A 57671-nucleotide genomic window follows, 5' to 3' on the forward strand; every position below is an offset into this window, starting at 1 on the left:
CGAAGGCGACCATGCAGGTCGCGCAGAAGCTGTACGAGAACGGCTACATCACGTACATGCGTACGGACTCCACGACGCTGAGCGACACCGCGATCGCCGCGGCCCGCGCCCAGGTCACGCAGCTGTACGGCGCCGACTACCTGCCGCCGCAGCCGCGCACGTACGCCGCCAAGGTCAAGAACGCCCAGGAGGCCCACGAGGCGATCCGCCCCTCGGGTGATCGTTTCCGCACTCCCGCCGAGACCGGTCTGACCGGCGACCAGTTCAAGCTGTACGAGCTGATCTGGAAGCGGACCGTCGCCTCCCAGATGAAGGACGCGACCGGTAACTCCGTGACCGTGAAGATCGGTGGCACCGCCGCCGACGGCCGGGACGTCGAGTTCAGCGCCTCCGGCAAGACGATCACCTTCCACGGCTTCCTGAAGGCCTATGTCGAGGGTGCCGACGACCCGAACGCCGAGTTGGACGACCGCGAGCGCCGGCTGCCGCAGGTCGGTGAGGGCGACGCGCTGTCCGCCGAGGAGATCACGGTCGACGGCCACGCCACCAAGCCCCCGGCCCGCTACACCGAGGCCTCGCTGGTCAAGGAGCTGGAAGAGCGCGAGATCGGCCGCCCGTCGACGTACGCGTCGATCATCGGCACGATCCTCGACCGCGGCTACGTCTTCAAGAAGGGCACGGCACTCGTCCCGTCCTTCCTGTCCTTCGCCGTCGTCAACCTCCTGGAGAAGCACTTCGGGCGGCTCGTCGACTACGACTTCACCGCCAAGATGGAGGACGACCTCGACCGCATCGCGGCCGGTGAGGCGCAGGCTGTGCCGTGGCTGAAGCGCTTCTACTTCGGTGAGGGCACTGCCACGGGCGGCGCGGCCGACGCCGGCAACGGCGACGGGGACCACCTCGGCGGCCTCAAGGAGCTGGTGACCGACCTGGGCGCGATCGACGCGCGCGAGGTGTCGTCGTTCCCGGTGGGCAACGACATCGTGCTCCGCGTCGGCCGCTACGGCCCCTACATCGAGCGCGGCGAGAAGGACACCGAGCAGCACCAGCGCGCCGACATCCCGGACGACCTGGCGCCGGACGAGCTGAGCGTCGAGCTGGCCGAGGAACTGCTGGCCAAGCCCAGCGGCGACGTCGAGCTGGGTACCGACCCGACCACCGGCCACGCGATCGTCGCCAAGGCCGGCCGCTACGGCCCGTACGTCACCGAGGTCCTCCCCGAGGGCACTCCGAAGACCGGCAAGAACGCGGTCAAGCCCCGCACGGCCTCGCTGTTCAAGTCGATGTCGCTCGACACGGTGACGCTCGACGACGCCCTGAAGCTGATGTCGCTGCCGCGGATCGTCGGCACCGACGCCGACGGCCAGGAGATCACCGCGCAGAACGGCCGCTACGGCCCGTATCTGAAGAAGGGCACGGACTCGCGCTCGCTGCAGTCCGAGGACCAGCTCTTCACGATCACGCTGGAGGAGGCCCAGGCGATCTACGCCCAGCCGAAGCAGCGCGGTCGGGCCGCCGCCAAGCCGCCGCTGAAGGAGCTGGGCGAGGACCCGGTCTCCGGCAAGCCGGTCGTGGTCAAGGACGGCCGCTTCGGCCCGTACGTCACCGACGGCGAGACCAACGCGACCCTGCGTTCCGGCGACAGCGTCGAGGCGATCACCCCGGAGCGCGGCTTCGAGCTGCTCGCCGAGAAGCGCGCGAAGGGGCCCGCGAAGAAGGCCCCGGCCAAGAAGGCGGCCCCGGCGAAGAAGACCGCCGCCAAGAAGACGGCGGCGAAGAAGACGACCGCGGCCGCGAAGAAGACCACGGCGAAGAAGACGACGACCAAGAAGGCGACCGCTTCCAAGGCCACGGCGTCCGGCACGGAGGACTGACACCTCCGACGGTGCCGGCGGGCCTCCGGGGTTTCCGGTACGGGGGGCGGCTTCCAGTACGGGGCGGTGGCTTCCGGCTCGGGGGCCGCCCTTCCGGTTCCTGGCGACCGCTCTCTGGCGCTGAGGACTGACGGCTCGGCGGGTCACAGACGGCTTCCGGGATGGGCTTGGCGGTTTCCCGCTCCGGGCCCACGGCTTCCGTTTCCCGCTCTGGGCCCACGGCTTCCGGGGTGTGGAGGATCGGCGGCTTCCCACCGGGCCCCCACGGCTTCCCGCCCGGTGGGACGGCAGCCTCCTCGCCCGATGGGCCGGCGCCTCGTGCCGGCGGCCTGCCGTTTCCGGCTTCCGGCCCGGAGCCGTCCCGCCGTCGCACGGAGCGCCGACCCGCCCCCCGGGGCGGGCGAGGAGACTCGCCTCCGGTGCCTTCCGGCTTCGCAGAGCGAACGGGCCGGCATCACTTTGGTGTCGGGGCGTGCTCATGCCAGGAGCGGCGGGGTGTGGTGTCGGTGCCTCCGGATAGGCTGAACGCATGACGCGAGCCGAGCAGCCAACGGCCCCCACCACAGCCCCGGACGACGAGCTGGTCGCGGACTCCCGCGAGCGCGCCGTCCGTTCCCTGCTGCGCCGACCGGAGCTGCGGCGCCTGTGGAGCGCGCAGCTCGTGAGCGGTGTCGGCGACACCCTCGCCCTCCTGGTCCTGGTGGTCCTCGCCCTCCAGGCGTCGATCGCCCAGGGCGCGTTCGGCGGTGGATACCGGGGTGTGGCGTTCGCAGTGGCGACGGTCTTCGCCGCGCGCGTCCTCGCCGCGCTGCTGTTCGGCGCGGTCCTCCTCGGTCCGTTGACCTCGCTCACCGCCCAGGAGGGCCCCCTCGACCGCCGCTGGACCATGGTCGGCGCCGACGGCGTGCGCGCCGCGCTGCTGATCGTCGCACCCCTGTGGATCGACTGGATCCCGGACAACGCGCTGGCCCTCCTGCTGGTCACCGTCTTCGTCACCGGCGTGGCCGAGCGCCTGTGGACGGTGTGCCGGGAGAGCGCGGCCCCGGCCCTGCTGCCCGGCCCGCCCCCGGAGGGCGCCACCGTACGGCCGCTGCCGGACCACATGGACGCCCTGCGCCGTCTCTCGCTGCGCACCGGCTTCCTGGCCCTCCCGCTGGCGGCCGCCGCGCTGGTCGTCGCCGCCCTGCTCAACAACCTGCTGGGCACCGGCGTGGCCTGGTTCGACCAGCACCAAGCGGCCCTCGGCGCGTATGTTGCGGCCGGCCTGTTCGCCGCCTCCCTGTCCGTGCTGACCTTCCTGGAGCTGCCCGACGTACGCACCCCGCGCGCGCGGTCCCCGCTGGAGGGCCTGCGCCGCCCGCGCACCGGCACCGGTGTCGACAAGGGCCGTACGGGCGCGATCCCGCTGCTCGTCCCGGCCTGCGCCGCGGTCGCCGGAGCCATCGCGGCGGCCGTCTCGGTGTGCGTGCTGCACGCCACCGACCTGGGCGGCGGCCCGGTCCTGTACGGCCTGCTGGTGCTGGGCCTGACCGGTGGTGTCGCCGTCGGCATCCGTACGGCCCGCGCGTTGCTGCCCTCGCTCTCGCGCCGCCGGCTGCTCGCCCTCGCGATCGCCTTCACCGGCATCGCCCTGCTGGCCGCCGGGCTGGTCCCGGACGTCACCACGGTCCTGCTGATCGTCACGCTGGCCGGCGTCACCGCGGGCGTGGCCGCGAACACCGGACACGCCCTGCTCGACCAGGAGACCGAGGACTACCGCCGGGCGCGCGTCACCGAGCACCTGCACGCGGTCGTCCGGGTCTTCATTGCGCTCGGCGCCCTGATCGCGCCCGTGGTCGCCGGGCTCATCGGCCGGCACCGGCTGGAGAACGGCAAGTTCGTCTTCACGCACGGCGGCGCCTCCTTCACGCTGATGCTGGTCGGCGCGCTTCTGCTGCCGTTGGCCGTCCTGGTGCTCGCCAAGGTCGACGACCGCTCCGGCATCCCGCTGCGCCAGGACCTCAAGGACGCGCTGCTCGGCGGCGACGACCCGGTCGAGGCGCCGGCGGCCAGCGGTTTCTTCATCGTCCTGGAGGGCGGCGACGGCGCCGGCAAGTCCACCCAGGCCGAGGCCCTCGCCGAGTGGATCCGGGCCAAGGGCCACGAGGTCGTGCTCACCCGCGAGCCGGGGGCCACGCCCGTCGGCAAGCGGCTGCGCTCGATCCTGCTGGACGTGTCCTCGGCGGGCCTGTCCCACCGCGCGGAGGCGCTGCTCTACGCCGCCGACCGGGCCGAGCACGTCGACACCGTCGTACGCCCCGCCCTGGAGCGTGGCGCGGTGGTCATCTCCGACCGCTACATCGACTCGTCCGTCGCCTACCAGGGCGCCGGCCGCGACTTGTCCCCGACCGAGATCGCGCGCATCAACCGCTGGGCGACCAACGGACTCGTCCCGCACCTGACCGTCCTGCTGGACGTCTCCCCGGAGACCGCCCGCGAGCGGTTCACCGAGGCACCGGACCGGCTGGAGTCGGAGCCGGCGGAGTTCCACGCGCGCGTGCGCTCCGGTTTCCTCACGCTGGCCGCCGCCGACCCCGGCCGCTACCTGGTCGTTGACGCCGGCCAGGAGCCCGAGGCCGTCACCACCGTGATCCGGCACCGGCTCGACACCGTGCTGCCCCTGTCCGAGGCCGAGATCAAGGCCCAGGAGGAGGCCCGGAAGAAGGCCGAGGAGGAGGCCCGCCGCAAGGCCGAGGAAGAGGCCGCGCGCAAGGCCGAGGAGGAGCGCCTGGAGCGCGAGCGCCAGGAGGAGCTGGCCCGGCTGCGCGCCGAGGAGGAGGAACGCAAGCGCCGCGAGCTGGAGGAGGCGCAGCGACGCGAGGCCGAACGGCAGGCGGAGGAGGCCCGGCAGCGGGCGGCCGAAGCGGCCCGGCGCGCCGAGGAGGAGCGGCAGCGGCTGCTCGCCGAGGAGGAGGCCCGCGCCGAGGAGGAGGCCCGCCGCAGGGCCGAGGAGGAGCGGCGCCGCAGGCAGGCCGAGGAGGAGGCCCGGCTGCGCGCCGAGGAAGAGGCTCGGCAGGCCCGGCTGCGCGCGGAAGAGGAAGCGCGCCGCCTGGAGAAGCAGCGCAAGGCCGAGGAGGCGCTGCTGCGCGCCGAGGAGGCCCGCCGGCAGGCGGCCGAGGCAGCGGCGGCGGCCGACACGGCGGCCCGCCGGTCCGGCACGTCCCTGCCGGCCGCGCCGGGCCCGACCCCGGACGCGGCGACGGTTCCCACCCCGGTGGTGCAGCCGGACGCACGCGGCACCGAGGAGACGGTCCCGACGCCGGTGGTCTCGCCGGGACAGAGTGAGCCGGACGCGTCCGCCTCGCGGTCGGCCGAGCCCGGCACCGACGCCGAGGTGACGACCGAGCTGCCGCAGGTGCCGGTCGCGGGTGCGGGCGACGAGACGGCGGTGCTGCCGCCGGTTCCCGGTGCGGGCGACGAGACGGCGGTGCTGCCGCCGGTGGTTCCGGGTGCGGCCGATGAGACGGCCGTACTGCCGCCCGTACGGGGTGACGACCCGGCGGACCGGGTGCCGCCCGGCTTCTTCCGGGACGAGCGGTCCGCCGTCGGCCCCGACGGCTCCGAGGACCGTACGCGCGAGATGCCGCAGCTCGACGCCGACGGCAACCCCCGCCGCCGACCGCGTCCCGACTGGGCCGAGGAGACCCCGCTGGACGACCTGCCGTCGCTGGCGGACGAGCTGCTGGGGTCGTACGACGAGCGGGAGTACGGCGACCACGACGAGGAGCAGGGCCGCAGGGGCCGCGGCCGACGAAGCTGAGCGACCGGGTCCCTTGCGGGCACCGGACGTACGGGCTCAGAGCGGCGCAGGTCGGAGCAGCGACCGGCGCCGTCCTCGCCTTTCCCCACCGGCGTCGAAAGGTCCGGCCGTCACCGGAACGTGGGCCGGACCGTTGTCAGTGCCCGCCCGCACAATGGAGGGCAGGAACGCGGAGTGTGACGGAAGGGCGGCGTGACCCATGACCGTATGGGACGACCTCGTCGGGCAGGAGAAGGTGAGCGCGGTGCTCGACGCGGCCGCGCGGGACGCCGACGCCCTCGTCACGGCCGCCGCGGCCGGCGAGCCGCTGCCCGAGGCGTCGAAGATGACGCACGCCTGGCTGTTCACGGGCCCGCCCGGAGCCGGCAGGAACCAGGCGGCCAGGGCCTTCGCCGCCGCCCTGCAGTGCGTGAGTCCCGACCGCGCCCTCGGCGGAGCCCCCGGCTGCGGCTTCTGCGACGGCTGCCACACCGCGCTGCTCGGCACCCACGCGGACGTCTCCTCGGTGGCCGCCGTGGGCTCCGAGATCCTGGTGAGGGACATGCGGGACACGGTCCGCAAGTCGTTCACCGCGCCGGCGAACGGCCGCTGGCAGATCATCCTGGTCGAGGACGCCGAGCGGCTGAACGAGAAGTCGGCCAACGCCGTCCTCAAGGCGGTGGAGGAGCCCGCCCCACGCACGGTCTGGCTGCTGTGCGCCCCCTCCGTCGAGGACGTCCTGCCGACGATCCGCTCCCGCTGCCGCCACCTGAACCTGTGTACGCCGTCCGTGGACGCGGTCGCCGACATGCTCGTACGACGCGACGGCATCGAACCCGAGGTCGCGGCGGCCGCCGCCCGCGCCACCCAGGGGCATGTCGACCGCGCCCGGCGCCTGGCCACCGACCCGGAGGCCCGTGAGCGCCGCGCGGCCGTCCTCAAGCTGCCGCTCCGCCTCGACGAGGTCGGCGCCTGCCTCAGGGCCGCCCAGGAACTGGTCGACGCGGCAGCCGAGGACGCGAAGCAGCTCGCCGAGGAGATGGACGGCAGGGAGGCCGAGGAGCTGAAGGCGGCGCTGGGCGCGGTCCAGGGCGGTCGGCTGCCGCGCGGCACGGCCGGTGTGATGAGGGACCTGGAGGACATGCAGAAGCGCCGTAGAACCCGCACGCAGCGCGACAGCCTCGACATCGCCCTCGGTGACCTCACCGCCTTCTACCGCGACGTCCTCGCCCTCCAGCTCGGCTCCCGCGTGGCGATCGCCAACGGAGACGCCGAGGACGCCCTGGAGCGGCTGGCACGCGGCAGCAGCCCGGAATCCACCCTCCGCCGGATCGAGGCGATCGCCGCGTGCCGCGAGGCCCTGGACCGCAACGTGGCCCCGCTGCTGGCGGTGGAGGCGATGACGATGGCGCTGCGGGCGGGCTGACGCCCTGGCGGGCGGGGTGGACCTCTTGCGGGCGGGCTGAACACCGGGACCGGGAGGCCGACCGACGATGTCACTCCCAAGAAACCGCCGCTGTTTTCCCTCGTACGAGGCACAATCCCCACGCAGCGCGTCCAGGGCATCGCACAGCGTTACGCTCGCCTGATGCACACCAGGCCATCCCTCCGCCGGACCCGGGGCGCCCGCACCCGTACGACGACTCGCCTCACGGCCGCCCTGTTCGCGGCCGCCGCCCTGCTCGTGTCCGCCTGCTCCTCCGGGAGCTCGACCTCGGCCGGCGGTGCGGCGGACGCGGTGCTGGCCGCCCTGCCGCCCGCGACGCCGTCGGCTCTGTCGTCGTACTACTCCCAGCGGCTGCAGTGGCACAGCTGCGGTACCTCTGGATTCGAGTGCGCGACGATGAAGGCCCCGCTGGACTATGCCAACCCCGGTGCGGGCGATGTCCGGCTGGCCGTCTCCCGCAAGTTGGCCACCGGCAAGGGCAGGCCGCTCGGTTCGCTGCTGATCAACCCGGGCGGCCCCGGCGGCTCGGCGGTGGGCTACCTCCAGAGTTACGCGGGCATCGGCTACCCGGCCGACGTCCGTGCCCGCTACAACATGGTCGCGGTGGACCCGCGTGGCGTGGCCCGCAGCGAGCCCGTGGAGTGCCTCGACGGCCGCCAGATGGACACGTACACGCAGACGGACCTGACCCCCGACGACCAGCGGGAGCAGAACGCGCTGGCCACGGCGGACAAGAAGTTCGCGGAGAGCTGCGGGGCGCACTCGGCGCGGGTGCTGCGGCACGTCTCCACCGTCGAGGCCGCGCGCGACATGGACATCCTGCGGGCGGTGCTGGGTGATCCGAAACTGAACTACGTGGGGGCGTCGTACGGCACCTTCATCGGGGCGACGTACGCGGGCCTGTTCCCGGACCGGGTCGGCCGGATGGTCCTGGACGGCGCGCTGGACCCGTCCCTGGACGCCCGGCAGATGAACCTGGACCAGACGGCCGGCTTCGAGACGGCGTTCCAGGCGTTCGCGAAGGACTGCGTACGGCACTCCGACTGCCCGCTCGGCGGCAGGGGCACCACGCCGGCGCAGGTCGGCGACCACCTCAGGGCTTTCTTCCGGAAGATGGACGCGCACCCCATCCCGGCGGGCGACGCGGACGGCCGCAAGCTGGGCGAGTCGCTGGCCATGACCGGCGTGATCGCGGCCATGTACGACCAGGGCACCTGGGAGCAGCTGCGCGAGGCGCTGACCTCGGCGATGAAGGAGAACGACGGGGCGGGCCTGCTCGCGCTCTCCGACACCTACTACGAACGTGACGCCAGCGGCCACTACAGCAACCTGATGATGGCCAACGCGGCCGTGAACTGCCTGGACCTGCCGCCGGCCTTCACCGGCCCCGAGCAGGTCGACAAGTCCCTGCCCGCCTTCGAGAAGGCGTCCCCGGTCTTCGGCGACGGCCTGGCCTGGGCCTCGCTGAACTGTGCGTACTGGCCGGTGAAGGCCACGGGTGAGCCGCACCGCATCGAGGCGAAGGGTGCGGCGCCGATCGTGGTGGTCGGCACCACCCGCGACCCCGCGACCCCGTACCACTGGGCGCAGTCCCTGGCCCACCAGCTCTCCTCGGGCCGCCTCCTGACGTACGTCGGCGACGGCCACACCGCCTACGGCCGCGGCAGTACCTGCATCGACACGGCGATCAACACCTACCTGCTCGACGGCACCCCGCCCGCCGCAGGAAAACGCTGCTCATAGCCCCTGCCGCGCCCCTGCCACCCGCCCCGGAGCCCGCCCTTCCGGGGCGTGGTCGGAGCACCTCCAGAAACTGTGTAGACTTACCGACGTTGCCGATCGCACCATGGTGCGGACGGCGCGCCGCCTTAGCTCAGATGGCCAGAGCAACGCACTCGTAATGCGTAGGTCTCGGGTTCGAATCCCGAAGGCGGCTCCACTGAAGCCCAGCTCAGACAGTGTCCGAGCTGGGCTTTCTCGTTTCAGCGGATGTGACGGTGGTGTCGAGAAACAAGCTTTTTGTAGGAAAAAGGTCCGCTTTGGGGTGTTGACGTCATGTCTGTGGCATATGACGATGAGCGGAATCACGAGCGCCGAACCGTCGCCCTGTGAACCCCGCGGCGCTCCCGTCTCGGCCCTAAGGAGGGCGGCAATGAAGACGTTCCGGAGGCGCATCCCGGGCAAGAAATCGGCGGTAGCGGCAATGATCCTAGGGGCGATCCTCTTCGTCGCTCCGGCCGCGACCGCCGCTACCGAGAGCCCGAAGTCCCAGAGCCCCAACGCCGACCACTGCATCCACAGCCTCGGTCCGGCCGGGCGCTTTTATTACCCGGGCTACGCCAACGTCCCCTGTATTTGAGTGACCGGCCTGCCGGTATCTGACAAAACTGGAGCAAAGGGACTGCAAAGTGAATCGTGATCGGGTGAACCCGCGGATCTGAGGCAACATCTTGGTGAACGGTGGGCGCCGCGCGGTCAGGGCGCGGCGCCGCCGTCGGCTGGATGGGGTGAGGGACGTGGTGGAGCCGAGGATCGCCGTAGCCGTGGTGACCATGGGCAACCGGCCCGCCGAGGTCGACGCACTGCTGGAGTCCGTGGCCAAGCAGGACCTCGCCCCCGCCCGCATCGTGATCGTCGGCAACGGCTGCCGGCTGCCCGAGTTCGCCCGCCGGCTCTCCCTGCCCGGCGAGGTCACCACCATCGACGTGGAGGAGAACCTCGGCTGCCCGGGCGGCCGGAACGTCGCCCTCGCCCGCCTGCGGGAGTACGGCGACGTCGACGTCGTCGTGGAACTGGACGACGACGGGCTGCTCCTCGACGCCGATGTGCTGCGGCGCGTACGGGACCTGTACGCCGCCGACCCGCGCCTCGGCATCGTCGGCTTCCGCATCGCCGACGAGCACGGCGAGACCCAGCAGCGGCACGTGCCCCGCGTAGGCAAGTCCGATCCGCTGCGCGGGGGTTACGTCACCGGCTTCCTCGGCGGCGGGCACGCCCTGCGCATGGCGATGCTGGCCGAGACCGGGGTCTGGCCCGCCGAGTTCTTCTTCGCGCACGAGGAGACCGACCTCGCCTGGCGCGCCGCCGACGCCGGCTGGAAGATCCTCTACGCCCCCGAACTGCTCCTCCAGCACCCCAAGACCTCGCCTGCCCGGCACGCCATCTACTACCGGGTCAACGCCCGCAACCGCGTCTGGCTCGTCCGGCGCCGGCTGCCGTTGCCGCTCGTCCCCGTGCACCTCGGGGTGTGGACGCTGCTCACCCTCGCCCGCACGCGCTCCCCGGCGGGGCTGAAGGCGTGGTTCGGCGGGTTCGTGGAAGGGCTGCGGGAGCCGGCCGGCGAGCGTCGGCCCATGCGCTGGCGGACGGTGTGGCGACTCGCCCGGCTGGGACGTCCACCGGTGATCTGAGGCGCGGGAGATCTGGCGGTGGGCTGAGGTGCCCGGGCCTCGGTGGGCCGGGCACGGCGCCCTCGCCGGTGATGCCGATCCGAATCCGGGGCGTGGGTGCCTGCGGCGATCGCCTCGCCGGCGCGAGCGGGGCGTGGAGAAGGGAACGGGACGGGGCCCCGGGCGTTCACCTCCGCCGACCGGGGCCCCTTGCGTCCCCGGACCCGGCCTACGGCGACACTCCCCCGAGTTACGCGACATACGCGCGCGCCGTCGGGCCAGATCCGATGGAAATGATCACATCAGGATTCACCAACGGATCGCTAACATATGGCCAACGGTTCGTCGGTAACTGGCGAACCTGTTGGCCGGAACTCGCCGACGGTATCCGAAACAGGCCATCGGACAGGCCGATCCGGGGCTGGTCCGGACGGCAGAAGGTGGCGGGAAACCGTTGTGGACAGGGCGGAATTCCGCCAGGGAACAGCGGGCACAGGCTCGCAGGGAACGGCGGGCACAGGCTCGTCGCGGTGCGCGGTCGGCCCCGACCGCGCGGGAAGGCAGTGGAGCGGTGTGATGCGGCGGTGCGAGCTGCGGTTCGGACTGCTGGGGCCGCCGGTCCTGTACGACCGACAGCCGTTCGGGATCTCGTACGACACCCCCGACGCCCCTCCGGGCAACTCTCCCTGCGACGGCACCGATACCGACAACGCCGTCCGTGCCATCGGCAGCCCCAAGGTGCGCGCGCTGCTGGCCGCTCTGCTGCTGGAGCCGGGCCGGGTGGTGTCGGTGGAGTCACTGAAGGACGCCCTGTGGGGCGGGGCGCCGCCCGTCTCCGCGCAGGCCTCCCTGCACAACCACGTCACCCGGCTGCGCCGGCTCCTGGATGACCCCGACCGGCTCAGGGCCGTACCGCCGGGATACGTACTGCGCGTCGACCAGGGCGAGTTGGACGTGCACGTCTTCGACGCCCGGGTCGCCGAGGCACGTGCGGCGCATGCCCGGCGGGACTGGCCGGGTGTCGTACGGTCCTGCACGGCCGCACTCGCGCTCTGGCGCGGCACCCCGCTCAGCGGGCTCCCCGCCGACCTCGGTGGTTATGCCCTGGTGCAGCGCCTGGAGGAGGCGCGGCTGCTGCTGCTGGAGTGGCGTTACGACGCAGAACTCGCCTTGGATGGCACGCGGTTGGCCGGGATCGTCCCGGAGCTCGCGGCGTTGGTCGCCGAGTATCCGCTGCGCGAGGCGTACCACCGCCAGCTCATGCTCGCCCTGCACCGCACGGGCCGTCAGGCCGAGGCCCTCGCCGTCCACCGTGATCTGCGCGCCCGCCTGATCGAGGAACTCGGCATCGAACCCGGCCCGGCGGTCCGCGAGGCCCACGTCGAGGTGCTGCGGGGGAGTGACGAGGAACGGCAGGGGGCCGAGGGGGAGCGCGGCGGCCGTCGGTGGGGCGCGGAGGGGCACCGCCAGCCCGTGGGTGCCGGTCACTTGGACGGCGCCGCCGAGGAGGCCGAAACGCCGGCCCCGCACGAGGGCGGTGCCGCACCGGATGCCCGGCGGACCCCGCGGCCCGCGCAACTCCCGCCGCCGCCCGCTCATTTCACCGGCCGCGTCGATGTCCGCCGCGAGCTGCGGCGCGCGCTCACCGAGCCGCCCGCCCCGGCTCCGGCCATCGCCGTGATCAGCGGCATGGCGGGCGTCGGCAAGAGCGCGCTCGCCCTGGCCGTGGCACATGAGCTGCGGGAACGTTTCGCCGATGGGCAGCTGTACGTCAACCTGCACGGCGCCACCCCCGGCATGACCCCGCTCAGCTCCGTCCAGGCGCTCGCCGCGCTGCTCCGGGACCTGGGCGCCGAGCCCCGCAACATCCCCGAACACCCGGACGCGGCCACCGCGTTGCTCCGCTCGCTGCTCGCCCCGGCCCGCGTCCTGCTGGTGCTGGACGACGCGGCGAACGCGGCCCAGGTACGGCCCCTGCTGCCGGCCGGACCCGGCTGCGCGGTGATCGTCACCAGCCGCTCGCCGCTGACCGCCCTCGACGGCGCCCGGCGCTTCCCGCTCGCCCCGCTGACCGGCGAGGACAGCGCGGCACTGCTGCGCGCGGTGAGCGGACGCGAGGGCCTGGACGCCGGTCACCCGCTGGTCGAGCTGACCGGCCGGCTCCCGCTGGCGCTGCGCGTCGTGGCCGCCCGGCTCGCCGCCCGCCGCGCCCTCACCCCGGATGTGCTGGCGGGCCAACTCGCCGAGACCGGTGGCCGGTTGCGTCATCTCGAGTACGACGACCTGAGCGTCCGGCGTTCCCTGGCCGTCGCCCACGACGCGCTCGCCGCCGCCGAGCGCGAGGCGGACCGGGACGCGGCCCTCGCGCTGCGCCGTATCGGCGCGCTGGACCTGCCGACCTACGGCGCCCCGCTGATCGCCCGCCTCACCGGCACCGACGCGCGGCGCGCCGAGGCGGCCCTGGACCGCCTGGTCGACGTCGCCCTCCTGGAGGAGACCACCTACGGCCGTTACGCCCCGCACGACCTCGTCCGCGACTTCGCCCGCGAACTGGCGGACACGGGGAAGGACGCCGGCACGGGGGCGCCGGGCGACCTTCCGGACACGGACACCGAGCGGAGCCCGGGGACGCCGGGGGAGGCCGACCGCCGGACCGACTTCGCCGCCGCGCCCACCCCCGACCTGGTCGCCCTGCGCTGGTACGCCGCCGTGGCCGAACGGGTGCTGGAGGTGATCGTGGAGCCCGGGATCGACCAGGAGGACCGGCGCCGGCCCACATCCACGCAGCCGCCGGAACACGCGGCCGACGTGGCCGCGCTGACGTCCTTCGAGTCCGCCGAGCAGGCCTTCGGCTGGGGCGAGGTGGAGCTGGAGAACGTCGTGGCCCTGGTGTCACGCAACGCCGGCACGTCCGACCCGCGCCGGGCCGCGCACCTGTCGACGCTCGCGCGGTTGCTCTTCCCCTACGTCCAGCGCGGCGGCCGGGTCGCCGAGATGGAGGTGCTGGGGCGGGCCGCGCTCGGGGCGGCACGGCGGCTCGGGGACGCGGCGGCCGAGGCGTACGCGCTCGGTGACCTGGCGGGCCTGCACTTCCTGACCGGCCGGCAGAAGGACGCCCTCGCTCTCACCGACCAGTGCCTGGAGATCTGGCGGCGGCTCGGAGTCGTCTCCAGGATCCGGCGCTGCCTGAACAACCGGGGGCTGCTGCTGGAGGGGCTCGGGCGGTTCACGGAGTCCGGGGAGGCGCTGCGGCAGAGCCTCGCGTACTCGCGGCAGCTGAACGACCCCTACGGCGAGGCCGTCACCCACAGCCACCTCGGCAATCTCTACGAGCACACCGACCCGCGCGCCGCGATCGAGCAGCACCGGCGCTCGCTGGCGATCGGGGACGCGATCGGCGCGGTCATCGTGCAGCACTCGGCGCACTGCAACATCGGCTACGCCCATCTCACCCTCGGCGAACCGGAAGCCGCGGCGGAGCACTTCGAGGAGAGCCTGCGCATCCTCGGCGTGCACGGCGACTGGCACGGCGAGTCCCAGACCCGGCTCGGCCTGGTCCGCGCGCTGCGGCAGCTGGGGGAGACCGAACGGGCGGGCCGCGAGTGCGCCGAGCTGCTGTGCCGCGCCGACGCCCGCGCCGACCGCTACATGGGCGGCCTGGCCCGGCACCAGCACGGGCTGCTGCTGAGCGCGCGGGGGCGGCGGACGGAGGCGTACGACGCCTGGCGCGCGGCACTCGCGGCGCTGGACGGCACCGACGAGCAGGCGGTCGTGGCGGAACTGCGGGAGCTCCTCGCGGAGTGACGGAAGGCCTTGGGAGCAGCGCGCGCCCCGAAGGAGCGCGGGGAACTGCGCGACCAGCGACGACCCGCCCGCTCACGCCGGCCGCGACTTCCCCATGCCCCTTGGGCGGATGCCTCCGGCGCAGCGCTCACTTGGCGTCGGCATAGCACTCGACCACCGCTGTCGTGAACGGGAACCGCACCGGTGTCTCGCCGAAGGTCAGGCGGCCGGCGAGGTCGGCGGAGGCGTGGATGGCCTGGACGACCGTGTCGGCCTCGTCGGCGGGGCAGTGCACGATCACCTCGTCGTGCTGGAAGAACACCAGCTCCGCCTTGAGGCCCGCGCAGGCCCGGCGGAGCCCGGCGAGCATCAGCAGGGCCCAGTCGGCGGCGCTGCCCTGGACGACGAAGTTCCGCGCGAAGCGGCCCCGCGCCCGGGAGTTGGTGGAGGCGTAGCCGGGGACCCAGGGCGCCTGGCCGTCGGGCTGTGTCTCCGTGTCGTCCTCGGCGACGGGGATGCCCGCCTCCCCTGCCGCGTCCTCGCCGGATCCGGCGGCCGGCGGGCAGGTCCGGCCCAGCCAGGTGCGCACCAGCCGGCCCTCCTCGCCCGCGCGGGCCGCCTCGTCGACGTAGGCGACGGCCTTCGGGAAGCGGCGGCGCAGCGCGGCCAGGTTCTTCAGGCCGTCGCCCGAGGTCTGGCCGTAGATCGCGCCCAGGACGGCGATCTTGGCCTGGTCGCGGTCGCCGGAGAAGGCGTGGTCGGACACGGACTGGTAGAGGTCGCTCGCACGGCCGGCGACCTCCATCAGTCCGGGGTCACGGGAGATGGCGGCGAGCACGCGCGGCTCCATCTGGTCGGCGTCGGCCACGACCAGCCGCCAGCCGGGGTCGGCGACCACGGCCCGGCGGATCACCTTGGGGATCTGCAGTCCGCCTCCGCCGTTGGTCACCCAGCGGCCGGTGACCGTGCCGCCGGCGAGGAACTCGGGGCGGAAGCGGCCGTCGCGCACCCAGTCCTGCAGCCAGGACCAGCCGTGTGCCACCCAGATGCGGTACAGCTTCTTGTACTCCAGCAGGGGTTCGACGGCCGGGTGGTCGACGGACCGGATCTCCCAGCGGCGGGTGGACTTCACCTTGATCCCGGCCTGGGCGAAGGCCTTGATCACGTCGGCGGGCAGGTCGGGGCGGACGCGGCGGCCGAAGGCGGCCGAGACCTCGTCGGCCAGCTCGGCGAGGCGGCGCGGCTCGCCGCCGCCCGCGTACCGCTCGCCCAGCAGGTCGTGCAGCAGGCGGCGGTGGACCTCGGCGCTCCACGGCAGGCCCGCGTGGTTCATCTCGGCGGCCACCAGCATGCCCGCCGATTCGGCGGCGGTCAGCAGCCGCATCCGGTCGGGGTGGGCGGTCCGCTCGTGCCGCCGTAGCTGCTCGGCGTAGACCGCGAGGAGGCCGGTCAGGGGCAGGCGGGTGCCGGTGGGCTCGAACAGCGGGGACTGGGCGCCCGGTTCGGCCGAGCGCTGGGGCGGGTCGGGCGGTACGGGGCCGCCCCGGAGGCGGGCCAGGGCGGCGGCGGCCGAGCGCGGATCGCCGTACCGGCCCTCGTGGCCCAGCAGGAGTGTCTCGGCGTCCTCGATGTCGTAGCACCGCTCCACTCGCACCCCCGTGGCGAGCAGACGCGGGTAGACCTCGGGGGTGGATCGCCACACCCAGCGCGTCACCTCCGGGCGGCTCCGCACCGCCCCGGCGAGATCGCTCTCCCGCCGCACCGGCCCGGCGGGCAGGCCGTCCGGGCCGAGGGGGGCGACGTCCACGCCTCCGTCCTCGGCCGGTGCGAGCGCCCACCGGTCGGTCATGACTGCGAGTGTGGCAGCCGGGTCTGACAATCGGCCTGACCTGCGGTTTCAGTCCTTTGTGCCGGTCGAGTCGTCCGTCGCGGCCTCGGCCGCCGTGGCCGCCGCCTTCGTCTGCTCCAGCAGCAGCGACAGCACCTTGGCGACGTACTCCTCGGTCGCGGGCTTGGTGATGCCGAGGCCGCTGAGGACGCCGCGGCCGTTCTCGTGCTCCAGGAGCGCCAGCAGGATGTGCTCGGTGCCGATGTAGTTGTGGCCGAGCCGGAGCGCCTCGCGGAAGGTGAGCTCCAGGACCTTCTTGGCGTCGGGGCCGTAGGGGATGAGGTCCGGAACCTCCTCCGCGGCGGGCGGGAGCGCGGCGGTCGCGGCCTGCCGTACGGCGTCCAGCAGGACGCCCTGCGCGGTGATCGCCTTCGCGGCGATGCCCTCGGGCTCGGCCAGCAGTCCGAGGACCAGGTGCTCGGGGCGACCCTCGGGGTTGCGGGCGGTCACCGACTCGTTGTGCGCGGCCATGACCACGTTCCGCGCGCGCGTGGTGTAGCGGCTGAAGCCCTGGCTGAGGTCGAGGTCGGTGGACTCCTTCGGTACGAACCGCTTCTGCGCCGCCTGCCGGGTGACGCCCATGCTCCGGCCGATCTCGGTCCAGGACGCGCCCGAGCGTCGTGCCTGGTCGACGAAGTGCCCGATCAGATGGTCGGCCACGTCACCGAGGTGGTCGGCGGCGATCACCGCGTCCTGGAGCTGTTCGAGGGGCTCGTTGTGGGCCTTCTTGATGGCCTCGATGAGGTCGTCGAGGCGTACGGATGCCGTGATGTTCGGGTTGGTCGCCATGTGTCAACCGTAGGTTGCACCCAACGGAGTGTCAACCGGTAGTTGACAGTGCTTCGGCGTGCTCGCCGGTCACTTCGGCGCGACCGCCAGACGCACCGCCAGGCCGGCGAACACCGTTCCGCTGAAGTAGTCCTGGCCCCGGGCGAGCCGTCGACTGCGCCGAAGGAGCAAGGCGAGCTTCCCGGAGAGCAGTCCGACCGAGCCGTCCACCACCACGCCCATCGCCGTGATCGTGAAGCCCAGGACGAGGAACTGCTCGCGGACGTGCCCCAGGCCGGGGTTCACGAACTGCGGCAGGAAGGAGACGTTGAAGAGGATCACCTTCGGGTTGAGGAGATTGGTGACGGCGCCCCGCCAGAACGCCCGACGGCGCCCGTTCCCCGGCGCCGCCTCGGTCTCGACCGGGCCGCCGTCGCCCCGGAACGCCTTGACCGCGAGGAACAGCAGGTAGGCCGCGCCCGCCCAGTGCAGCACCTCGTAGAGCGTCGGCAGGGTCAGGAACAGCGCCGACAGGCCGAGCGCCGCGGCGACCGTGTGCACGAGCATGGCGCAGGCGACTCCGACGGCGGCCGACACCCCCGTCAGGGGGCCGCTCCGGCCGCCCACCGCCACGATGAACATCATGTCGGGTCCGGGAGTGACGCAGAGTGCGAAAGCGGCGATCAGGAACGCCGCGTAGAGAGACGTGTCCACCATGCCGCCATGCTTCGTGCGCTCCCACGCGCGCGTGGCGGAATTCCAGGGACTGAGACGATCCGTCGGCCAAGTGGTCCGCGGGGCGGCGGCGTTGACGTCCGGGACCCTCCCGTGGAACCCGTCAATGTCCCGCCCAGCCGCCGTGCCCGTTCGGGGGACAGGTGCGCCGGGCGACCCACCCGCACCTGGAGCCCGCCGCACCGCCGATCCGGGCCTGACCGCTCCGGCCGCCCGGAGGTCGTCCTCCAGCCCCCTCCGTCATCGGCAACTACCTTGGTCTCGACCACTGCATCGGTCTCGACCACTGCATCCCGCACCTCTGCGCCCCCGTGCCCCAGCACACCTGGCGGCCTCGATCGGCCCCAGCCTCCCTTCATCCACAGCCTGTGGACAAAGTTCGGCCCGCTGTCGGTGGGGCATGGCACGATCGACGGTGTGACCAGCACTGCCAGCACGGTCGAGAGGGCCTTCCGGAGCGCCCTGTACGACGACACCGACACCGGCCTCGACACGGGTGCCTCCCTGCTCGCCGCCGACCCCGCCGCGGACGCCGAACTCGCGCGGCGGGGCGAGGAGTTCGTGGCGACGGCCTGGCAGCGCGGCTGGCAGCCCGCCGATGTCGTACGGCTGGTGCGGCGCGAACTGGAGGATGCGCATGTGCGCCTGGCCGCCGCCCTGATCCGCACCCAGGCCGGGCGGGACCGCCCGCGCGGGCGCCGCTGGACCGCCCAGCTGGCGGAGCTGCCCGAGGGTCCCGCCCGCGAGGCCGACCGCTTCTCGCAGGCCACGACCACGCTGGAGCTGTACCGCCTGCTGCTGTGCCTGCCCGCCCTGGAGCCCCTGGAGGAGGAGCCCCGGCGCGCCTCCGGCCCGGCCGCCTCCCGCATGCTCGCCCGGATCCGCGCGCTGCTCGCCAAGGCCGAGGCGACCGGGTATCCGGAGGAGGCGGAGGCGCTCAGCGCCAAGGCGCAGGAGCTGATGGCGCGGCACAGCGTCGACGAGGCGCTGCTCGCCGCCGACGCGCCCGCGCCGGACGCGCCCGGCGCGTGCCGGATCGGGGTCGAGCCGCCGTACGAACAGGCCAAGGCGGTCCTGCTCGACGCCGTGGCCGGCGCGAACAACTGCCGCGCGGTGTGGAACGAGCCGCTCGGCTTCTCCACGGTCGTCGGTTTCGAGGCGGACCTGGAGGCGGTCGAGCTGCTCTACACCTCGCTGCTGGTGCAGGCCACGCACGCGATGACCAAGGCGGAAGCCGCGCAGAGAGCCGGCGGGCGGAAGCGGACCAAGACCTTCCGGCAGTCGTTCCTGGCCGCCTACGCCCACCGGGTCGGCGACCGGCTCGCGGCCGCCGCCGAGACCCAGGTCAGCCAGGACCTGCTGCCGGTCCTCGCCACCAGGGAGATAGCCGTCACCGACCGCCTGCAGCGCATGTTCCCCGAGACCACCACCAGCCGGCTGCGCGGGGTGACCGACGCGGCCGGCTGGACGGAGGGCGCACGAGCGGCAGACCACGCCCAGGTCAGGGCACGCCGCGGGCTGGAGTGAACCACCCAGGGCTGGGTGACCCGCTTTGCATCGCCCGAAGTTGGGGTGAGAGCGCTCCGGTTCGGAGCCGGCCCGCCCCAATCCGACGTCAGCCCACCACAGGCCGGAGTGAGCCCACCCGAAGCCGGGGCGAGCCCGCCCCCGCTCCTGGAGCCAGCCCGTCGGAAGCCGGTGTCAGCGCGCCCCATGCTGGAGCCATCCCGCTGGAAGCCGGTGTCAGCCCACCACAGGCCGGAGTGAGCCCACCCGAAGCCGGGGCGAGCCCGCCCCCGCTCCTGGAGCCAGCCCACCCGAAGCCGGGGCGAGCCCGCCCCCGCTCCTGGAGCCAGCCCGCTGGAAGCCGGTGTCAGCGCGCCCCAGGCTGGAGCCAGCCCGCCCCAAGCCGGCGTCACCCCGCCCAACCCGCAGTGAACTCGCGCCCTCCAGCCCGCCCCGGCGCTCAGTGACCCCGCGTCTCCCAGCCCGCCCTGGCGCTCAGTCGCCGACCTGCTGGAAGGCCGTCACGGAGGCGTTCGGGCCGGTGCCCGCGGTCTGGGTGGCGACGGGGCCGTAGGACCAGGGGAAGCTTCGGGAGGCGGTGGTGCCGGGCAGGGTGATCTTCACGGTCTTGGCGTCCAGCGCGGCCTTGTCGCCCGCCTTGCCCCGCACGTAGCTGATGGTGAACGACGCCGAGTCACCCTTGGCGAGCTTCAGCTTCTGGGCCTTGGCGCCCTTGAGGGCCGACACCTTGGCCTCGGTGTTGCCGGCGCTCAGGACGACGCCCGCGAAGTTGTCCAGGGTGCAGGCCTTGCTCTGGTTGGTGATGCTGACCGGGATCTCACCCGTGTCCCCGGCCTTCGGCGCCACGCTCGCGGACCCGATCTGCACGGAGACCCCGCCGATCTCGCAGGCCGAGCCGTTCTTGCCTGCGCTCTTGCTCCCCCCGCCGTCGCAGGCGGTGAGCAGCAGGGCGGCGGCGAGGGCCGTGACGGTGAGCGGAATGGCGCGCATGAGCAGGTCCCATCGAGGTCGTGACGGTGCCCCTGCATCATGGCGCCTGCGCTCCGGCTCTGTTCGCTCACCCCGGCGGAATCACCACTTCAGGTGGCGCTCCGCACCGGACTCACCACTGTCACTGCCTCAACCCGGCGCCGGCAACGCGCCGCTTCAACGCTCCGAGTCAACTCACTGCTTCAACTTGGTCGGCAGCGCCGAAGGCAGCTTGCCGCCCTCCGCCTTCGTGTACGTCTCCTTGCCGGTCTTGCCCGACCAACTCACGGTCATGGCCTTGGCGTCCACCGCGTCGACCATGCCGGTGACCCGGTCCTTGTTGCCGTCGGGGCAGGTCAGATGGATCATCTGCATCCCGGACTCCTCGCCCGCGGCTCCCTGGCACCAGGCCTTCCGGCCGGTCACGAAGAGCCCGGCCTTCTTACCGGTGATCACCAGGGCCACGATCTTGCCGCCGCTCGTGGTGATCCAGCTGCCCTGGAGCTTGCCGGCGGCCCCGGACACCGCTCCGGAGCCCGAGGGGGACGCCGACGCGGTGGTGGCGCTCGGCGTCGCGGAGGCGGCGGTCTTGTCGCCGTCACCCCCGCCCCCACTGCACGCGGTCAGCGCGGCGAGCGCGCCCACCAGGCCCGCGGCCACGGTCGCGGTCCGCACCCTCGCCCTCGCGGCACCCGAAGCACTCGCACCAGTCGCAGACGTCACCGGAAAGCTCCCAAGCTGTAGCGGCCGGCCGTCCTCGGCCGGACGGCCCGCAGCAAGCTACCAGCAGTCACCATGAGGACCGCCGGACGCCGGGCAGGAATCAGTTGTGAACCTGCTCGCGGCCCATAGGTAGGCGATTACCTACGCTTGACCGGTAGGGAATCGCCTACCTATTGTCGTACTCATGAACATCACTCACGCCTCCTTCGTCACCCTCCCCGTCGCCGACCAGGACCGAGCCCTGCGCTTCTACCGGGACGTTCTCGGCTTCGAGGTCACCGCCGATCTCCAGATGGCGCCCGGGCGCTGGCTGCAGGTCGCGCCGAAGGGGGCGCAGACCGTCTTCACGCTCTCCGGGCCGGGCATGGGCGATTTCGAGCCCGGCTCGGCACGGGGGATCATGTTGGTGACGACCGATGTCGACGCCGACTGCGCGCGGCTTGCCGAGGCGGGCACCGAGGTGCAGGGCCCGGAGGAGTACCCGTGGGGGCGCATGGCCTCCTTCACGGACCCCGACGGCAACGGTCTGATGCTGCTGACGGAGAAGGAAGGCTTCTGACCGCACCATGAGCACCGGGACCGGGACGGGTACCGCCGCCGAGGACCGCGTCTTCGCCGCGCTCGCCAACGCCACCCGCCGCGAAGTGCTGCGGCTGCTGCGCGAGCGCGGGCCGCAGCCCGTCCAGGCCCTGGCCGACCACTTCGACATGCGCCGCCCGAGCCTCTCGGAACACCTCAAGGTGCTCCGGGAGTCCGGTCTCGTCTCCGAGCAGCGCTCCGGGCGCCGGCGCATCTACCGCCTCGAGGCCGCCCCCCTCGCCGAGGTGCAGGACTGGCTCCACCCGTACGAGCGGTTCTGGCGCGATCAGATGAAGGGCCTCGGCGACCTGCTCGACCGTCTGCCCGACTATGACCAGCCATGAACGCCCAACCCGATGACGACCTGACCACCATCCGGGTCGACCAGTTCTTCCCGCATCCGCCCGCCAAGGTCTGGCGCGCCCTGACCGACCCCGCGCTGCTGGCTCAGTGGCAGATGCCCGGTGCCGAGGACTTCCGGCTGGAGGTCGGCCACCGGTACCGGATGACCTCCGTACCGCGTCCCAATGCCCGTTTCTCCGGGGTCGTGGACGTACGGGTGCTGGCCTACGACATCGAGCGGATGCTGTCCGTCCGCTGGGCCGACGCCGATCCGGCCAACCCCGCGGACTGGACCATCACCTGGACCCTGGAACAGGAAGGGCGCGGTACGCGTCTCTTCTTGGTGCACGAAGGTTTCGATCCGGACGATCCGGCTCAGCTGATGGCACGGAAGATCATGGGCGGGGGTTGGCGGGGGCATGTCCTGCCTGCTCTGGGGCAGACGCTGGAGCAGCTTGGCTGTCGCAGGCGTCTCCCGGGTGGGTAAAGCGAACGTCAAAGCTGTAACCGCGAGAACACCCCGTGTGCACGTGCATTTGCGCATGCATCTGCACGTGAACGCGGTTATGATCCGGGTCAGTTGACCATGGCATCTATGGCCACACCAGCCAGTACACCAGGGAGCGACCTGTGGACCGCGACGTTGACGGCGTGTACGGGGGGGATGACGTGTACAACGGCATGGTTGCCGCGCAGCTGGTCGGAGTGGCCTGGCAGAAGAGCAGGCACAGCAACTCGCAGGGTTCCTGCGTGGAGTTCGCGCGGTTGCCGGGCGGCGAGGTCGCCGTGCGCAACTCGCGTTTCCCGGACGGCCCCGCGCTCGTCTACACGCGCGCGGAGATCGAGGCCATGCTCCTCGGCGTCAAGGACGGCGAGTTCGACCACCTGATAGTGAGCTGACGCCCGAGCGATGGGCGCTGCCCCCGTGGGACCCTTGGCAACGATGTCGGACGCACCGGAAGAGCGGGGGTGACGCGCGTAGAAACCGCGCATCCGTCGGTGTCGTATCGCGTCAGCCGGCCGACTGGAGCCGGAACAGCGCCCAGACCACCTTGCCGTGGAGCGTGCCCGCGAGCGGGTGCCAGCCCCAGCTGTCGGCGAAGGAGTCGACCAGGAACAGCCCGCGCCCGGACTCGGCGGAGAAGTCGTCCGAGTCGCGCGGCACCGGCGTCTCGTGGCTCGGGTCGCGCACCGCGCACACCAGCCGCTCGGTCCAGCGCATCAGGTGCAGCCGTACGGAGGAGGCGTGTTCGGGACATGCCACATCGGACGGCAGGCCATGGCGCAAGGCGTTGGTGACGAGTTCGGAGACGACGAGGCATATGTCGTCGAAGCGATCGCCGACGTCCCACTGGTCGAGGGTGCCGCGGGTGAAGCGCCGGGCCTCGCGCACCGCTTCGTAGCGGGCGGGCAGGGCGCAGGAGGCGGCATCGGACACGGCCGCGGGATCCAGCGGCGGAAGGCCCTGCCGTAACGGCTTGAGCATGGTCGATCCATTCGTCCCCATGCGAGGCACTCCCGGGAATTCGCGGTCGTTGCGATGCAGCGGTGGCGCGGAACCATGGTTTCGGATGCGCAGAGCAGATGCAAGGGCAGATGCACGTGCACGCGACCGAAATGGGACTGCCCGTACCGCTTCTTGGTCATTTTTTCCGCCATCTTCTCGGCGGTTGTCACCAGAGGTCCGGACCTCTTCCCGACACACGCAGGCGGAAACGGCCCGCCTCTTTCCGTTTCCGTAACCGGACGAGTACTGCTCGAAGTGTTTTAGTGGCAGACTGCGGGCCCTGAAGACGGTTGGGGAGGCTGGCGAACGTGAGCGCGGGAGAGCCCGGATCGGTGGTGCGGCGGATGCTGCTCGGCTCGCAACTCAGGCGGCTGCGTGAGGCGCGGGGGATCACGCGCGAGGCGGCGGGGTACTCCATCCGTGCCTCCGAGTCGAAGATCAGCCGTATGGAGCTGGGCCGGGTGAGCTTCAAGACCAGGGACGTGGAAGACCTGCTGACGCTGTACGGCATCACGGACGAGGCGGAGCGCGAGTCGCTGCTCTCCCTCGCCCGGGAGGCCAACGTGGCCGGCTGGTGGCACAGTTACACCGACGTCCTGCCCAGCTGGTTCCCCACCTATGTGGGCCTGGAGGGCGCCGCGTCCCTCATCCGCGTCTACGAGGTGCAGTTCGTCCACGGCCTGCTGCAGACCGAGGACTACGCCCGCGCGGTGGTCCGGCGCGGCATGAGGGGCGCGAGCCCGGCCGACGTCGAGCGCCGGGTCGCGCTGCGCCTGGAGCGGCAGAAGCATCTGCTCGCGGACCACGCCCCCGAGTTCCACATCGTCCTCGACGAGTCCGCCCTGCGCCGCCCCTACGGCGACCGCGCCGTGATGCGCGGTCAGCTCCAGCACCTGATCGACATCTCCGAGCGGCCCAACGTACGACTGCAGGTCATGCCGTTCAGTTTCGGCGGCCACTCCGGCGAGAGCGGTGCCTTCACCATCCTCAGCTTCCCCGACACCGATCTGTCCGACGTCGTCTACGTGGAGCAGCTGACCAGCGCCCTGTACCTCGACAAGCGTGAGGACGTCGCCCAGTACGAGCAGGCCCTGAAGGAGCTCCAGCAGGACGGCCCGGGCCCCGACGAGAGCCGGGATCTTCTGCGCGGCCTGCTTCAACTGTCCTGAGGACCTCCTTCAACTCGCCTGAAACACAAGTACGATGACGTGCGATCAGTCCGTGACCAGGATCTGGCTCCGCTAGTGATTGAGGGATCACATGTCGTCCTACTTCAGCGACCTGGCCCAGCAGTACATCGACGGAGAATGGCGTCCCGGCACCGGCTCCTGGGACGTCATCGACTTCAATCCCTACGACGACGAGAAGCTGGCCTCGATCACGGTGGCGACGGTGGACGAGGTGGACCAGGCCTACCGGGCCGCCGCGCGCGCCCAGAAGAAGTGGGCCGAGACCAACGCCTACGCCCGCCGCGCGGTCTTCGAGCGGGTGCTGCGGCTCATAGAGGACCGTGAGCAGGAGATAGCCGACCTGATCATCGCGGAACTGGGCGGCACGCGCGTGAAGGCCGGTTTCGAGCTGCACCTCGCCAAGGAGTTCCTGCGCGAGTCGATCCACCTGGCGCTGCGCCCCGAGGGCAAGATCCTGCCCTCCCCGGCCGACGGCAAGGAGAACCGCGTCTACCGGGTGCCGGTCGGTGTCGTGGGCGTGATCAGCCCCTTCAACTTCCCCTTCCTGCTGTCGATCAAGTCGGTCGCCCCGGCCCTCGCGCTCGGCAACGCGGTGGTCCTCAAGCCGCACCAGAACACCCCGATCGCCGGCGGCACCCTGATCGCGAAGCTCTTCGAGGAGGCCGGGCTGCCCGGCGGCCTGCTCAACGTCGTCGTCACCGACATCGCCGAGATAGGTGACGCGTTCATCGAGCACCCGGTGCCGAAGGTCATCTCCTTCACCGGTTCCGACAAGGTCGGCCGGCACGTGGCGACCGTCTGCGCCGCGAACTTCAAACGCTCGGTGCTCGAGCTGGGGGGCAACAGCGCGCTGGTGGTCCTTGACGACGCCGACCTCGACTACGCGGTGGACGCGGCGGTCTTCAGCCGGTTCGTGCACCAGGGCCAGGTCTGCATGGCCGCCAACCGGGTCCTCGTGGACACGTCCGTCGCCGAGGAGTTCACCGAGAAGTTCGTCGCCAAGGTCAGGACCCTGAAGGTCGGCGACCCGCGTGACCCGCAGACCGTCATCGGCCCGGTGATCAACTCCCAGCAGGCGAACGCGATCTCCGGCACCGTCGAGCAGGCGATCGCCGAGGGCGCCACCGCCCTGGTCCGGGGCGGCACGTCCGGCAACCTGGTCGAGCCCAGCGTGCTCACCGACGTCCCCGCCGACTCCGCGCTGCTCCAGCAGGAGGTGTTCGGCCCGGTCGTCTTCCTCGTCCCGTTCGACGGCGAGGAGGAGGCGCTCCGCATCGTCAACGACACCCCGTACGGCCTCAGTGGCGCCGTCCACACGGGTGACATCGAGCGGGGTGTCGCCTTCGCCAAGCAGGTCGACACCGGCATGTTCCATGTGAACGACGGCACGGTCCACGACGAGCCGATCGTGCCGTTCGGCGGCGAGAAGCACTCGGGCATCGGCCGCCTCAACGGCGAGACGACGCTGGAGTCCTTCACGACCGTCAAGTGGATCTCGGTCCAGCACGGCCGCAGCGGGTTCCCCTTCTAGACCACTTCTAGACCGCCTTTCCGGGCCGCCGGGCCATTGCGGACAGTGGCTGACCGCAATGGCCCGTAGCGTCATCGGTGTCAGGGGGCGGACGGCCCCGGCGACGGTGAGGAAAGGCGGCCGGCCATGGTCAAGCACGTACCGGCGGAGGCGCAGGGCGACGAGCGCGGGGCGCTGCTCGCGTTCATCGAGGAGCAGCGCGGCGGGATCCGCCGGGCCCTGCTCGGACTGACCGAGGAGCAGGCCCGCTCCCGCCCCAGCGCCAGCGAGCTGTCGCTCGGCGGCCTGCTCAAGCATGTCGCCGAGGTCGAGCAGATCTGGATCGCACGGGCCAAGCAGGAGCCGCCGGCCGTCACGCGCGACGAGTCGAACTGGCACGAGAGCTTCCAGCTGGTCGGCGACGAGACGGTCGCCTCGCAGCTGGCGTACTGGGAGCAGGTGGCCGCCGAGACGGAGAAGTTCATCCGTTCCGCGCCCAGCCTGGAGGACACCTTCCCGCTGCCGCCGGACCCCTGGTTCCCGCCGGAGGGCCGGGTCTCGCTTCGCTGGGTATGTCTGCACCTGATCCGCGAGACGGCCCGGCACGCCGGCCACGCCGACATCATCCGCGAGTCCCTGGACGGTAAAACGGCCTTCGCGCTGGTGGCCCAGGAACAGGGCGGCTCCTGGGGGTGACCGCGGGGTGGGCGGCCGTACGGCAATAACCTGGACCGCATGTCAGCGATCCGTCTTCTCGTGCTGGGCGCGGTCCGCCAGCACGGGCGGGCCCATGGCTACCAGGTGCGCAACGACCTGGAGTACTGGGGCGCGCACGAGTGGTCCAACGCCAAGCCGGGCTCGATCTACCACGCCCTGAAGCAGATGGCCAAGCAGGGGCTGCTGCACGCGCACGAGATCGCGCCGTCCACGGCCGGCGGCCCGCCGCGCACCGAGTACGAGCTGACCGGGAAGGGCACCGAGGAGTACTTCACCCTGCTGCGCGACGCGCTGGTCACCTACGACCAGCGCGGCGACGTGAAGACCGCGGCCATCGGCTTCATGGTCGACCTGCCGAGGGCCGAGGCGGTGGCGCTACTGAAGGAGCGCACGCGCCGCATCGAGGCCTGGCGCTCCTCGGTCACCGAGCACTACGTCCCCGAGGAGGGGCCGGAACAGCTCGGCCACATCGGCGAGATCATGAACATGTGGGTCCACACGGCCGACTCCGAGGCCGAGTGGACCCATGGCCTCGTCGAGCGCCTGGAGAACGGCGCCTACACGTTCGCCGACGAGGGTGATCCGTTCGTCGGCGTGCTCGCCGAGGACGAGGAGAACCCGTACGCGACGGGGGAGCGGCACCCGGAGGACGACCGCTAGTCAAGTTTGACCAATGCTGTGGCCGGCGTTACCTTCGGAGAGATAGTCAAACTTGACTAGCAAGGGAGTGGCATGGCCGACACAGTGATCACCGTCGAGGACGCACGCAAGACCTACGGCACCCAACACGCCCTGAACGGACTCGACCTGCACGTCGCCCGCGGCACCGTGCACGCGGTGCTCGGCCCGAACGGCGCGGGCAAGACCACCCTGGTCCGGATCCTGTCCACCCTGCTCAGGCCCGACGGCGGCCGCATCGAGGTCGCCGGCCACGACGTGACGGCCGAGCCCCGTGCCGTCCGCCGCCGTATCGGACTGCTCGGCCAGTACGCGGCCCTGGACGAGCAACTGGCCGGCCGGCAGAACCTGGAGATGTTCGCCCGGCTGCACCACCTCGGCGCCCGCCACGCGCGTGTGCGCGCCGCCGAGCTCCTGGAGCGCTTCGACCTCACCGGGACCGGCCGCACCCCGGTCGCCCGCTGCAGCGGCGGTATGCGCCGCCGCCTCGACCTCGCCGCCTCCCTGATCACCGACCCCGAGGTGCTGTTCCTGGACGAGCCCACGACCGGCCTCGACCCGCGCGGCCGCGCCGAGGTCTGGTCCGCCGTACGGTCCCTGGTCGGCGGCGGTACGACGGTCCTGCTGACCACCCAGTACCTGGAGGAGGCCGATCAGCTCGCCGACCGCATCGCCTTCGTGGACCACGGCCGGGTCGTCGCCGGCGGCACCCCCGACGAGCTGAAGACCCTCACCGGCGGCGACCGCGTCGACATCGTCGTGCGCGACACCGCCCGACTGGGCGCCGCCGTCGCCCTGCCGGCCCTGTCCGGGGCCCGGGTGGACGCCGATCGCCGGCTGCTCAGCGTCCCGGTCACCGACCGCATGGCCGCGCTCTCGGAGGTCGTACGGGGGCTGGAGGGGGCCGGCATCGAGGTGGAGGACATCGCCCTGCGCCGGCCCACCCTGGACGAGGTCTTCCTGCACCTCACGGGACCGGACCGGCGTACGGCAAAGGCGGCCGCATGACCGCGTACGCGCTCAGGGACTCCTGGACCATGACCAGGCGCGAACTCGCCCACTGGGCCCGGCAGCCGGGGCAGGCACTGGTCGCGCTGGTCTTCCCGGTGATGCTGCTGCTGATGTTCGGCTATCTGATCGGCGGCGGACGGGGTGTGTCCGGCGACTACGTGGACTACCTGGTGCCCGGCATGCTCGCACTCACCATGGCCTTCGGCCTGGAGGGCACCATGCTCGCCGTCACCCAGGACCTCACGAGGGGCGTCATCGACCGCTTCCGCTCGCTGCCCATGGCGGACGGGGCGGTCCTGGTGGGCCGTTCGGCCGCCGACATGCTCCAGTCGGCGGCCGCCCTGGTGCTGACGGCGGCGGTGGCGTACGCGCTCGGCTGGCGGACGCACGGCGGGCCCGGGGCTCTTCCGGCCGCCGCCGGCCTGCTCCTGCTGTTCCGTTTCGCCATGCTGTGGATCGGCATCCATCTCGCCCTGGTGGCGGGCCGTCCGGAGATGGTCCAGGCCGTGCAGATCCTCGTCTGGCCGGTCGGCTTCCTCTCCAACGCCATCGCCGCCCGCGACTCCATGCCGCGCTGGCTCGGTACGGCCGTCCAGTGGAACCCCGTGTCCCAGACGGCGGCGGCCGTACGCGACCTGGTGGGCGGCCCCGGCGGCGAACCGGGCCACGTCCGGCCGGCCGTCCTGTGGCCCCTCGCCCTGCTGGCGGTCTTCTTCCCGCTGGCGGTACGGAAGTTCGCGCGTCTCGGGCGGTAGTAGCCCTAGTGATGGAAGCCGGTGGCCGCCGCCTTGTCGTGGGTCAGGGGATGCGGCTGCCGGCGCAGTTCGGGCAGCAGGCGGGTCAGGTCGGCCAGGAACAGGTCGGCCAGGTCGTGGGAGAAGCCGTTGCGGCACACGACCCGCAGCACGGAGAGGTCCTCCCGGTTCGCCGGGAAGGTGTACGCGGGCACCAGCCAGCCGCTCTCGCGCAGCCGCCGGGAGACGTCGAATACGTCGTACGACGTCACCTCCGGGGCGGTGGTGAAGGCGAAGACCGGCAGCTGGTCGCCCCGAGTCAGCAGCCGGAAGTCGCCCAGCTCCTCGATCCGCCCGGCGAGCGAGATCGCCACGTCCCGCGTCGACTGCTGCACCGCGCGGTATCCCTCGCGGCCGAGCCGCAGGAACGTGTAGTACTGCGCGACCACCTGGGCACCGGGCCGGGAGAAGTTGAGCGCGAAGGTCGGCATGTCGCCGCCCAGGTAGTTGACCCGGAAGACCAGCTCCTCGGGCAGCGCCTCCTTGTCCCGCCACAGTGCCCAGCCGACGCCCGGATACACCAGTCCGTACTTGTGCCCCGAGGTGTTGATCGAGGCCACGCGCGGCAGCCGGAAGTCCCACACGAGGTCCGGGTCCAGGAAGGGCGCCACCATGCCGCCGGACGCCCCGTCCACGTGCACCGGGACGTTCAGCCCGGTGCGCTCCTGGAGGGCGTCCAGGGCGGCGCACAGCTCCGCGACCGGCTCGTAGGAGCCGTCGAAGGTAGAGCCGAGGATGCCGACGACCCCGATGGTGTTCTCGTCGCACAGCTCGGCCGCCGCCTGCGGATCGAGATGGAAGCGGTCGCCCTCCATGGGCACCAGCCGGGCCTCCACCTCCCAGAAGTTGCAGAACTTCTCCCAGCACACCTGGACGTTGATGCCCATGACCAGGTTGGGGCGGGCGCCCGGGTACCGGTCGGCATTGCGCTCGGCCCACCGACGCTTCAGGGCCATCCCGGCCAGCATGCACGCCTCGCTCGACCCGGTCGTCGAACAGCCCACCGCGGTCGCAGGGTCGGGCGCGTTCCACAGGTCGGCGAGCATCGCCACACAACGCCGCTCCAGTTCGGCCGTGCGCGGGTACTCGTCCTTGTCGATCATGTTCTTGTCCCGGCACTCCGCCATCAGCACCCCGGCCTGCCGCTCCATCCAGGTGGTGACGAACGTGGCGAGGTTCAGCCGGGAGTTGCCGTCCAGCATCAGCTCGTCGTGCACCAGCTGGTACGCAGTGGACGGGGCCAACGGTGCGTCCGGGAGCCGGTGAGTGGGCGGGGCCTCCGTCATGCCGCCGACCGGATTGGCCTCCCCGTAGAACGGGTTGACGGAAATCGTCCGCTCTTCGTGTTTCTCGGGACCTTTGTGCAGGGCCATGAACGTGCCTCCAGGGATAGCGGGTAAGGGTTTTCAGCGGATCGGGGTGCCGTCCTCGCCCAACTGCATCTGCGGGCGCCCCGTCACCAGCAGCCAGGCCGGCAGCGACGCGATGCACAGCACGGCGATGATGGCAGGCGAGGCGACCAGGACGGCGGCGGTGAACAGGCTCACCCAGCCCTGCCGGGTGATCGCGAGGAGTATCCCCAGGACGCCCGTGGCCACGCCCAGCCCCGGATGCACGGCCGGAACCAGCGCGTGGGCGGACAGACCCAGGGCCGTGCCGACGAAGACGGCCGGGAAGATACGGCCGCCACGGAAACCGCAGGACGCGGCGACGAGCAGCGCGGCGAGCTTCACCACCGCCATCCCGGCGAACTGCCCCGCCGACCAGTCGTTCGGGTGCCGGGCCAGCTCCGCGACCTCCGCCAGCCCCTTGAAGAGCGTCAGATGGCCGCCCAGGGCCCCCAGAGCACCCAGCACGACCCCGCCGGCCGGAAGCATCAGCATCGGGTGCCGCAGTCGCCGGAAGGCCGAGTGGACGAGCGGGAAGGCGTACACCGCGCACATGCCGAGCAGCGCGGACGCCGGGGCGATCACGAGCGCCGCCAGGACGTCCTTCGCGTCCGGGTGGCCCATGGGAGGCAGCCCCAGGTCGAAGGTCGGACGGAACAACAGGGTGGTCGTCACGGCCCCGCACGCGCCGGCGGTCAGCGGTGCGAACAGGTTGTCCCACAGCCGGCCGCGCATCGGGCGCCCGGCCAGCGCCTCGGAGATGACCAGCGCCGCCGCCACCGGCGTGCCGAACAGCGCGCCGATCGTCGCCGACTCCGCCAGCACCGGCCACAGAGTGCCCGGCGCCCGGGGCACCAGGCGCGCGCCGAGCCAGACCGCGAGGCCCACGTTCACGGCGATGATCGGGTTCTCCGGACCGAGGCTCGGGCCGCCGGCCAGCATCATCCCGGTCGCCAGCACCAGTCCCGGCAGTACGACCGGCGGCATCGCCGGGGCGTTCAGGCCGAGGGTGGCCGGGTCGGGCCCGGCGTGCCCGGGCACCTTCCACACCACAAGACCGACCGCGAGACCCGTGGCGGTCAGCATCACGAACATCCACAGCACCGAGTAGCGGCCCACCCCGAGCGCGTCCGGCAGCGGCCCCCACAGCACGTGCTGGAGCTGCTCCGCCGCCGTGCTCACCCCGACGTAGACCAGGCTCGCGACCACGCCGACGGCCAGGGCGGGCAGGATGAACGGCAGCAGGGCCCGCGCCGGCGCCGTAGGGGCGGTCGGGGGCGCCTGCGGCGCGTCGGTTTCCTGGGCCACGGGCTCACCATAAGCGGACAAAATCCGCACAACACCCTGAAAGGGCGCGAACGGAAAGCGGCTTGCACCTCACGTGACGTCAGGCCTCAGCGTGGAGGGCGTACCGACCGAAGGAGCGGAAAAGTGAGCTACTCCGTGGGACAGGTCGCGGGGTTCGCCGGGGTCACGGTGCGCACCCTGCACCACTACGACGAGATCGGCCTGCTGGTGCCCGGCGAGCGCACCCACGCCGGCCACCGGCGCTACACCGACGCCGACCTCGACCGGCTCCAGCAGATCCTGTTCTACCGGGAGCTCGGCTTCCCGCTCGAGGAGGTCGCGGTCCTGCTCGACGACCCGGACGTGGACCCGCGCGCACACCTGCGCCGCCAGCACGAACTGCTGACGGTCCGGATCGAGAAGCTCCAGAGGATGGCCGCGGCCGTGGAGCACGCCATGGAGGCACGCAAGATGGGCATCAACCTGACGCCGCAGGAGCGGTTCGAGGTGTTCGGGGACAAGGACCCCGAGCAGTACGCCGAGGAGGCGGAGCAGCGCTGGGGCCACACGGAGGCGTACGCGGAGTCGCAGCGCCGGGCCGCCTCGTACAGCAAGGAGGACTGGAAGCGCATCCAGGCCGAGGTCGACGACTGGGGCCGGCGGTACGCCGACCTGGTGGCCGCCGGCGAGCAGCCCACCGGCGAGGCGGCCATGGACCTGGCCGAGGAGCACCGGCAGCACATCAGCAGGTACTACTTCGAGGTCCCGTACGAGATGCACCGGTGCTTCGCGGAGATGTACGTCTCCGACGAGCGCTTCAAGGCGTTCTACGACTCCATGCGTCACGGGCTCGCGGAACACCTGCGCGACGCGATCCTCGCCAACGCCGACCGGCACACCGCGTCCTGACGTCCTGGCCCGGGGCTCACTCCCGGGCCAGGACGACCGCCGTGCCGTAGGCGCACACCTCGGTGCCCACGTCCGCGGCCTCGGTCACGTCGAACCGGAAAGCCAGCACCGCGTTGGCGCCACGCGCGCGTGCCTGCTCCACCAGGCGCTCCATGGCCTGGTTGCGGGTCTGCACGAGCGTCTTGGTGAGCCCCTTCAGCTCGCCGCCGATCATCGACTTCAGCCCGGCGCCGATCTGGCTGCCGATGTGCCGCGACCGCACGGTGAGTCCGAAGACCTCGCCGATCACCTGCTGCACCTGGTATCCGGGCACGTCGTTCGACGTCACGACCAGCACGTCCGGCTGGGGCCCCTGGCCGCCGCCGTAGTCATCGAGTCCCATGAGTCACAGCTTTCTCCCAGTCATCGCACGGTGCATCCTGGAGACACCGGTGGAACCTGGGGCGGTCACATCACGTTGATAGCTTTGTGCGGCCCTTCCCGGAAGACCAGTCGCCGTAGCCGCCTTCACCCCTCAGGAGCCCGGACCCGTGATGACACTCGCCCTCGGCCCGAGCTGGCTCGATCCCAACTATCTGCTCGACACCTACAGCATCTGGGGCCTGCTGCTCGTCGTCTTCGCGGAGTCCGGCCTGCTCATCGGCTTCTTCCTGCCGGGTGACTCGCTGCTGTTCACCTGCGGCCTGCTGATCACCTCGCACCAGCTGGACTTCCCCCTGTGGGGCGCGATCGGCCTGATCTGCTTCGCCGCGATCCTCGGCGACCAGGCGGGCTACATGTTCGGCAAGAAGGTCGGCCCGTCCCTGTTCAACCGCCCGGACTCCCGCCTGTTCAAGCAGGAGAACGTCACCAAGGCGCACGAGTTCTTCGAGAAGTACGGCCCGAAGTCCCTGGTCCTGGCCCGCTTCGTGCCGATCGTGCGCACGTTCACGCCGATCATCGCCGGCGTCAGCGGCATGAAGTACCGCTCGTTCCTGCTCTTCAACGTCATCGGCGGCACCCTGTGGGGCGCGGGCGTCACCCTGCTCGGCTCCTGGCTCGGCAACATTGACTTCGTCAAGAACAACATCGAGGCGATCCTCATCCTGATCGTCCTCGTCTCCGTGGTCCCGATCGCGATCGAGTTCCTCCGAGCCCGCGGCAAGCAGAAGAAGGCCGCGCAGTCAGCCCCGGCACCTCAGCCCCAGCACCAGCAGCCCCCGGCGATGGACACCGCGACCACCCAGCTGCGCCGCATCGAGCCGGACCAGCCGTACGGGCAGCACTACGGCGACCAGTACGAGCAGCAGCCGTACCAGCAGCCCCAGCAGCAGGACTGGGACCAGCAGGAGCAGTACTGGAACCAGGGCTACGACCAGCAGCAGTACCCGCAGCAGCAGTACGACCAGCATCAGCAGTACGACCAGCACCAGCACCAGTACCCGAACGACTACCGCCGGCAGTAGCCGACCGAGGGGCGCGGGGAACTAGAAACCCCGAGTCCGCTTGGCGGCTCGGCGCTTGCCGACGGAGCCGACCCGCAGGAACAGCCGGAAGATCTCCGAGCCCAGATTGACCCCGATGGCGATGGCCATGGCCAGCGACGCGGCGTTGGCCAGCGACACCAGCCCCTTGTCCACCTCGTTCTGGGCCATGTTCAGCAGCCCGAAATACGTGGCGGAGCCGGGCAGCAGCGGTCCGATCGCCGCCGTCGTATACGGCAGCGCCGAGGCGAACCGGTACCGCGACAGCAGCTGCCCGAACAGACCGACCAGCCCCGCGGCCACGGCGGTCGACGCCACCGGCGAGATGTCGGCGACGTAGTGCATCGCGCCGTACACCGTCCAGGCCACGCCCCCGTTGAGGGTCACCCACAGCACGGTCGACCGCTCCTGCTGGAGCAGCACCGCGAAGGTCAGCGACAGCAGCATGGAGGCCGCGATCTGGATCAGCGGCCGTTCGTTGATGACGAGCGCCGCGTCCGGGTTGAGCTTGCCGCCGACCTTCACGCCGAAGTACAGGACGACCAGCACGCCGGCGACGATGCCGACGAAGAAGTACAGGACCTCCAGCAGACGGGCCGACGCGGTGATGTAGAAGCCGGTCAGACCGTCCTGGACGCCCGCCACCAGCGCCCGCCCGGGCAGCAGCGCGAACAGTCCACCGGTGACGACGGCGGACGCCTTCACGTCGACGTGCGCCAGCGCGAACGCCACCCCGACCGCGGCGGGCGGCATCGCGGCGACCGTGAACTGGTAGAACTCCGGCAGCCCGCGCCCCGCGCACAGCCAGGCCAGCCGGTCGCCGAGCATGGCGCCCAGCGCGGCCGCGACGAACACGATCAGGTCACCGCCGACCAGCACGGAGGCCGCCCCCGCCAGCAGACCGCTGGCCAGGGTCAGCGCCCAGCCGGGGTAGGGGTGCCGGTTGCGGCGGATCTCCGCCAGCCGGCGGTAGGCCTCCTCCAGGGAGACATGGGTCTCCGGGTCGGTCAGGTCGTCCACCAGCCGGAACACGGCCGCGAGCCGGGTGTAGTCGGTGCCTCGCCGCCGTACCGTCCGCGAGGCGGTCACCGGGTCCTCCACCAGCGACGGCTGGTGCGAGATCGACAGCAGCGTGAAGGTGACGTTCGGCTCGCAGCGGTCCAGGCCGTAGGAGCGGCACACCGCGAACATCGCGGCCTCCACGTCCTCCGCGCCCTCGCCGCCCGCCAGCAGCAGCTCGCCGATACGCAGGGTCAGGTCCAGCACGCGCGGGACGGCCGGGCCCTCCTCCTCCACCCGCTGCACCGGCTCGGGCGCCGGTCGCTCGGCCACCGGCATGCGCAGCATCGTGCGCATCCGGTCCTGCCAGGGCGCGTCCTTGACCAGGCTGACCAGCGGCACCCCGGTGGCCGGGGTGAACGCCGTCAGGGAGTCCTGCGGGCTGTAGGCGCTCGGCGGGCTGAACGCCGACCCCTCCGGCTCGGCAGCCGGCGCATGCGGCGTCTCCAGGCCCTTCGGCAGGGCGAACTCGGAGGTCGTCTCCGGCTCACCGGCCGTCTTCGGCACGTCGAGACCCGCCGGAATGGCGAACTCGGACGTGATCTCCGGGTCGTACCGCGCCTCGTCGGACCGGGGCTTGCGGTCCTCCGCCTCCGTCACCTCGTACCGCTCCCTGAACGACACCTTCCGTACGCCTCAGTATGCGCACACGTACCCGACGGGCAGTACGCGCGCGTGGACGCGGACGGGCCGCACGCACGCGTACGGCCCGTCCGCGAGAACAGCGGGTTCAGTGACCGCCCTGCTCCTTGAAGCGCTTGTAGGAACGCTCGATCTCCGCCTCGGCGTCCGTGCGGCCCACCCAGTTGGCGCCCTCGACGGACTTGCCGGGCTCCAGGTCCTTGTACACCTCGAAGAAGTGCTGGATCTCCAGGCGGTCGAACTCCGACACGTGGTGGATGTCGCGCAGGTGCTCCACGCGCGGGTCGGTGGCCGGAACGCACAGCAGCTTGTCGTCGCCGCCCGCCTCGTCGGTCATCCGGAACATGCCGATCGCGCGGCACTTGATCAGGCAGCCCGGGAAGGTCGGCTCGTCCAGGATGACCAGCGCGTCCAGCGGGTCGCCGTCCTCGCCGAGGGTGTTCTCGACGAAGCCGTAGTCGGTCGGGTAGGCGGTCGAGGTGAAGAGACGACGGTCCAGGCGGATCCGACCGGTCTCGTGGTCCACCTCGTACTTGTTGCGCGAACCCTTCGGGATCTCGATCGTGACGTCGAACTCCACCGGTGGCTCCTCCATGATCAGCACATAGTTCTGGTGATTAAGTGTCCCTCACGCAGGTGTGTGATCGCGAAAGGGGCTGGTGGTCGTGCCAGAGCTGGGGCCTTGGCGGGCCGCGAGGCCGCAGATGGAGCGGATCGCGAACGCCGTACGACCGCGTCTGGCGCAAGCCGGGGTGGCCGCCAAGCCGCGGGTCGCGCGGTTGACGCGGGTCCTGCGGTCCCGGCCCCTGCCGCGGCTGCGCGCCGTGAAGACCTGGCAGTACACCGCGGGCGCCGCCACCGTCGGCCTGGCGCTGGCCGCCGGTGTGGTGACCGCGGCCGGCCCCTGGGACGCCAACGGTCAGCGTACGGCCGAGCGAGACCGGGCCGCCGCCCTGGACCGGACAGGTGGCACAGATCACGGCCGGTCCGCTGCGGGCGTGGGGGCGCCCCGGCCCGCCCCGAGCGCCGGACCCGTCCTGATGGGCCTGGACGGCGCGACGAGCGCCGTCGGCACCAAGAAGGCCGCGCCGGGCGGAAAGCCCCTCTCAGGCATCCTGGGGCCCCTCCTGGACGCCTCCGCGCTGGGCGGCACCCGCGCGGCCACCGTCGTCGACGTGGCCACCGGTAAGCGCCTGTACGCCGCCGACGCCGGCACGGCCCTCACCCCCGCCTCCACCACCAAGATCGCCACCGCCGTCGCCGCCCTGTCCGCCCTGGGCCCCGACCACCGCTTCACCACCCGCGCCGCCCTCGAACCGGACACCGGCGAACTCGTCCTGGTCGGCGGCGGCGACCCCACCCTCACCGCCCGCAAGAAGGCTGGGGGCACCTCCCACTCGAGCGAAGCCGAGAGTGGGGGAGGCTGGGCCGACCTGCGGGAGCTGGCGGCGAACGCCGCGAAGGCCCTCGACAAGCGCGGCATCCACAAGGTCACGCTCTCCTACGACACGACCCTGTACTCCGGCCCCGCCGTGCACCCCATCGGCGTCAACGACAACCTCGCGCCGGTCAGTGCGCTGATCGCCGACGAGGGCCGCACCGACGGCTCCAGCAGCGGCCCGGCGCCCCGCGTGAGCGACCCGGCGAAGGACGCGGCGAGCAAGTTCGCGACCTTCCTGAAGGGCGCCGGCATCACCACCACGCCCCCCGGCCCCTCCAAGGCCACCACGCGCGCGCAGACCCTCGCCACGGTCTCCTCGCCTCCGCTGGCGGACGTGGTCGAGCGCATGCTGACCAACAGCGACAACGACATCGCCGAGGCCCTGGCCCGCCAGACCGCCCTCACCAGCGGCCAACCGGGCAGCTTCGACGGCGGCGCCAGGGCGATCTCCGCCCGGCTGACCAAGCTGGGCCTGCCGATGTCCGGTGCCTCCTTCCACGACGGCAGCGGCCTGAACCGCGACGACCGGCTCACCGCCGACCTCCTCACCGCCCTCCTGGTCACCGCCGGCGACCCCGACCGCCCCGGCCTGCGCCCCGTCCTCACCGGCCTGCCGGTGGCCGGCTTCACCGGCACCCTGGCCGACCGCTACACCGACAGCGCGGCGGGCGTCGTACGCGCCAAGACCGGCACCCTGACCGGTGTGAACACCCTCGCCGGCACGGTCGTCGACGCCGACGGCCACCTCCTGGCCTTCGCGTTCATGGCCTCCGGCACGACGGACCCCCTGGCGGCCGAGTCGGCCCTGGACAAGGCGGCGACGGCGCTGGCGGCCTGCGGCTGTCGGTGACCCCAGCCGACTGCCGTGGGCCCGTCCGCGCCGCCGTACCCACACCCGCCCGGCCACGCCGCCGTACCCGCCCAGCCGTCCGTACCGCCGCACCACCTGCTGACCCGTCACGGCCTGCCCCAAGCGGGAGCGGTCCCGTACGGTTGACGACATGACTGGCTTCGGTGGCACCGCATCTCCCGGGATGGTCGACTGGAACCTCGCGGTGGCAACCGCGACACGGCTCGTACGGCCGGGCCCTGATGTCAGCCGCGACGAGGCGCGCGCCGTCGTCGCGGAGCTGCGCCGGCATGCCAAAGCCTCGGAGGAACACGTCCGGGGCTTCACTCGTATGGCCACCGGCGAGATCCACGACACCCCCGTCCTGGTGGTCGACCGCCCCGGCTGGGTCCGCGCCAACGTCGCCGGCTTCCGCGAGATCCTCCGGCCGCTCCTGGAGAAGATGCAGGAACGGCGCGCCGGCAGCCCCGGCGGCGCGGTTCTCGGCACCGTCGGCGGCAAGGTCACCGGCGTCGAACTCGGCATGCTGCTGTCGTTCCTGTCCTCCCGCGTCCTCGGCCAGTACGAGACCTTCGCCCCCGCCGGCCGCGACCTCCCCGCCGGCGAGAACGGCGGCGGCCGCCTCCTCCTCGTCGCGCCCAACATCGTCCACGTCGAGCGCGAACTCGACGTCCAGCCGCACGACTTCCGCCTGTGGGTGTGCCTGCACGAGGAGACCCACCGCACCCAGTTCACGGCCGTGCCCTGGCTGCGCGACCATCTGGAGGGCGAAATCCAGTCGTTCTTGGCGGAGACCGACGTCGACCCGATGACCTTCCTGGAGCGAGTCAGGGAAGCCGCCCAGTCCCTCGCCGGAGGCCGCCCCGAGGGCGAGGAGGAGGACGGCGGCCGCTCCTTCGTGGAGCTGGTGCAGACCCCCGCACAGCGCGAGATCCTCGCCCGCCTCACCGCCGTCATGTCCCTGCTGGAGGGCCACGCCGACTACGTGATGGACGGCGTCGGCCCCAGCGTCGTACCGACCGTGGCGGAGATCCGCGAGAAGTTCCAGCAGCGCCGCGCCAAGGGTGCCTCCCGGCTCGACCTCGCCCTGCGCAAGCTGCTCGGTTTGGATGCCAAACTGAGGCAGTACCGCGACGGTGAACGGTTCGTGCGGGCCGTCGTCGAGCAGGTCGGCATCGACGGCTTCAACCGCGTGTGGACCTCGCCCAACACCCTGCCCACCAAGGCGGAGATCGCCAAACCGGCGGACTGGGTCGCGCGGGTGCACCGCAAGGCCGAGTCGTGAACGGCATGAACACGTCGTGATTCGAATCCGGCCGACGGCAGGCGAACGCCCCTCCAATCACCCGTCCGAGGGACCGTGAGCCATGCGTAGGCGTGCAATGCTCGGGGAACCGCCCGCTTCTGTCACCATCTACACACTCTGAGTGACCGGACTCGGGCTCACCCCCCGAAAACTTCATGAAGGGAACCGGACATGGGTCCCCATCCTGCGGTCGCGGCGATACGCCTGGCGGTCCGCCGCGTCCTCCACGACATCCTCAATGACCACCACGCCTCCGGCGGCCCAGGCCGGCAGCCCTTCGGCGAGCCCGGCCGACAGGCATTCGGCGAGCACCCGGACCGGACAGCCGAGCGGCTCCCCTCCCCGCTCGTGCTCGTCGCGTGCTCCGGCGGCGCCGACTCCATGGCCCTCGCCTCCGCCCTCGCCTTCGAAGCGCCCAAGCTCGGCCTCCGCGCCGGCGGCGTCACCATCGACCACGGCCTCCAGCCCGGCTCCGACCTCCGCGCCGACGAGGTCGCCCTGCGCCTGCGCGAACTCGGCCTCGACCCGGTCGAGTCCATCGGCGTGACCGTGGGTCGCGACGGCGGACCCGAAGCCGCTGCCCGCGACGCCCGCTACGCCGCCCTCGACGCCGTCGCCGAACGCCACGGCGCCACGGCGGTCCTGCTCGGCCACACCCGCGACGACCAGGCCGAAACCGTCCTGCTCGGTCTCGCCCGCGGCTCCGGCATCCGCTCCCTGTCCGGCATGGCCGCGGTCTCGGGGGCCGGTGGCCGTTACCGGCGCCCCTTCCTGGGGCTCGACCGGCAGACCGCCCGCAAGGCCTGCCTGGTCCAGTCCCTCCCCGTCTGGGACGATCCTCACAACGCCGACCCCGCCTACACCCGCTCCCGGCTGCGGCACGAAGGCCTGCCCGCCCTGGAAAAGGCCCTGGGCAAAGGGGTTGTGGAGGCGCTCGCCCGCACCGCCCAGCTCTCCCGCGACGACGCCGACGCCCTCGACGCCTGGGCCAGCCAGGCCGAGGCCTCCGTACGGGACGCCGCAGGTCTGCTGGAGTGCGCCAAGCTCTACGCCCTCCCGCCCGCCGTACGCCGCCGCATCCTGCGCCGCGCCGCCATCGAGGCCGGCGCCCCGGCCGGTTCGCTGTTCGCCCGCCACATCGAGGAAGTCGACCGCCTGATCACCGGCTGGCGCGGCCAGGGAGCCATCAATCTCCCGGGCAAAGTCGTCGCCCAGCGACAGGGTGGCAGACTGGTGATTCGGCAAGGCTGAATCCCGGCCCCGTGGAGCGACCCTCCGGCGAACGGTCCGGGCAGCCGGTGGCCGTGGCCTACGGCCGTAAGTGCGGGACGACCGAAAGTGATGCGGGTGGACGCGAAAGACATGGGTGCCGACCTCCAGCAGGTGCTCATCACCAAGGAAGAGATCGACGCGAAGCTGGCTGAGCTGGCCGCGAAGATCGACGCGGAATACGCGGGCAAGGACCTGCTCATCGTCGGTGTCCTCAAGGGCGCCGTGATGGTCATGGCGGACCTCGCCCGGGCGCTGTCCACCCCCGTCACCATGGACTGGATGGCCGTGTCCTCCTACGGGGCGGGCACCCAGTCCTCCGGCGTCGTGCGGATCCTCAAGGACCTCGACACCGACATCAAGGGCAAGCACGTCCTGATCGTCGAGGACATCATCGACTCCGGCCTGACCCTGTCCTGGCTGATCAACAACCTCGGCTCCCGCGAGCCCGCCTCCCTGAAGGTGTGCACGCTGCTGCGCAAGCCGGACGCCGCCAAGGTCGCCATCGACGTCGAGTGGGTCGGCTTCGACATCCCGAACGAGTTCGTCGTCGGCTACGGCCTCGACTACGCCGAGAAGTACCGGAACCTGCCGTTCGTCGGTACGCTCGCGCCCCACGTCTACGGCGGCTGAGCCGCACCGGGTGGTGTGAGCCACCTGGCTCAAGCCTTGTAGGACGATCGGGAACCCCGGCGGGTTCCAGGCCGTTGAAGCATGCAGAGACGGGCTCAGGCGGCCCCCGAAGCGGACTTCGTGCGGCTTCGGACCACCGCGCTGGGGTACCGTCAGAAGAACTGTCTTATCAAACTCACTATGGCAGGAGGGACGGGGCGGCACCGCTCCGTATGGATGGACGTGAAGCGATACTTCCGTGGGCCGGTCATGTGGATCGTGCTGGCCGTCCTTGCCGTGGTCGTGTTGATGCAGGTCGTCGGCTCGTCCGGCGGCTACAAGACGGTGGACACCGGCCAGGTCGTCGCAGCGATCAATGACAACAGGGTCCAGTCGGCCAAGCTCACCACCGGCGACGAGCAGACCATCAAGGTCACCCTCAAGGACGGCCAGAAGGTCGACGGCAGCTCGAAGATCCAGGCGAGCTACATCGGCGACCAGGGCGTGACCATCGCCGGCCAGCTCCAGACCAAGTACCAGGACAAGCAGATCCCGGACGGCTACACGGTCTCGCCGTCCAAGCAGAACCCGTTCCTCGGCGTCCTGCTCTCCCTGCTGCCCTTCGTCCTGATCGTGGTCGTCTTCCTGTTCCTGATGAATCAGATGCAGGGCGGCGGCTCCCGGGTGATGAACTTCGGCAAGTCGAAGGCCAAGCTCATCACCAAGGACACCCCGAAGACGACCTTCTCCGACGTCGCCGGCTGCGACGAGGCCGTCGAGGAGCTCCACGAGATCAAGGAGTTCCTGCAGGAGCCGGCCAAGTTCCAGGCCGTCGGCGCCAAGATCCCCAAGGGTGTGCTGCTCTACGGCCGCCCCGGTACCGGTAAGACGCTCCTCGCCCGCGCCGTCGCCGGCGAGGCGGGCGTGCCCTTCTACTCGATCTCCGGCTCCGACTTCGTCGAGATGTTCGTCGGCGTCGGTGCCTCCCGGGTCCGTGACCTCTTCGAGCAGGCCAAGGCGAACGCCCCGGCGATCGTCTTCGTCGACGAGATCGACGCGGTCGGCCGCCATCGCGGCGCCGGCCTCGGCGGTGGTCACGACGAGCGCGAGCAGACCCTGAACCAGCTGCTCGTCGAGATGGACGGCTTCGACGTCAAGGGCGGTGTGATCCTCATCGCCGCCACCAACCGGCCGGACATCCTCGACCCGGCACTGCTCCGCCCCGGCCGCTTCGACCGCCAGATCGCGGTCGACCCGCCGGACCTGCAGGGCCGTCTGGAGATCCTCAAGGTCCACCAGAAGGGCAAGCCGGTCGCGCCCGACGTCGACCTGGCCGCCGTCGCCCGCCGCACCCCCGGCATGACCGGTGCCGACCTGGCGAACGTCCTCAACGAGGCCGCGCTGCTGACGGCCCGAGGCGACCAGAAGCTGATCGACAACAGGGCGCTGGACGAGGCGATCGACCGTGTGGTCGCGGGCCCGCAGAAGCGGACCCGGATCATGTCGGACAAGGAGAAGAAGATCACCGCGTACCACGAGGGCGGTCACGCCCTGGTCGCGGCGGCCTCACCGAACTCCGACCCGGTCCACAAGATCACGATCCTGTCCCGCGGCCGTGCCCTCGGTTACACGATGGTCCTGCCCGACGAGGACAAGTACTCGACCACGCGCAACGAGATGCTCGACCAGCTCGCCTACATGCTGGGTGGTCGCGCCGCCGAGGAACTGGTCTTCCACGACCCGACCACCGGCGCCGCGAACGACATCGAGAAGGCCACCAACCTGGCCCGCGCGATGGTCACCCAGTACGGCATGACCGAGAGGCTCGGCGCCATCAAGTTCGGCGGCGACAACAGCGAGCCCTTCCTCGGACGTGAGATGGCTCACCAGCGCGACTACTCGGAAGAGGTCGCCGCGCTGGTCGACGAAGAGGTCAAGAAGCTCATCGAGACCGCGCACAACGAGGCCTGGGAGATCCTGGTCGAGAACCGCGACGTGCTCGACCAGCTCGTTCTCCATCTGCTGGAGAAGGAGACCCTCGGCAAGGAGGAGATCGCCGAGATCTTCGCCCCGATCCACAAGCGCCCGCCGCGGCCCGCGTGGACCGGCTCCTCCCGCCGTACGCCCTCCACCCGCCCGCCGGTGCTCTCTCCGAAGGAGCTGGCACTGACGAACGGCGCGAACGGCGCGACGGCCGCGATCAGCACGGTCAAGTCCACCGCCGCGGAGTCCACCCCGGTGACGGACAAGACCCCGGAGGACCGCCCGGAGAGCTGACGAGTTTCGGCCAACAGGGCCGGAATGAATGCCGCGCCCCCCAGGTTTTAGCCTGGGGGGCGCGGCATTTTCGTATGCCCGCGGGCAAGAGGTAAAGGAACGAGGCACCAGATGACCGACCCCGTGACGCTGGCCGGCGAAGGCTTGATCGGTGAGTTCGACGAGAAGCGCGCCGAGAACGCCATTCGCGAACTACTGATCGCGGTTGGTGAGGACCCCGACCGAGAAGGCCTCCGGGAAACCCCGGCTCGAGTGGCGCGGGCGTATCGGGAACTTCTGGCGGGGCTGTGGCAGGCGCCCGAGGATGTTCTGACGACGACGTTCGACTTGGGGCACGACGAGATGGTCCTGGTAAAGGACATCGAGATCGTTTCCCTCTGTGAACACCATTTGCTGCCATTTCATGGTGTAGCCCACGTAGGTTACATTCCGGCTGAAACGGGCAAAATTACCGGCCTTTCGAAGCTGGCACGCCTGGTCGAGGTTTTTGCTCGCCGGCCGCAGGTGCAGGAACGACTCACGACCCAGATCGCGGACTCCCTCATGCGGATCCTGGAGGCGCGGGGAGCGATCGTGGTCATCGAGGCCGAGCACATGTGCATGTCCGTGCGCGGCATCCGCAAGCCCGGCGCCAAGACCACCACATCGGCGGTCCGCGGCCAGCTCCGCGACGCTACGACCCGCGCCGAGGCGATGAGCCTGATACTTGCCAGGTGACCTGCTTGGTCAACGGCCACCTGGCCCGTCGGCCCTGGTAGCTGGAACCGGCCGTCACGCCGCCGGTTCCGCTCCCGGGGGGTTCTGGTCCTCGTCCTCCGGGAGTTTGCACACGCGCTCCAGGAACATGGCCGCCGCTACGACACCGATGCCGGCCAGGACCGAGAAGCCGGCGTAGACGGCCTGGTCGCGGCGGGTGGGGATGTCGAGGAGTTCCAGCAGGAAGACGCCCGTGCCGCCGTACATGCCGGCGACGAGGGCGGCGACCAGGGCGCTGGCCTGGCCGAAGACGACCGCGCGGGCGGCCATCAGGGGGTCGACGCCCTTCGCGCCGGGGCGGCGCTCGCGCTGTGCCTTCAGGCGGGCGCGCAGCGACAGCGCCGTCGAGAGCAGGACCACCGCGATCAGGGCGAGCACGATAGGGGCGGCCAGGGGGACGCCTGGGAGGGTCCCGATCGAGTTCCAGAGGCGGGCGCCCGCCCAGGACAGGATCCCGGCCACGACGAACACGCCCGCCAGCACCCTGATGCGCAGCTCTCTCACGGTGTCCCTTCAGCTCCCCCGGACCGGTCCGGACTGCGGTCGTGTCGACCTTGTCGTCTGAGTCGTCTTGACCTTAACGACTATTCAGGCAGTCGGAGTTCCAAGTCCTCGCGGGGCTCGACGCCCGCACGGGTGACGGCCGACAGCAGTTCGGCCACCGCGCCGCGGCCGGGCAGCTGGGCCTGTGGGTCCACGTCGTGCCAGGGGGCGAGGACGAAGGCGCGCTCGTGGGCGCGCGGGTGGGGCAGGGTGAGCTGCGGGTCGTCGGAGGTGACGTCGGCGTAGGCGACGATGTCGACGTCCAGGGTGCGCGGGCCCCACTGCTCGTCGCGGAAGCGTTTGTACGCCTCCTCGATGGCGTGGGCGCGCTCAAGGAGGGAGGAGGGGGGCAGGGTGGTCTTGAGGGCCACGACCGCGTTGAAGTACGACGGCTGGCTGCCGGGCTCGACGCCCCAGGGCTCGGTCTCGTACACCGGGGAGACGGCCTTCACGCGGACACCGGGGGTGTCCTCCAGCGCGTCGACGGCGCCCTGGAGGGTCTCCAGGCGGTTGCCGAGGTTGGAGCCGATGGAGATGACGGCCCACTTCGGGTTCTGCAGGGTCGTGTCGGCGGCGTCGACCTTCTCGACGACGGAGGCGGGCACCGGCTGGACGGTCGGGTCGCTGTGACCCTGGAGGAAAGGTCGGGTCATACTCGGCTCCGGGTGATGGTGACGGTCACGTCGTCGAAGGGGACGGTGATCGGGGCGTCCGGCTTGTGGACGCACACCTCGACCTCCTGGACCCCTTCGTGCTTCAGGCAGGCCTGGGCGATCCGCTCGGCGAGGGTCTCGATGAGGTTGACCGGCTCACCCTCGACCACGGCCACGACCTCCTCGGCCACGATGCCGTAGTGGACGGTCTTCGCCAGGTCGTCGTCGGCCGCCGCCGGCCGGGTGTCCAGCTCCAGGACGAGGTCCACGATGAAGGTCTGGCCCTCCTCGCGCTCCTTGGGGAACACACCGTGATGCCCGCGGGCCTTGAGGCCGCGCAGCGCGACACGATCCACGCGAATCACTCCTGCAATCGTCGGGAAGGACCGGTCCGTACCACGTGCGGGCGGCACACCGTCCTCAGACGAATCTACCTGCGGGCACTGACAAAGCCGGGCCGCGGGGCGCGGGCCCGGGCCGGGACCTCGAGGGTTCATCTCGCGTTTCCCCAGGGAAACCCGGCCGTGTCATGGGCTGGTAGCGGCTCCTACCCAGGGGTAGGTGATTCCAACCACTTCTTGCTCCCTGTAGCGTCTACCCGCTCAGGCGAGGGGTCCGTCGTCCGGATTCACGCCTTCGACGCCGGGCTCTTCGTCCTCGGCGGTCTCCGCCAGGACGGGGGAGGCGTGGTGCGACCAGAGCTTCCAGCCGGAGGATGTGCGCCGGAACACGTTCGTGGCCACGACGAGCTGGCCGACGAGCGGTCCCAGTTCCGCGCCGTCCTCGGGGGCGGGACCGCCGCTGAGGATGTTCTCGGTGCAGGTGACGAGCGCGGTGTCGCCGGTGACGGAGACGTGCACGTCGGTGAGGAAGAACTGGATGTAGTCGGTGTTCGCCATGATCAGGGCGTACGACCTCAAGACCTCGCCGCGGCCGGTGAGCACCGGCCAGCCGGGGTGCACGCAGGAGACCACGCCGGTGTCCGCCGGGTCGTGGTACTCCTCGTCCACGCCCAGGTCGGCTGGGGTGAGCCAGAGGGAGGACAGTTCCTCGAAGTCGCCGCGTTCCATCGCCTCGTAGAAGGCGGTGTTGGCGGCCTCCACTTGTTCGACGTCGGTATGAGGGGCGCTCACCGGGTTCCTTCCGCCCCGCGATCGCCCCCAGTGCCCGGCGTGTTCCCTGCTTCACGCGCCCCATGCTCACTGCTCGGGTCCGGCGCCGAGCCTGTCGTACGCGCCCCTTCCACGGCGCGGGCGACCCGCACCGCGTCCGCGGTGGCGCGTACCTCGTGTACGCGCACCGCCCACGCGCCGGAGTGCGCCGCGAGTGCGGATACGGCGGCAGTGGCGGCGTCGCGCTCCCGGGCCGGCGGGGGCGCGCCCTCCGGGCCGGCGAGGACACGGCCGAGGAACCGCTTGCGGGAGGCGGCGACGAGCAGGGGGTGGCCGAGGGCGCGCAGGCGATCGAGGTGGGCGAGCAGGATGAGGTCGTGCTCGGCCTCCTTGGAGAAGCCGAGGCCGGGGTCGACGACGATGCGGTCGGGGGCGATGCCGCCGGCCAGAACGGCCTCCACGCGTGCGTGCAGTTCGTCCACGACTTCGGTGACGACGTCCTCGTAGGCGCCCTGGACGTTGCCGCCCTGGAGGAAGCCGCGCCAGTGCATGACGACGAAGGGGGCGCCCGCGTCGGCGACCACCGGGATCATCGCGGGGTCGGCGAGGCCGCCGCTGACGTCGTTGACGAGGGCGGCGCCGGCCGCGAGGGACTGTTCGGCGACGGAGGCGCGCATGGTGTCTACGGAGACGACGGCGCCTTCGGACGCGAGGCCGCGGACGACCGGGATGACGCGCCTGAGTTCCTCGGCCTCGTCCACCCGGGTGGCGCCGGGGCGGGTCGACTCGCCGCCGACGTCGACGAGGTCCGCGCCCTCGGCGACGAGGTCCAGGCCGTGCTTGACGGCGGCCGTCGTGTCGAACCAGCGGCCGCCGTCGGAGAAGGAATCGGGGGTCACGTTGACGACACCCATGACCGCGCACCGGTCCCATACCGGAAGGCCGGCGACCCGGCCGCGCCCGCTGAGGTTGTTCATACGTTCAGCGTAGGCCCAGGAGGGCGCCGGGAACGCGCGGCGGCCCGGGCGGGAGCCCCCGTGCTGGAGGGGTGGGGCGCCCGCCCGGGCCCGTCCTCGGCCGCACCGCTCGATCCCCGCGGCCTCTTCATCTGGTCCTGCGGCGCTCAGGCCGCACGGACATCCCGTTCCGCCATGGCGTGCGTGCAGGGGCGCTCGGCGGCCGCCCTGCGCCGGCGCAGGAAGCGCGGGAGCGGCAGGGCGAGGTTGACGAAGCCCTCCGCCTGCATGGCGGCGAGGCCGATGCGGGGCAGGTCGGCGGTGTTCCGGTAGACGACGAAGCGGGGTTCCCAGCGCGGCTGGAACTTGGCGTTGAACTTGTACAGCGACTCGATCTGGAACCAGCGCGAGAGGAAGACCAGCAGCCCGCGCCAGGCGCGCAGCACCGGCCCGGCGCCGATCTTCTCGCCGCGCGCGAGGGCGGAGCGGAACATCGCGAAGTTCAGCGAGATCCGGGTGATGCCGAACTTCGGCGCGGCCTGGAGGGCGGCCACGATCAGCAACTCGTTCATGCCGGGGTCGGCGCTGCGGTCGCGGCGCATCAGGTCCAGCGAGGCGCCGTCCTCGCCCCAGGGCACGAAGTGCAGGACCGCCTTCAGGTCGCCGTACTCGCCGGGCTCGTCGTCCTGCTTGTGGGCGGTGGCGATCAGACAGTCGCCGTCGGCGGCGTCGCCGACGCGGCCGAGCGCCATGGAGAAGCCGCGTTCGGTGTCGGTGCCGCGCCAGTCCTCCGCCGCCCGGCGGATGCGTTCCAGTTCGGCGTCGCCGAGGTCACGGATGCGCCGCACCCGGGTTTCGTAGCCGGCTCGCTCGATGCGCTTGACCATTTGCCGTACGTTGCGCATCGCGCGTCCGGCGAGCGAGAAATCCGCGACGTCCACCACCGCCTCGTCGCCCAGTTCCAGGGCGTCCAGGCCGGTCTCACGGGTCCACACCTCGCCTCCCGTCTCCGAGCAGCCCATGACGGCGGGCGTCCAGGAGTGCGCCTTGGCCTCGTCCATGAAGCGCTCGATGGCGCCGGGCCAGGCCTCGACGTCGCCGACGGGGTCGCCGCTGGCGAGCATCACACCGGAGACGACGCGGTAGGTGACCGCGGCCTTGCCGCTGGGGGAGAAGACGACCGCCTTGTCGCGGCGCAGCGCGAAGTGGCCGAGCGAGTCGCGCCGGCCGTGCTTCTCCAGCAGGGCCCGCAGCCGGGACTCGTCCTCCTCGGTGAGACGGGCGGCCGGGTGCTCGGGGCGGAAGGCCAGGTAGATGGAGGTGACGGCGGTGATCCAGCCGAGGGCGCCGAGGGAGAAGGCGACGGTCCAGGACGTGTTGCCCTGGTAGTCGACCGGGCCCTCGAAGCCGAACAGGCCGTAGACGACATGCGTCAGCCGATCGGCCAGGCTCGGGTCGCCGATCGTCCGATGCGGATGGACGCTGACGATGACTAGTCCGAGGACGAGGGAACTGGCGCTCATGAGGATGAAGTTCGCGAGCGCCCGCCACCTGCTGCGCGGGTCGGGCAGCGCCGCGAACTCGTCGCGGTGGATCAGCAGCGGCACGAGCAGTGCCACCGCGATGAGCACACCGATGACCGAGTGCCGGTACGCGAACTGCGCCGCCGCGCCCGCCGGCAGCAGCGCGACCGCGGCCCGCCACGCCCGGCGCTTGCACCTTTTGAGCCCGTGCGCGAGCACGAGCAACAGCACGCCGGCGCTCAGCGAGAGCGCGGCCGCGAAGGGCCCGAACGAGCCCGGCAGCACCTCGGCGATGGCGTGCATACGGCTGTGACGGAAGCGCGGGAACACGCCCGCGGCAATGTCCAGGACGCCCACGAGGGCGGCCGCCCTGCCGACGAGAACGGGAACGGCCTCGGGGCGCGGGCCGCGCAGTATGCGCCGCGCCCGGCTTGATCGGCTCGGAACCCCGCCCGACATTTCCCCATCTATCCTGACAGACATCGCATCCCGTAGTTCTGCGAGAGACCTTGAACCCGGGCCCGATCGGGCATCCGGCGACATTGCGCCCTCTAGGACGGTGTCTTGGGGAGGGAGGTTCACTCCCCACCGGAAAGTCGGGTCAAAGTCCAAGAAAAGTCCCGGGCAAGCCCTCGCGACGAAGCGTGGGCGGGCGCCGGGCGGAGAGCGCAGGCAGGAAGCAGCCCATGGGTCTCACGAGCAACAAAGTGCTGATGCTGACGATCGTCCTCGCCGTGCTGCTGTTCGTCGGCACGGTGTGGCTGTGGCCGCGGCTGGCCCGGCGCAGCTGGCGGGCCGTCAGCGGGCGGGTCGGCCTGCTGCTCACCACCCAGTTGGCGCTCTTCGCCTCGGTGGGCCTCGCCGCCAACCAGGCCTTCGGTTTCTACGCCAGCTGGGCCGACCTGTTCGGCCAGGAGACCGGCCAGGGCGTCGTCGTCGACCACATAGCGGGCGGCAACAGCGGCCCGATCCAGGTGGTCTCCACATCCCGGGTGGTGGGGACGGGCAGCGCGCTGCCGCAGGTGACGGGGCAGATTCAGAAGGTGGACATCCTCGGCCGTACGACCCATCTCGCCACGCCGGCGTTCGTCTACCTGCCCCCGGAGTACTTCCAGCCGCAGAACCGCACGCGCAAGTTCCCGGTGTCCGTCGTCCTCACGGGGTACCCCGGTACGGCGCAGGCGCTGGTGAACAAGCTGCACTACCCGAGTACGGCACAGCAGTTGGCCAAGGCGGGGAAGATGCAGCCGATGATTCTGGTGATGCTGCGGCCGGCCGTGGCGCCGCCACGGGACACGGAATGCGTGGACGTTCCCGGCGGCCCGCAGACGGAAACGTTTTTCGCCAAGGATCTGCGGGACTCGGTGATGGCCCACTACCGGGTGGACAAGACGCCCGCCAGCTGGGGCATCGTCGGCGATTCGACCGGCGGCTACTGCGCGCTGAAGATCGCCATGCACTACCCGAGGTCGTACGCGGCCGCTGCCGGTCTGTCGCCGTACTACAAGGCGCCGATCGATCCCACCACCGGGGACCTCTTCCGCGGCAACAAGAACCTGCAGAATCGGGCCGACCTGTTCTGGGTGCTCAAGCATCTGCCCGCGCCCGAGACGTCGCTGCTCGTCACCACGAGCAGGATCGGTGAGCACAATTACAAGGACACGCTCAAGTTCATCAAGAACGTGCAGGACACGAACGTGACCAGGATTTCGTCGATCATCCTTCCGAGCGGCGGGCACAACTTCAACACCTGGCGGCGGGAGATCCCGGGGACGCTCCAGTGGATCAGCACGCGGCTGGTCGCGCACTGATCCCCTGCGCCTGACTCCGTTGAAGCCGGTGATGTGGCCGTGTTTTTACGGGGCGGGGGTCCACGATTCGCCTACGCGCGGTAAGTTTCTGGCCATGCCACGTGGACGCCACCGCCATTCACCGCCTCTGCACCGGCTGTTGCCCCCGTCGGCGATCGCCGGCGTCTCCGTCGTCTGCGCGCTGGGTCCCTGGGTGTTCTCCGAGGCCACGGTGTTGCGCGTGCTGGCCGGGGCCGCCGCGGCCACGGCAGTCGTGGGCGCCTTCGTGATGCGCCGCTGGGACATCCACGCGGGCAAGCAGGTCGCCGACCTCACCCGCGCGCGTGCCGGCGACGAGTGGCGGTACGAGGAACGGCTCGCCGAGTTGGAGACCGACCTGGAGGAGTCGCGCGAGCTGCGCACGAAGCTGGAACAGCGGCTGCGCGCCAAGCGCGCGGAGCTGGCCGGCCTGCGCAACGAGCACGCGGCCCTGCTGCGCCGGTACGCCACGGCGGAGACCGAGCGCGCGAGCGCCCTGGAGGGACGCCGGCTGCTGGAGATCGAGGCGGCCGTGCCCTCGCCCGCGCTGCCGCCCGCACGCCGTGCTGAGGACGAGCCGGAACTGGAGCCGGATTCGGCCGAAGTGAAGGCGGCCGAGGAACCCGCCGAGCCTGCCGAGGCCGGGACGGACTCCGGGGGCGAGCCGACGGCGTACGCGGTGTTCTCGCCCGAGGGCGCGAAGCTGTACGGGCAGGCCCTGACGGCCCTGGCCCGGTTCGACGGCGAGGCTTCGGACGACTCCGAGGTGGACGCCGCGGCTTCCGCGGACACGGCCACGCCCGCGGCTTCCGAGGCGGCGGCTTCCGATGACACGGCCCCGAAGACTGCGGCTCCCGAGACGGGTGAGCCCGAGGCGGGTGCGTCCGAAGCCGGCGAGGCCAGGGCCGACGCGGGCGCTGTGCCGACGCACAAGGCCGATGTCCGCAAGGCCGACGCGGGCCGGGCCGACTCCGCCGGGCGGGCGGACGGCGCTGTCGAAGGCGTCCGGGAAGACGCGGCGGAAGGCGTGACGCACGGCGCCGGTGTCTCCGCGAGCGAGGCCGGTGCGCCGGCCGGCCAGGAGGACGAGGCGCAGGGGAAGCCCGTGGCGGCCGACGAGCACGCGCGCGCGGCCGCCGCCCCGATGGCACCGGCCGAGCCCGCCGCGCCCGTGGGCCGGCCGCCCGCCGGGCACTTCACGGTGCCGACCGCCGTGGCCGTGGTACCGGCCGCGCCCGCGCGGCGTCCGGTGGTCGAGGGCGGTTTCGACTTCTTCGGGACCCAGAAGGGCGCGCCGAAGGCCGAGCTGGACCCCGTGCAGAACGAGGATCTCGCCGACGTCGTCGGCCAGGAGGTCCTCGCCGTGCACAAGGCCGAGACCGAGGCGGAGTTCAAGGACGCCCACGCACATTCGGACGGCGTCGGCCAGGTCATCGACCTGACCGCGCACGACGAGACCGAGCAGATCGACATCCAGGGGCTGCGCACCGCGGCTTCCTGAGACCGCACCAGGCACCGGGCCCGGCTTCCCGCGAGGGAGCCGGGCCTCATGTCATCCGGTCATCCAGCGGTCGGGGCGGGCGTCCCGGCGGCCCGTACGGGACCGTTCCGCCTGGGCGTGCAGCACCCGCGTTGCCTCCTCGGCGTCCCGCAGACGGGCCGTCACGGTCTTGTCGGCCCCCGTGTCCACGTGGACCTCGGCGAGCCGCCAGAGGCGCTGCCAGGGCCCCCGGCTCAGCCGCATGCTCTGCACCTTGGCGTGCGGGACCAGCGAGAGCCGGCGCCGCAGCAGACCGTGCCGGGTGGCGAACACCGCGCCGGTGACCGCGAGGCGGTGGCCGCGCCACCACACCGGCACGCACCAGCGGGCCCGCCGCGGCGGCCGCGACAGCTCCTGAGGCACCGTCACGCCCGGGAGCACGCGCGCGACGACCGACTCGGCGATCGGGCGCGGGGCGACCGGTACCAGCACCGAGTTGGCGGACCCGGCCACGTCCAGTTCCACCCGCACCCAGCCGAGCCGCCGCCACAGCAGCGGCTCCACGATCCGCACGGTCTGCACCCGGCCGGGCGGGACCGTCTCGTGCGTACGGTCGAGCAGCCCATGGTCGATGCGCAGCCCGTCCGGTGACTCGCCGACCTTCCAGTCGAACTCGCCGACGAACCGCCCCGCGCTGCTCGCGCCGGCCGCGCCGAACAGCGGCAGGGCGGTCGCGAGGACCGTCCACAGGTTGTGGGTGGCCAGCCACAGCACGCTGGGCAGGACGAGCGCGGCGCACAGCGAGCCCCAGGTGGCGCCCGTCAGCACCAGGGAGAGCGCCAGCGCGCGTGGGGGCACGCGCAGCAGCTCGTGCGCGGGTGCCTCGCCGACTTCACGTGCCGTCTCGGGCGCGAAACCCGCCGCGCGCGCCAGCAGCTCCGCGCGCAGGGCGTGCGCCTCCTGCTCGCCGAGGAAGGCCAGCTCGTCCTTGTCGTCGGCGCCGACGACGTCGATCCGCAGCTTGGCGACGCCCGCCACGCGCGCGAGGAGGGGACGGGAGACGTCCACGGCCTGGATGCGCTCCAGCCGGATGTGCGCGGTGCGCCGGAACAACAGGCCGGTGCGGATGCGCAGTTCGGTGTCGGTGACCGCGAAGTGCGTGAACCACCAGGACAGGAAGCCGTAGAGGCCGGCCACCGGCACCAGAACCGCGAGCCCCAGCAGCAGCGCCGTGCCGGTCAGCCGCGCCAGCTGCTCCTGCGTCCCGTTCGGGTCGTGCACCGCCCAACCGGCGAGTACGGCGATCGGCGCCCACGCCCGGCGGAACGGCGTAACGGGGTGCAGCCGGCGCTCGGTCACCGGCGCGGGCGCCGGTATCTCCCCGTCGTGGTCCGGGGTCGTCACAGGCCCGCCGATCGTGCCTCGCCCAGCTCGGTGAGCCGGTCGCGCAGCCGTTCCGCCTCGGCCGGGTCCAGGCCGGGGATGGTGGCGTCGGTCGCGGCGGCCGCCGTGTGCAGCTGCACGGTCGCCAGTCCGAAGCGCCGCTCGACGGGCCCGGAGGTGACCTCCACCAGCTGCATCCGCCCGTACGGCACCACCGTCTCCTCGCGCCACAGGACACCGCGGCTGATCAGCAGGTCGTCCGCGCGCTCGGCGTACCGCCACGAGCGCCAGTTGCGCCCCACCAGCCGCCAGCACCACACGGCGCCGGCCACGGGCACCAGCGCGAAGGCGGCCCACGCGGGCCCCACGAGCAGGCCCGGCAGCAGCCCTGCGGCGACCGCGAGCACCGCCGTCCACACCACCACGAGCAGCCGGCGCACCCGCATCAGTGCGGGTTGCAGCCCCCGCCACTCCAGCTCGGCCCCCGGTATCCCGGTCTCCTCCGGGCTCCCCGTTTCCATGGGCCCAGCGTACGTAGGGGAAACTGGGGCCATGACTCCTACGACGGAGACCACGGTCGGGATCGGCGGCGCCGCGGAAAGCACCGACATGGTGCTCAACATCGGGCCTCAGCACCCGTCCACGCACGGCGTGCTGCGGCTCAGGCTCGTGCTGGACGGGGAGCGCATCGTGCGCGCGCAGCCGGTGATCGGCTATATGCACCGCGGCGCCGAGAAGCTCTTCGAGGCGCGCGACTACCGCCAGATCATCGTGCTCGCCAACCGCCACGACTGGCTGTCGGCGTTCTCGAACGAGCTGGGCGTGGTCCTCGCCGTGGAGCGGATGCTCGGCATGGAGGTGCCCGAGCGGGCGGTGTGGACGCGCACGCTGCTCGCCGAGCTGAACCGGGTCCTGAACCACCTGATGTTCCTCGGTTCCTACCCGCTGGAGCTGGGCGGCATCACCCCGGTGTTCTATGCGTTCCGGGAGCGCGAGGTGCTCCAGAACGTCATGGAGGAGGTCTCCGGCGGACGCATGCACTACATGTTCAACCGTGTCGGCGGCCTCAAGGAGGACCTGCCGGCCGGGTGGACCGCACGCGCGCGTGCCGCCGTCGCCGACGTGCGCTCGCGCATGGACGTCTTCGACGATCTGGTACTGGGCAACGAGATCTTCCGGGGGCGCACGCGGGGAGTGGGCGCGCTGACGCCGCAGACCGTGCACGCCTACGGGGTGAGCGGGCCCGTTGCGCGCGCCTCGGGCGTCGACTTCGACCTGCGCCGCGACGAGCCGTACCTGGCGTACGGCGACCTCCAGGACACCCTGAAGGTCGTCACCCGGAGCGAGGGCGACTGCCTCGCCCGCTTCGAGGTCCTGCTGGAGCAGACCCACATCGCGCTCGACCTCGCCGACGCCTGCCTGGACCGGCTCGCCGAGCTGTCGCCCGGGCCGATCAACCAGCGGCTGCCGAAGGTGCTGAAGGCGCCCGAGGGGCACACGTACGCGTGGACCGAGAACCCGCTCGGCATCAACGGCTACTACCTGGTCAGCAAGGGCGAGAAGACGCCGTACCGGCTGAAGCTGCGCTCTGCCTCGTACAACAACATCCAGGCGCTGACCGAGCTGCTGCCGGGGACGCTGGTGGCGGACATGGTGGCGATCCTGGGCTCGATGTTCTTCGTGGTCGGCGACATCGACAAGTAGGCCGGCCGCGGGGGAGACGTGTGGCCGACTCAGGCGAGCGGGTCCGGAATCCCCACCGGCTGGACCAGCCAGCCGAAGTCGCCGAGACCACCCGGGGCTGTGAGCTCGGCGGCCTCCCCGGCGCTCGCGAGGGCGCGCACATAGGCCGTGGGGTCTGTGGAGGCCAGCGCGAGCGGGGGGCGTGCGCCGGTGATGTCCAGGGAGTGGAGAGCGGCGCGCTGCGTGACGAGGTGCGCGGGGGGCAGGGTGCGAGCTGTGTGGGAGGGCGCCTGTGCCGTGCCGGTGGGCGTGGGCGACGGAGGCTGGAGAGAGGCCGAGGACGCACGCGCCTGGTCGAGGGGTGTGCGCGCCGTGACAGCCGCCGCGCACGCGTCCAGTGCGACGTGTGCCGTGATGTCGCACGACCCGTCCGGCACGGGTGCCGTCTCGCGCCCTTCCCGGAAGCCGGTGAGCGTTCCGAACGGGGGGCGCGCGTCGGCGGTGTGCGCGTAGTCCACGGCCACCGCGAGACCTCGCACCACCCGGTCCACCGCGCCCGCCCACGCCACGTCCCGGGGCAGCCCGATCTCCGCGCGCAGTCCTTCCTCGGCCGGCAACGGCCACCATCGGGCGAGCCAGTCCGCGTCCGCGCCGGTCACCGGCTCCCCGAGCCGCTCGGTGCCGTCGTCGGCGACGAGCACCAGCCGGGGCACGCCCGCGTAGTCGACCTCGGCCACGTCCAGGGGCACGTTGTCCAGCCACTCGTTGGCGAACAGCAGCCCTGTGACGGTGGCCGGGGGCGTGGCCAGCCAGACGATCCGTTCGTCCAGACCGGCCGGGCGGTCGGCGAGTTCGACGGCGTACCCACGCGCGCGTACGGCCACGTCGGCCGGAAGTGCGGCCAGCACCCCGGTGACGAGTTCGCCGCGCCCCGCGCCCATGTCGACGAAGTCCAGTACCGAGGGCCGTCCCAGCGCCTCGTCGACCCGGCACAGCAGCCGGGCCACGGCCTGCGCGAACAGCGGGGAGGCGTGCACGGACGTACGGAAGTGGCCGGCCGGGCCCTCCGGGCGGCGGTAGAAGCCGCCGGGCCCGTACAGAGCCGCCTCGGTCGCCGTACGCCAGCCGCGCAGGCCGTCTGCGTCGTCGGGGCGCCGTTCCGCTTCCCGTGCCGTCTCATCCGTCACCGGAACAGACTAGGCACACAGATGATCACTTCCTCCACCTTGCGGAGTACGTGCCCCCGGTGCGGATCGGCCCTCCGGTTGACCCCTGCACGCATCTGGCTTCCCTACTCTGGGTTACGTGCAGCGCCTCTACGACTTCCTCCGCCGCCACCCGACGTGGGTCGACACCTTCTGGGCCGTCGTCCTGTTCGGGCTGTCCGGTCTGAGCGTGGTCAACCTCCACGGGGTGCCCGGTCACCACATGACGCTCGCCGGGGGGATGGCCGTGTCCGCCATCCTGTGCGTCGTCGTCGCGCTGCGCCGCCGGTACCCCGAGCCGATGCTGCTGGTCGCCCTCGCGACGGGCCTGGCCCAGCTGGTGCTGGACGTCGAGACGACCGTCGCCGACTTCGCCATGCTGGTGATCACCTACACGGTGGCGACGGTCGGCGCGCGCTGGGCCTCCCGGCTCGCGCTCGCCGCCAGTCTCGTCGCGGCGGCCCTCGCGCAGATCCGCTGGCCGAACGAGCACACCAGTTTTCTGGGGCAGATCGCGATAGCCGTGTTCCAGACGGTGCCCTTCGCGCTCGCCTGGGTGCTCGGCGACTCCATGCGCACCCGGCGCGCGTACTTCGCCCAGCTGGAGGAGCGCGCGGCCCGCCTGGAGAAGGAGCGCGAGGCGCAGTCGAAGGTCGCGGTCGCCGCCGAGCGCGCCCGTATCGCACGCGAACTGCACGATGTGGTGGCGCACAACGTGTCGGTGATGGTGGTGCAGGCCGACGGCGCCGCCTATGTCCTCGACACCGCCCCCGACCAGGCCAAGAAGGCACTGGAGACGATCTCCTCCACCGGCCGGCAGGCCCTCGCCGAGATGC

At 71.7% G+C, this 57671-nt stretch carries 50 protein-coding genes and 1 tRNA gene (2 of these 51 only partly in view); 31 read left to right on the forward strand and 20 right to left on the reverse strand.

Features of this window, described 5'->3' with window-relative positions; genetic code table 11:
- The 8 genes from topA to AB0M27_RS20575 form a co-directional block, all read left to right on the forward strand.
- Positions 1–1874 carry the 3' portion of a type I DNA topoisomerase gene (gene topA, locus AB0M27_RS20540; RefSeq protein WP_365723281.1) on the forward strand. The gene continues 946 nt to the left of window position 1, outside the view, so 1874 of the gene's 2820 nt are visible here — the last part of the coding sequence; its start codon lies off the left edge, out of view; its stop codon occupies positions 1872–1874.
- A 529-nt stretch (positions 1875–2403) separates the two neighbouring features.
- A complete protein-coding gene (gene tmk, locus AB0M27_RS20545; RefSeq protein ID WP_365723282.1) occupies positions 2404–5673 on the forward strand; it encodes a dTMP kinase in 3270 nt (1089 codons plus the stop codon).
- 199 nt (positions 5674–5872) lie between these two features.
- Positions 5873–7078 carry a DNA polymerase III subunit delta' gene (locus AB0M27_RS20550; protein WP_365723283.1) on the forward strand — a complete coding sequence of 402 codons (1206 nt, stop codon included), beginning with the start codon at positions 5873–5875 and terminating at the stop codon, positions 7076–7078.
- Between the two features lie 162 nt (positions 7079–7240).
- Positions 7241–8842, forward strand: coding sequence for an alpha/beta hydrolase (locus AB0M27_RS20555; RefSeq protein ID WP_365723284.1), 1602 nt, complete (start codon positions 7241–7243; stop codon positions 8840–8842).
- Between the two features lie 119 nt (positions 8843–8961).
- Positions 8962–9038: transfer RNA gene (locus tag AB0M27_RS20560), tRNA-Thr, on the forward strand.
- Positions 9039–9251: 213 nt separating this feature from the next.
- Positions 9252–9458, forward strand: a complete 207-nt coding sequence (locus AB0M27_RS20565) for a hypothetical protein (RefSeq protein WP_365723285.1) — start codon at positions 9252–9254, stop codon at positions 9456–9458.
- 157 nt (positions 9459–9615) lie between these two features.
- Positions 9616–10509 (forward strand): glycosyltransferase, encoded by an 894-nt coding sequence (locus AB0M27_RS20570; RefSeq protein ID WP_365723286.1) that lies wholly within the window; start codon positions 9616–9618, stop codon positions 10507–10509.
- Between the two features lie 555 nt (positions 10510–11064).
- The gene (locus AB0M27_RS20575) at positions 11065–14292 is read left to right on the forward strand and encodes a BTAD domain-containing putative transcriptional regulator (RefSeq protein WP_365723287.1); all 3228 of its coding nucleotides are present in this window, start codon (positions 11065–11067) and stop codon (positions 14290–14292) included.
- A 127-nt stretch (positions 14293–14419) separates the two neighbouring features.
- Here the strand turns inward: AB0M27_RS20575 and AB0M27_RS20580 are convergent, their stop codons facing one another.
- From AB0M27_RS20580 to AB0M27_RS20590, 3 genes are all read right to left on the reverse strand, one after another.
- A complete protein-coding gene (locus AB0M27_RS20580) occupies positions 14420–16120 on the reverse strand; it encodes a bifunctional 3'-5' exonuclease/DNA polymerase (RefSeq protein WP_365723288.1) in 1701 nt (566 codons plus the stop codon).
- A 48-nt stretch (positions 16121–16168) separates the two neighbouring features.
- On the reverse strand, positions 16169–16948 hold the full coding sequence (locus AB0M27_RS20585) for a Clp protease N-terminal domain-containing protein (RefSeq protein WP_365723289.1): 780 nt from the start codon (positions 16946–16948) through the stop codon (positions 16169–16171).
- Positions 16949–17017: 69 nt separating this feature from the next.
- Positions 17018–17644, reverse strand: a complete 627-nt coding sequence (locus tag AB0M27_RS20590) for a LysE family translocator (RefSeq protein WP_365723290.1) — start codon at positions 17642–17644, stop codon at positions 17018–17020.
- Positions 17645–18079: 435 nt separating this feature from the next.
- On the opposite strand from AB0M27_RS20590, the gene AB0M27_RS20595 reads away from it, so the two are divergent.
- Positions 18080–19189 carry a DUF2786 domain-containing protein gene (locus tag AB0M27_RS20595; RefSeq protein WP_365723291.1) on the forward strand — a complete coding sequence of 370 codons (1110 nt, stop codon included), beginning with the start codon at positions 18080–18082 and terminating at the stop codon, positions 19187–19189.
- A 474-nt stretch (positions 19190–19663) separates the two neighbouring features.
- Here the strand turns inward: AB0M27_RS20595 and AB0M27_RS20600 are convergent, their stop codons facing one another.
- Together AB0M27_RS20600 and AB0M27_RS20605 are read right to left on the reverse strand one after the other, a co-directional pair.
- Positions 19664–20179, reverse strand: a complete 516-nt coding sequence (locus tag AB0M27_RS20600; RefSeq protein ID WP_365723292.1) for a DUF4232 domain-containing protein — start codon at positions 20177–20179, stop codon at positions 19664–19666.
- Between the two features lie 174 nt (positions 20180–20353).
- Positions 20354–20833, reverse strand: coding sequence for a hypothetical protein (locus tag AB0M27_RS20605; protein ID WP_365723293.1), 480 nt, complete (start codon positions 20831–20833; stop codon positions 20354–20356).
- Between the two features lie 232 nt (positions 20834–21065).
- On the opposite strand from AB0M27_RS20605, the gene AB0M27_RS20610 reads away from it, so the two are divergent.
- The 4 genes from AB0M27_RS20610 to AB0M27_RS20625 all read left to right on the forward strand — a co-directional run bounded on the left by AB0M27_RS20610 (position 21066) and on the right by AB0M27_RS20625 (position 22702).
- Entirely contained in the window at positions 21066–21440 is a 375-nt protein-coding gene (locus tag AB0M27_RS20610) for a VOC family protein (protein ID WP_365723294.1), read from the forward strand.
- A 7-nt stretch (positions 21441–21447) separates the two neighbouring features.
- The gene (locus tag AB0M27_RS20615; protein ID WP_365723295.1) at positions 21448–21804 is read left to right on the forward strand and encodes a metalloregulator ArsR/SmtB family transcription factor; all 357 of its coding nucleotides are present in this window, start codon (positions 21448–21450) and stop codon (positions 21802–21804) included.
- Positions 21801–22289 carry an SRPBCC domain-containing protein gene (locus AB0M27_RS20620; RefSeq protein WP_365723296.1) on the forward strand — a complete coding sequence of 163 codons (489 nt, stop codon included), beginning with the start codon at positions 21801–21803 and terminating at the stop codon, positions 22287–22289. Before AB0M27_RS20615 ends, AB0M27_RS20620 begins: the two co-directional genes overlap by 4 nt.
- 194 nt (positions 22290–22483) lie before the next feature.
- Entirely contained in the window at positions 22484–22702 is a 219-nt protein-coding gene (locus AB0M27_RS20625; protein ID WP_365723371.1) for a DUF397 domain-containing protein, read from the forward strand.
- A 112-nt stretch (positions 22703–22814) separates the two neighbouring features.
- Here AB0M27_RS20625 and AB0M27_RS20630 read toward each other — a convergent pair whose 3' ends face one another.
- On the reverse strand, positions 22815–23288 hold the full coding sequence (locus AB0M27_RS20630) for an ATP-binding protein (protein WP_365723297.1): 474 nt from the start codon (positions 23286–23288) through the stop codon (positions 22815–22817).
- 365 nt (positions 23289–23653) lie between these two features.
- On the opposite strand from AB0M27_RS20630, the gene AB0M27_RS20635 reads away from it, so the two are divergent.
- The 6 genes from AB0M27_RS20635 to AB0M27_RS20660 all read left to right on the forward strand — a co-directional run bounded on the left by AB0M27_RS20635 (position 23654) and on the right by AB0M27_RS20660 (position 29170).
- Positions 23654–24478, forward strand: a complete 825-nt coding sequence (locus AB0M27_RS20635) for a helix-turn-helix transcriptional regulator (RefSeq protein WP_365723372.1) — start codon at positions 23654–23656, stop codon at positions 24476–24478.
- A gap of 91 nt (positions 24479–24569) precedes the next feature.
- Entirely contained in the window at positions 24570–26030 is a 1461-nt protein-coding gene (locus AB0M27_RS20640) for an aldehyde dehydrogenase family protein (protein ID WP_365723298.1), read from the forward strand.
- Between the two features lie 126 nt (positions 26031–26156).
- Positions 26157–26705: a DinB family protein gene (locus AB0M27_RS20645; protein ID WP_365723299.1), complete on the forward strand. Its 549-nt coding sequence runs from the start codon at positions 26157–26159 to the stop codon at positions 26703–26705.
- Positions 26706–26744: 39 nt separating this feature from the next.
- Positions 26745–27386: a PadR family transcriptional regulator gene (locus AB0M27_RS20650; RefSeq protein ID WP_365723300.1), complete on the forward strand. Its 642-nt coding sequence runs from the start codon at positions 26745–26747 to the stop codon at positions 27384–27386.
- Between the two features lie 72 nt (positions 27387–27458).
- Positions 27459–28412, forward strand: a complete 954-nt coding sequence (locus AB0M27_RS20655) for an ATP-binding cassette domain-containing protein (protein ID WP_365723301.1) — start codon at positions 27459–27461, stop codon at positions 28410–28412.
- Positions 28409–29170 carry an ABC transporter permease gene (locus tag AB0M27_RS20660; RefSeq protein WP_365723302.1) on the forward strand — a complete coding sequence of 254 codons (762 nt, stop codon included), beginning with the start codon at positions 28409–28411 and terminating at the stop codon, positions 29168–29170. The genes AB0M27_RS20655 and AB0M27_RS20660 overlap by 4 nt, the downstream gene beginning before the upstream one ends.
- 5 nt (positions 29171–29175) lie before the next feature.
- Here AB0M27_RS20660 and AB0M27_RS20665 read toward each other — a convergent pair whose 3' ends face one another.
- Both AB0M27_RS20665 and AB0M27_RS20670 read right to left on the reverse strand, forming a co-directional pair.
- Positions 29176–30582 carry a glutamate decarboxylase gene (locus AB0M27_RS20665; protein ID WP_365723303.1) on the reverse strand — a complete coding sequence of 469 codons (1407 nt, stop codon included), beginning with the start codon at positions 30580–30582 and terminating at the stop codon, positions 29176–29178.
- A gap of 33 nt (positions 30583–30615) precedes the next feature.
- Entirely contained in the window at positions 30616–31905 is a 1290-nt protein-coding gene (locus AB0M27_RS20670) for an ion channel protein (RefSeq protein WP_365723304.1), read from the reverse strand.
- Between the two features lie 123 nt (positions 31906–32028).
- Between AB0M27_RS20670 and AB0M27_RS20675 the strand changes: the two genes are divergently transcribed.
- Positions 32029–32793: a MerR family transcriptional regulator gene (locus AB0M27_RS20675; RefSeq protein WP_365723305.1), complete on the forward strand. Its 765-nt coding sequence runs from the start codon at positions 32029–32031 to the stop codon at positions 32791–32793.
- 16 nt (positions 32794–32809) lie between these two features.
- Here the strand turns inward: AB0M27_RS20675 and AB0M27_RS20680 are convergent, their stop codons facing one another.
- Complete coding sequence (locus tag AB0M27_RS20680; RefSeq protein ID WP_365723306.1) at positions 32810–33175, reverse strand: YbjQ family protein; 366 nt, start codon at positions 33173–33175, stop codon at positions 32810–32812.
- 148 nt (positions 33176–33323) lie between these two features.
- Between AB0M27_RS20680 and AB0M27_RS20685 the strand changes: the two genes are divergently transcribed.
- Positions 33324–34238, forward strand: coding sequence for a VTT domain-containing protein (locus AB0M27_RS20685; protein ID WP_365723307.1), 915 nt, complete (start codon positions 33324–33326; stop codon positions 34236–34238).
- Positions 34239–34259: 21 nt separating this feature from the next.
- On the opposite strand, the gene AB0M27_RS20690 is transcribed toward AB0M27_RS20685, so the two are convergent.
- Positions 34260–35915 (reverse strand): threonine/serine exporter family protein, encoded by a 1656-nt coding sequence (locus AB0M27_RS20690; protein WP_365723308.1) that lies wholly within the window; start codon positions 35913–35915, stop codon positions 34260–34262.
- Between the two features lie 130 nt (positions 35916–36045).
- Positions 36046–36537 carry an inorganic diphosphatase gene (locus AB0M27_RS20695; RefSeq protein WP_031115900.1) on the reverse strand — a complete coding sequence of 164 codons (492 nt, stop codon included), beginning with the start codon at positions 36535–36537 and terminating at the stop codon, positions 36046–36048.
- 124 nt (positions 36538–36661) lie between these two features.
- Between AB0M27_RS20695 and dacB the strand changes: the two genes are divergently transcribed.
- From dacB to folE, 6 genes are all read left to right on the forward strand, one after another.
- Positions 36662–38248 carry a D-alanyl-D-alanine carboxypeptidase/D-alanyl-D-alanine-endopeptidase gene (dacB, locus tag AB0M27_RS20700; protein ID WP_365723373.1) on the forward strand — a complete coding sequence of 529 codons (1587 nt, stop codon included), beginning with the start codon at positions 36662–36664 and terminating at the stop codon, positions 38246–38248.
- 151 nt (positions 38249–38399) lie between these two features.
- Positions 38400–39533 (forward strand): zinc-dependent metalloprotease, encoded by a 1134-nt coding sequence (locus AB0M27_RS20705; RefSeq protein WP_365723309.1) that lies wholly within the window; start codon positions 38400–38402, stop codon positions 39531–39533.
- 192 nt (positions 39534–39725) lie between these two features.
- Positions 39726–40805, forward strand: a complete 1080-nt coding sequence (gene tilS / locus AB0M27_RS20710) for a tRNA lysidine(34) synthetase TilS (RefSeq protein WP_365723310.1) — start codon at positions 39726–39728, stop codon at positions 40803–40805.
- 90 nt (positions 40806–40895) lie between these two features.
- Complete coding sequence (gene hpt / locus AB0M27_RS20715; protein WP_031165039.1) at positions 40896–41456, forward strand: hypoxanthine phosphoribosyltransferase; 561 nt, start codon at positions 40896–40898, stop codon at positions 41454–41456.
- Between the two features lie 216 nt (positions 41457–41672).
- The gene (gene ftsH / locus AB0M27_RS20720) at positions 41673–43712 is read left to right on the forward strand and encodes an ATP-dependent zinc metalloprotease FtsH (RefSeq protein WP_365723311.1); all 2040 of its coding nucleotides are present in this window, start codon (positions 41673–41675) and stop codon (positions 43710–43712) included.
- Between the two features lie 111 nt (positions 43713–43823).
- The gene (folE, locus tag AB0M27_RS20725; protein ID WP_351810962.1) at positions 43824–44429 is read left to right on the forward strand and encodes a GTP cyclohydrolase I FolE; all 606 of its coding nucleotides are present in this window, start codon (positions 43824–43826) and stop codon (positions 44427–44429) included.
- A gap of 54 nt (positions 44430–44483) precedes the next feature.
- On the opposite strand, the gene AB0M27_RS20730 is transcribed toward folE, so the two are convergent.
- The 6 genes from AB0M27_RS20730 to AB0M27_RS20755 form a co-directional block, all read right to left on the reverse strand.
- On the reverse strand, positions 44484–44972 hold the full coding sequence (locus AB0M27_RS20730; protein WP_365723312.1) for a DUF3180 domain-containing protein: 489 nt from the start codon (positions 44970–44972) through the stop codon (positions 44484–44486).
- Between the two features lie 80 nt (positions 44973–45052).
- Entirely contained in the window at positions 45053–45664 is a 612-nt protein-coding gene (folK, locus tag AB0M27_RS20735; RefSeq protein WP_365723313.1) for a 2-amino-4-hydroxy-6-hydroxymethyldihydropteridine diphosphokinase, read from the reverse strand.
- Positions 45661–46020, reverse strand: coding sequence for a dihydroneopterin aldolase (gene folB / locus AB0M27_RS20740; RefSeq protein ID WP_365723314.1), 360 nt, complete (start codon positions 46018–46020; stop codon positions 45661–45663). The genes folK and folB overlap by 4 nt, the downstream gene beginning before the upstream one ends.
- A 246-nt stretch (positions 46021–46266) precedes the next feature.
- A complete protein-coding gene (locus tag AB0M27_RS20745) occupies positions 46267–46797 on the reverse strand; it encodes a nuclear transport factor 2 family protein (RefSeq protein ID WP_365723315.1) in 531 nt (176 codons plus the stop codon).
- Entirely contained in the window at positions 46794–47753 is a 960-nt protein-coding gene (folP, locus tag AB0M27_RS20750; RefSeq protein WP_365723316.1) for a dihydropteroate synthase, read from the reverse strand. The genes AB0M27_RS20745 and folP overlap by 4 nt, the downstream gene beginning before the upstream one ends.
- Before the next feature lie 146 nt (positions 47754–47899).
- Positions 47900–49714 carry a phosphatidylglycerol lysyltransferase domain-containing protein gene (locus AB0M27_RS20755; RefSeq protein ID WP_365723317.1) on the reverse strand — a complete coding sequence of 605 codons (1815 nt, stop codon included), beginning with the start codon at positions 49712–49714 and terminating at the stop codon, positions 47900–47902.
- Positions 49715–49941: 227 nt separating this feature from the next.
- Between AB0M27_RS20755 and AB0M27_RS20760 the strand changes: the two genes are divergently transcribed.
- Together AB0M27_RS20760 and AB0M27_RS20765 are read left to right on the forward strand one after the other, a co-directional pair.
- Positions 49942–51066, forward strand: a complete 1125-nt coding sequence (locus tag AB0M27_RS20760; protein ID WP_365723318.1) for an alpha/beta hydrolase-fold protein — start codon at positions 49942–49944, stop codon at positions 51064–51066.
- A gap of 94 nt (positions 51067–51160) precedes the next feature.
- Positions 51161–52585, forward strand: a complete 1425-nt coding sequence (locus tag AB0M27_RS20765) for a hypothetical protein (RefSeq protein WP_365723319.1) — start codon at positions 51161–51163, stop codon at positions 52583–52585.
- 51 nt (positions 52586–52636) lie between these two features.
- Here the strand turns inward: AB0M27_RS20765 and AB0M27_RS20770 are convergent, their stop codons facing one another.
- The gene (locus AB0M27_RS20770; protein WP_365723320.1) at positions 52637–53968 is read right to left on the reverse strand and encodes a PH domain-containing protein; all 1332 of its coding nucleotides are present in this window, start codon (positions 53966–53968) and stop codon (positions 52637–52639) included.
- Positions 53965–54468 carry a PH domain-containing protein gene (locus AB0M27_RS20775; RefSeq protein ID WP_365723321.1) on the reverse strand — a complete coding sequence of 168 codons (504 nt, stop codon included), beginning with the start codon at positions 54466–54468 and terminating at the stop codon, positions 53965–53967. Before AB0M27_RS20775 ends, AB0M27_RS20770 begins: the two co-directional genes overlap by 4 nt.
- Positions 54469–54499: 31 nt before the next feature.
- Between AB0M27_RS20775 and AB0M27_RS20780 the strand changes: the two genes are divergently transcribed.
- Positions 54500–55651 (forward strand): NADH-quinone oxidoreductase subunit D, encoded by a 1152-nt coding sequence (locus AB0M27_RS20780; protein ID WP_365723322.1) that lies wholly within the window; start codon positions 54500–54502, stop codon positions 55649–55651.
- 29 nt (positions 55652–55680) lie between these two features.
- Here the strand turns inward: AB0M27_RS20780 and AB0M27_RS20785 are convergent, their stop codons facing one another.
- Positions 55681–56817: an SAM-dependent methyltransferase gene (locus AB0M27_RS20785; protein ID WP_365723323.1), complete on the reverse strand. Its 1137-nt coding sequence runs from the start codon at positions 56815–56817 to the stop codon at positions 55681–55683.
- Positions 56818–56935: 118 nt separating this feature from the next.
- Between AB0M27_RS20785 and AB0M27_RS20790 the strand changes: the two genes are divergently transcribed.
- Positions 56936–57671 carry the 5' portion of a sensor histidine kinase gene (locus AB0M27_RS20790; protein ID WP_365723324.1) on the forward strand. 470 nt of this gene lie beyond the right edge of the window, so the window shows 736 of its 1206 coding nt (coding positions 1–736); its start codon is at positions 56936–56938; its stop codon lies off the right edge, out of view.

Origin of the sequence: Streptomyces sp. NPDC052107, from assembly GCF_040680215.1 — a bacterium.
Lineage (GTDB): Bacteria > Actinomycetota > Actinomycetes > Streptomycetales > Streptomycetaceae > Streptomyces.

Coding starts and splice junctions, on each gene's coding strand:
- ftsH (WP_365723311.1), top strand. CDS start 41,673: ATGGACGTGAAGCGATACTTCCGTGGGCCGGTCATGTGGATCGTGCTG.
- AB0M27_RS20760 (WP_365723318.1), top strand. CDS start 49,942: ATGGGTCTCACGAGCAACAAAGTGCTGATGCTGACGATCGTCCTCGCC.
- AB0M27_RS20680 (WP_365723306.1), bottom strand. CDS start 33,175: ATGGGACTCGATGACTACGGCGGCGGCCAGGGGCCCCAGCCGGACGTG.
- AB0M27_RS20775 (WP_365723321.1), bottom strand. CDS start 54,468: ATGGAAACGGGGAGCCCGGAGGAGACCGGGATACCGGGGGCCGAGCTG.
- AB0M27_RS20645 (WP_365723299.1), top strand. CDS start 26,157: ATGGTCAAGCACGTACCGGCGGAGGCGCAGGGCGACGAGCGCGGGGCG.
- AB0M27_RS20625 (WP_365723371.1), top strand. CDS start 22,484: ATGGTTGCCGCGCAGCTGGTCGGAGTGGCCTGGCAGAAGAGCAGGCAC.
- AB0M27_RS20580 (WP_365723288.1), bottom strand. CDS start 16,120: ATGACCGACCGGTGGGCGCTCGCACCGGCCGAGGACGGAGGCGTGGAC.
- AB0M27_RS20665 (WP_365723303.1), bottom strand. CDS start 30,582: ATGGCCCTGCACAAAGGTCCCGAGAAACACGAAGAGCGGACGATTTCC.
- folK (WP_365723313.1), bottom strand. CDS start 45,664: ATGACCCGACCTTTCCTCCAGGGTCACAGCGACCCGACCGTCCAGCCG.
- AB0M27_RS20780 (WP_365723322.1), top strand. CDS start 54,500: ATGACTCCTACGACGGAGACCACGGTCGGGATCGGCGGCGCCGCGGAA.
- folP (WP_365723316.1), bottom strand. CDS start 47,753: ATGAACAACCTCAGCGGGCGCGGCCGGGTCGCCGGCCTTCCGGTATGG.
- hpt (WP_031165039.1), top strand. CDS start 40,896: ATGCGGGTGGACGCGAAAGACATGGGTGCCGACCTCCAGCAGGTGCTC.
- AB0M27_RS20550 (WP_365723283.1), top strand. CDS start 5,873: ATGACCGTATGGGACGACCTCGTCGGGCAGGAGAAGGTGAGCGCGGTG.
- tilS (WP_365723310.1), top strand. CDS start 39,726: ATGGGTCCCCATCCTGCGGTCGCGGCGATACGCCTGGCGGTCCGCCGC.
- AB0M27_RS20620 (WP_365723296.1), top strand. CDS start 21,801: ATGAACGCCCAACCCGATGACGACCTGACCACCATCCGGGTCGACCAG.
- AB0M27_RS20575 (WP_365723287.1), top strand. CDS start 11,065: ATGCGGCGGTGCGAGCTGCGGTTCGGACTGCTGGGGCCGCCGGTCCTG.
- AB0M27_RS20555 (WP_365723284.1), top strand. CDS start 7,241: ATGCACACCAGGCCATCCCTCCGCCGGACCCGGGGCGCCCGCACCCGT.
- AB0M27_RS20565 (WP_365723285.1), top strand. CDS start 9,252: ATGAAGACGTTCCGGAGGCGCATCCCGGGCAAGAAATCGGCGGTAGCG.
- AB0M27_RS20615 (WP_365723295.1), top strand. CDS start 21,448: ATGAGCACCGGGACCGGGACGGGTACCGCCGCCGAGGACCGCGTCTTC.
- AB0M27_RS20610 (WP_365723294.1), top strand. CDS start 21,066: ATGAACATCACTCACGCCTCCTTCGTCACCCTCCCCGTCGCCGACCAG.
- tmk (WP_365723282.1), top strand. CDS start 2,404: ATGACGCGAGCCGAGCAGCCAACGGCCCCCACCACAGCCCCGGACGAC.
- AB0M27_RS20650 (WP_365723300.1), top strand. CDS start 26,745: ATGTCAGCGATCCGTCTTCTCGTGCTGGGCGCGGTCCGCCAGCACGGG.
- AB0M27_RS20635 (WP_365723372.1), top strand. CDS start 23,654: ATGCTGCTCGGCTCGCAACTCAGGCGGCTGCGTGAGGCGCGGGGGATC.
- AB0M27_RS20755 (WP_365723317.1), bottom strand. CDS start 49,714: ATGTCGGGCGGGGTTCCGAGCCGATCAAGCCGGGCGCGGCGCATACTG.
- dacB (WP_365723373.1), top strand. CDS start 36,662: ATGGAGCGGATCGCGAACGCCGTACGACCGCGTCTGGCGCAAGCCGGG.
- AB0M27_RS20765 (WP_365723319.1), top strand. CDS start 51,161: ATGCCACGTGGACGCCACCGCCATTCACCGCCTCTGCACCGGCTGTTG.
- AB0M27_RS20585 (WP_365723289.1), bottom strand. CDS start 16,948: ATGGCGACCAACCCGAACATCACGGCATCCGTACGCCTCGACGACCTC.
- AB0M27_RS20705 (WP_365723309.1), top strand. CDS start 38,400: ATGACTGGCTTCGGTGGCACCGCATCTCCCGGGATGGTCGACTGGAAC.
- AB0M27_RS20640 (WP_365723298.1), top strand. CDS start 24,570: ATGTCGTCCTACTTCAGCGACCTGGCCCAGCAGTACATCGACGGAGAA.
- folE (WP_351810962.1), top strand. CDS start 43,824: ATGACCGACCCCGTGACGCTGGCCGGCGAAGGCTTGATCGGTGAGTTC.
- AB0M27_RS20655 (WP_365723301.1), top strand. CDS start 27,459: ATGGCCGACACAGTGATCACCGTCGAGGACGCACGCAAGACCTACGGC.
- AB0M27_RS20590 (WP_365723290.1), bottom strand. CDS start 17,644: ATGGTGGACACGTCTCTCTACGCGGCGTTCCTGATCGCCGCTTTCGCA.
- AB0M27_RS20660 (WP_365723302.1), top strand. CDS start 28,409: ATGACCGCGTACGCGCTCAGGGACTCCTGGACCATGACCAGGCGCGAA.
- AB0M27_RS20600 (WP_365723292.1), bottom strand. CDS start 20,179: ATGCGCGCCATTCCGCTCACCGTCACGGCCCTCGCCGCCGCCCTGCTG.
- AB0M27_RS20630 (WP_365723297.1), bottom strand. CDS start 23,288: ATGCTCAAGCCGTTACGGCAGGGCCTTCCGCCGCTGGATCCCGCGGCC.